Below are 54,440 nucleotides of genomic sequence, written 5' to 3'. Positions count from 1 at the left end.
TCGATCTTGGTGATCACCACGCCGGCCGGGATACCGGCCTTGGCCGCCGGGCCGTCCGGGGTGGCCTCCAGGACCAGCGCGCGATCGCCCTCGGGCCGCAGTTTGATGCCGATCTGGGCGTAGGTGGCGTGGCCGGTCTTGACCAGCTGATCGGCGACGCGGCGGGCCTGATCCACCGGGATGGCGAAGCCGAGGCCGATATTGCCGGTCTGCTGGCCGGTCAGCTCCCCGGCGCCGAGGCTGGCGATGGCGGTGTTGATGCCGATCAGCTTGCCGCTCGAATCCACCAGGGCGCCACCGGAATTGCCGGGGTTGATGGCGGCGTCGGTCTGGATCGCGTCGATCACCGGGTTGGGTGTGTTCGGACTCCGGTCGGCCTCGCCGTTGGTGGAGACCGGGCGGTTGAGCGCGGAGACGATGCCGGTGGTGACCGTGCCCGCGAGACCGAGCGGGGAGCCGATGGCGATCGCGGGCTGACCGACCTGTAGGTCCTCCGAACTGCCGAATTCGATGGGAGTCAGCCCGGTCTTCTCGGCCTTGATCACCGCGAGGTCCGACACCGGGTCGGTGCCGACGATGGTGGCGGGCGCCGTGCTGCCGTCGTTGAAGACGACCTCCATCTTGGAACCGGCGCCCGCACCGGAGGCCACGTGATTGTTGGTCAGGATCAGGCCGTCCGAGGACAGGATCACCCCGGAGCCCTCCCCCTCGGCGCGATTACTGGCGATCTTGATCATCACCACGCTCGGCAGCACCTTCTGCGCCACCGCCTGGGTGGAGCCCGCCGGGGCGTTGGCCACGTCCTTGACCTTGGGCTTCGGCGCATCCAGCGCATTGGTCACCCCCGTGCCGGAATCGGCGCGATCGCTCACCGAGGCACCGACCACGCCCCCGATACCGCCACTGAACAAGGCCAGTGCCACCGCACCGGCGATCAGCCCGGTGCGCACCGGCTTACGCGGCGCCTGCGGTGGCGGCGCACCGTAGGCGGCGCCGGGGTGCGGCGGCGGAAACGACTGGTGCGCCGCATAACCCGGCACCGCGTAATCCGGGCCGGATTCCGGACCCGGGAAAGGCTGGGTCTGGTAATGCGGCACCGAATAGGCGCCGGTGGAATAGGGGGAACCCCAGCCGAACCGATCCGAATTCTCCGGCGGCGCGGTATGGGGCTGCTCGGTCGGGTGCGGACCACCGGTCGCCGCCTCGGACCCGGACTTTTCCGGATCGCCCTGGCGTGCGTGGAATTCCTCGGTCATGGCTTCTCGTTTCTCCCTGGCGTCTGCAACCAACCTTGGCTGCGACGGATAAGAGCGGACTGAGATCCTGCTTTGACCCTGCTATCAGTTTTCCGGGCGTTCCGCGGTGGCGTCGTCCATTTCCGGCAGTACGCCGAGCGCGGCACCCTCACCAGGTAACACAATACGGATCAGGGCCCCGCCCCGATCGGAGGTATCGATGCTGATGGTGCCGCCATGTTTGGTCACGACCTGTTTGACGATGGCCAAACCCAGGCCGGAACCGGGCATCGAACGCGACGCGGTGGTCCGGTAGAAACGCTCGAAAACCAGTTCCCGCTCGGCGGCCGGAATTCCGGGGCCGGCGTCGTCGACGGACAGTTCCAGCAAACCGCGACCGGTCTCGCGCATACCGACCAGCACCTGCGCCCCGGCCGGACTCCACTTCGCGGCATTGTCGAGCACATTGAGCACCGCGCGTTCCAGGCCCGCCTCGTGGCCGTACATGAACCAGGGCCGCAGTTCGGCCACGAATTCGATGGAGCCGCGCCGCCGCCGCGCCCGCTCGAGGGCGCGCTCGGTCACCTCGCCGAGATCGATGCGGTCGTAGACGGTTTCGGGGGCGTCCTCGCGGGCCAGGTCGACCAGGTCGCCGACCAGGGTGGACAGCTCCTCGATCTGGGCCACCACGTCCGAGCGCAGCTCGGCCATGTCCTCTTCGGGGAGGCTGGGCGCACCGGGGCGGCTGGAGGCGATGAGCAGCTCCATATTGGTGCGCAGCGAGGTGAGCGGCGTCTTCAGTTCGTGCCCGGCGTCGGCGACCAGGCGGCGCTGGCGGTCCCGGGATTCCGCGAGCGCGCGCAGCATGGTGTTGAAGCTCTCGGTGAGCCGGGCCAATTCGTCGTCGCCGGTGACCGGGATGGGGGTCAGGTCGTCGGTGCGGGCGATGCGCTCGGTGGCCGAGGTGAGCCGCGCGATCGGCCGCAACCCCGTGCGGCCCACCGCGGTTCCGGCGGCCGCGGCCAGTACGACGCCGCACCCGCCGACCACGAACAGCAGCCAGGCCAGCCGGTCGAGCACCTCTCGGGTGGGCTCCAGGCGCTGCGAGATGATCAGGGTCGCGCCGGAATTCGTCGGCATGGCCAGCACGCGCTGATTGCGCACGGTGCGCAGCGAGGAGGGCAGCTTGCCGTCGGCGACCGCGATCTCCTCGCTGGCCACCGGCGGAATGGTCTGCTGCGGCGGCATATACAGCTTGTGGTCGGCGAAGATCAGGGCGACGCCGACATCGTTGGAGAACATGCCGGCCAGCACGATGGACTGGAAGCCGAGATTCTCGAAGTTGTTGTTGACCATCGTCTCGGCACGCGCCCGCAGCTGCGAGTCGACATCGTTGTAGAGCGCGCGTTCGACCATGGCGTAGGCCGCGATGGAGGTGACGGCGACCGCGATGGCCACCACCGACGCGGCCAGCAGGGTGACCCGCCAGCGCAGCGACACCGACCGGGTCAGCGGCATCGGCGGGCGCATCTCCGCGTCGTGCGGCCCGAGGGTGGCGACCACCGGCCGCCGGGGACTGCTGCGTGCCATGCGCGCGGCCTACGGAGGAGTCTCGCGCAGGACGTAGCCCACACCGCGCACGGTATGGATCAGCCGCGGTTCGCCCTCGGCCTCGGTCTTGCGGCGTAGATAGCCGATGTAGACCTCGAGCGCGTTGCCCGAAGTGGGGAAGTCGTAGCCCCAGACCTCCTCGAGGATGCGGCTGCGGGTCAGTACCCGGCGCGGATTGGCCATCAGCATCTCCAGCAGCGAGAACTCGGTGCGGGTCAGGCTGATCGAGCGCTCGTCGCGCCAGACCTCCCGGGTGACCGGGTCCAGCGACAGATCGGCGAACCGCATGGCCTCCGAGGCGTCCTCGGGGTCGACCGCGCGACGGCGCAGCAGGGCGCGCAACCGGGCCAGCAGTTCTTCCAGCGCGAAGGGTTTGGGCAGATAGTCGTCGGCGCCCGCGTCCAGCCCGGCGACCCGTTCGGAGACCGAATCCCGGGCGGTCAGAACCAGAATGGGCAGGTCGTCACCGGTGCTGCGGAGGCGTCGGCAAACTTCCAGCCCGTCCATCCGCGGCATCATCACATCGAGGACGAGCGCGTCGGGTCGCTGCGCGGTGGCCTTCTCCAAGGCATCGACGCCGTCTACCGCGAGGTCGACGGAGTAGCCGTTGAAGGTCAGTGACCGGCGCAGCGATTCCCGGACGGCGCGATCGTCGTCGACTACCAGAATGCGCATGTGACCAGTCTGGCCCTATCGACTGAGAGGGCACTGAGAGGGCCGGTCGCGACACGCCGCACCGCGTCGGATACCAACCAGCAACACTGGGATTCCCGACTGAACTGCGCCCCGACACGATCGCGGCGAGCCGGGGAAGGCACCGCTACCAGGGAGCGAAAAGTCCTCTCCCCGTACGGGATTGCCAGATGATGAGTACGACCGGTTTCAATTGCCGCTTGTCACCGGACACGGTATGTTTCACGTGCCATTTAGCAAGACCTCTGGTTGGTTATGGGCACCGCTGCCGAGCGTGAGCCGGGGGGACATATCGAGAGAGCTGAGGATAGAGGCGGGATGGAAGCTGCACCGCGATCCTGGCAGGCGATTTTCTCCAACTGGTCGGTAGCCCGCAAGGTCGCCATCGCGCTGCTCCCCCCCGTGATCCTGGCCATGTCGTTCGCGGTCCTCCGCGTGGAAAGCCACCTGGACGGCATGGCACAGGTGCGGCAGGCCAGTGAGTACAACGCGACGGTGAACCAGATCATCGAATTCGCCGGTGCCACCACGGAACTGGCGGTGACCTCGGTGAATACCATCGGCGCCGACACCGATCCGCGCATCGGCAAGGCCAATACCCGATTCGATCGCGCGGTGGCCGACCTGGAATCGGTGATGCGCCTGCCGAAGACCGCCCCCAGCCTGAGCCGCGAGATCCGCGAGGCGATCACCGGGGCCAAATCCCTGCGCGACAAGGCCCGCACGACCGCGCCGCCCGACCTGGCGACACAACTCGACAGCATCCTGGTCTTCGTCGACAAGGCCATGGCCTCCTCCGACGGTGTCGCCTCCACCTACGTCGGTGTGCAGCGCTACATGCTCCAGGTCACCGCGATCATGGTCGCCCGGCGCTCGTTCGCGCAGGAGCAGATGGTGATCGGGATGATGACCTCCGGCCGCAACACCGCCCAGCAGCAGGAGCAGCTCGCCGCCAAAATGCTGATGACCGCCGGTATGGAGGTCGCGCTGGTCCAGGTGTACGAGCAGGTCATGCCCACCGACGCGCCCTTCAAGGAGACGCTGCTGACCGGCGCCTCGGCCCGGATGGTTGCCGTCGCCGACCCGAATCGGGCAGCCGACCTGGTCGAGTCGATGCGCACCAGCATCGCCACCTACGACCTGGCCGCCGTCGACCGGGCTCGCGCGGTCGAACATGTGCTCGGCGCGGCGCTGACCACCGCCCGCAACGACGCCATGCGCGACACCTCGATCATCATCGGCACTCTGCTGGCGGGTCTGGCGCTGGCGCTGTGGGTGGCCCAGGCGCTGGTCATGTCGATCCGCCGACTACGCCACGACGTGCTCGACACCGCGCACGTGCGGCTGCCCGAGGAACTGGCGCTGGTGTACTCCGGCGGCACCGCGCGCCCGATCACCCCGGTCGGCGTCACCGGACGCGACGAGATCGGCCAGCTGGCCCGCGCCGTCGACGAAATGCACGAGCAGGCCCTGAATCTCGCCGCGCTGCGCCTGCAGATCGGCAAGATGTTCGAGACGCTCTCGCGTCGCAGCCAATCGCTGGTCGAGCAGCAGCTGACGCTGATCGAGGAACTCGAGCGCAACGAGGAGGACCCGGCCCGCCTGCAGAGCATGTTCCGGCTCGACCACCTCGCCACCCGCATGCGCCGCAACGGCGACAACCTGCTGGTCCTGGCGGGCACGCCGCTACGCCGCGGCCCGCTGGAACCGGTCGGCCTGTCCGACATGCTCTGGAGCGCGATCTCCCAGGTCGAGGACTATCAGCGGGCCGAGATCGGCACCGTGCCCGCGGGAATCGTCCCCGGCGCGGCCGCGGTCGACATCGAGCACCTGCTCGCCGAGCTGATCGACAACGCGCTGCGCTACTCGCCGCCGGACCGCCGGGTCGGGGTCGGGGTGGCGCGCACCGTGGACAGCGGCTACCTGATCGAGATCACCGACCGCGGCCTCGGCATGTCCGACGCGGATCTCGAGGCCGCCAACAACCGCCTCTCCTCGGGCGGCGCGGTCAACTTCGAAACCGCCCGCCGCATGGGTCTTTTCGTGGTCAGCAATCTCTCGGCCCGGCACGGCATCGCGGTCAGCCTGCGCCGCACCGCCACCACCTCCGACGGCACCGGCATCACCGCGGCGGTGCATCTGCCCGCCCGGCTGGTCTCGCTGCCCGAATCCGATCACCCGACCGCGCCGGTGGTCCCGCTGCCGCAGGCGGGCACGCTGCCGCACCTGCAGCCGGTGCCCGATCCGGAGCCGGTCGAGCCACCCCAGCTGACCGCGTCGGGTCTGCCGCGCCGACTGCCGCTGCCGCTGGAGCCCGAGCCCCAGCCGGAGCCCGCGTCGGGACCGATTCCGGCGATCTCGGCGGCCACCGGCTTCGAGACCGGTTACTCGCTCGATCCGGCGCCGCGCCATATCGAACCCGTCGCCGACCCGGCCCCCACCGCGCAATTACGACCGGTCACCACCGATCCCGAGCCCACCTTCGGCCCGCCGATCGACGAACCCGAGACCGCCACCTTCGGCCCGCCGATCTTCGAACCGGTACCGGCCGACCCCGCGGACGCGGGCGGCGCCGCACCGATCTACCAGCGCATGGTCTCGGAGTGGCTGGTGGACTCGGCATCCTCGGATTCCGCGGGCGCGCACTGGAGCTCACCCGCCGATTCGGGTTGGCAGGCGGCGGCCGAGGCCAGCACGCCCGCGTCATCCGGCCGGACGCGCGGTGGACTGCCGATCCGGCGGCCGGGCGCGCAGCTGGTGCCCGGCAGTGTCGACCCGAGCGCCGATTCCGGCGTCCGCAATCCCGAAGAGATCCGCGAGAACCTGACCCGGCATCTGAACGGCGTCTTCAGCGGACGGCGCGCCGCCGATGCCAAGAACGAACATGGGGAATTTGTATGAGTGAATCCAACACCAATCTCAACTGGCTGGTCGCGCGGTTCGCTCGGGAGGTGCCCGGTGTGTCACACGCGGTGCTTGTCTCCGCGGACGGACTGCTGCAGGCGACCAGTGACAATCTCCCCGAGGAGCGGGCCGAGCAGCTCGCCGCCATCACCGCCGGGCTGGCCAGCCTCGCGACCGGCGCGGTGCAGCTGTTCGAGGGCGGCAAGGTGATGCAGTCGATCATCGACATGCAGCGCGGGTACCTGCTGGTGATGAGCGTCGGCACGGCCTCGCACCTGGCGGTGCTGGCCACCAAGCAGCACGACGTCGGCCGGATCGGCTACGAGATGGCTCTACTCGTCGATCGCGTCGGCACCGTCATTCAAGCCACCGCACGATCCAGCGTGTGAGTGCGGCTGTGCCCAACCCAGTCGACCCGTACACCACGGGCGAACAACCACGTCGTCCCGGCCGGGTCCGGCCCTATGCCCTGACGGGAGGACGCACCGCGTCCAGTGTCGATCTACCGCTGGAGGCGGTGATCGAGACGGTGTCGTTTCCGTCCTATCCGGGCTGGCCCGCCGGAGATGTCCGGATGACGATCCTGCACCTGGGCACCCAGCGACTATCCGTGGCCGAGATCGCGGGTCGCCTGGATCGGCCGCTGGGCCTCGTCCGGGTGATGATCGGCGATCTCGTGGTGGCGGGCTCGCTGCGTGTGCACTCGACCTTGACCGACGACGCGAGTTTCGACGAGCGTCGTGCCCTGATGGAGAGGACCCTGCGTGGAATCCGCGCCCTTTAAGACTTTCGGGCTCGACGAAGCCCGAACCGCGTCTACCAAGATCGTCATCGCGGGCGGATTCGGCGCCGGTAAGACGACTTTCGTCGGCGCGGTGTCGGAGATCGTGCCGCTGCGCACCGAAGCCCTGGTGACCGACGCGTCCGACGGCGTGGACGATCTCGAGGCCACCCCGGACAAGACCACGACCACCGTCGCCATGGACTTCGGCCGGATCATCCTGCCGAACAATATGGTGCTGTATCTGTTCGGTACGCCGGGCCAGCGCCGGTTCTGGTTCATGTGGGACGACCTGGTGCGCGGCGCGATCGGCGCGGTGGTGCTGGTGGACACCCGCCGGATCGAGGACAGTTTCGCGCCGGTCGACTACTTCGAATCGCGCAAGCTCCCGTTCCTGGTGGCGATCAACCGTTTCCCGGGCGCGCCGCGGTTCCCGCTGAACGAGGTGCGCGAGGCGCTCTCGATCCGGGAGGGCGTGCCGGTCATCGATATCGACGCGCGCAGCGCCGAGGAGGTGCGGCGGACGCTGGCCGCGATCACCGAGTACGCCCTGATGCGGCTGACGGCGCAGGAGTTCGAGAGGACCGGCCGCCGTGTCTGAGATCGACTACTTCAGCATGGGTTCCTGGATGCTGCTGCTGGCGTTCGCCGTGTCGGCGCTGGGCACCATGATCGGCCTGATCTGCATTCGGCACGCGGGGGCCCCGGATATCTCCGGCCGTGCGGGCCTGGCCTGGCTGGCCGTGGGCGCCGCCTCGATCGGTGGTGTCGGCTACTGGCTGGCGAGTCTGGTGCTGCTGCTGGGCTTTTCGGTGTCGGACAGTCCGGTGCGCTATCAGCTCGGCCCGGTCGCGGCGGCGCTGGCCCCGGCCTCGCTGGGTGTCCTGCTCGGCCTGGTGATCGCCGGGAACCGTTCCTATCTGACCCGTTCGCTGATCGGCGGCGCGGTCGCGGGCCTCGGCTTGGTCACCACGGTGATGCTGGGCGTGAATTCGGTGCGGGTGCGCGGCACGGTGACCGTCGAATCGCTGCCGCTGTCGTTCGTCGGCGTGATCTCGGTGGTCGGGGTGGTCGGCGCGCTCTGGCTGACGCTGACCTTCCGGCAATCGGTGCGGGCTCGGATCGGCGCCGCGGCGGTGTCGGGTATCACGGTCACCAGCGCGCAGCTGATCGCCATGACCGCGATCGAAGTCGATATCGAGCCGGGTGTTCCGGTGCCCAACGGCATCGAACTGTTCGATTTCGCCTATCCGGCTTTCGTGGGCGGTCTACTGCTGCTTGCCCTTCCGATCGCCGCGGTGCTGCTGGCACCGCTGCGTCGCCCGTTCGAAACCCTGGCCGACGAGGCACCGGTCGGCCAGCCGGGCTGATCGCCGCGAAGCCGCGCGGCCGATCGCACGCGCGACCTACAGTGGGAGGCATGCGTTTCGGCTTGGATTACGCGGGTGGCCGGCCGGGCGGCGCGGCGATCCGGGCGGCCGGGTTCGATTTCGTGGTGCGCTATCTCAGCGCCGGAGGTCCCAGTCTGCCCGGTAAGCTGCTGACTCCGGCCGAGGCGGACGACCTTCGCGCGCATGGTGTTTCGATCGCCGCCAACTGGGAGACCTGGGCCGATCGGATGCTCGACGGCTACGACGCGGGCGCGCGAGATGCCGAAGCGGGGCTGGCGCAGGTGCTGCGCTGCGGTGGACGCGCGGATCGGCCCATCTACTTCTCCGTCGATTTCGATGCCACCCCACAGCAGCAGGCTCCGATCGAGGCCTATCTGGCGGGCGCGGCGACCGTGCTCGGCCGTGCGAATGTCGGTATCTACGGCGGGTATTGGCCGCTGCGGCGGGCGCTGGATTCCGGGCACGCGAGCTGGGCCTGGCAGACCGAGGCGTGGTCGGGCGGAAATGTGGAGTCGCGCCGCAATATTCATCAAACACTGCGGCAGCCGGTGGTCGGTGGTGTGGTCTGCGATGTCGATATCGCGGTGACCACGGATTTCGGGCAGTGGGATTTCGGAGAGGAGGCGGATGTGACACCGGAACAGGACGCGGTGCTGCGCGATATCCAGATCCAGTTGCGCGGACCGGATCTGGCGGGCTGGCCGCAACTGGGCACCGACGCCGAGGGACGGAATCTGACGCTGGTGGACGGGATGGCGACGGCGCTGCGCCGCATCGATGAGCTGGAGTCCGATGCCGAGGCGCTGCGAGCGCAGATCACCGAACTCACGGCGGAGGTGCGGCGATTGGAGGGGCCGCGCTGGCCGTGGCCGTTCTCGATGATCGAAGGCCCGGCCAATGCCGTAGGGGCGCGGCTGGAATCGCTGCTGCCCTGATCGCCCTGAAAGTGGCGATGAGCGGGTTCTCTCGGTTTCCCGAGAGAACCCGCCCTCCCGGATGAATGTACCGGCGCGACAGCACGATTTCATCACTGCATGGAGACTTTTACGGTCACCAAAAACCAACTCGCAGTACGGAATTGCCCCAATGGTTATCGGCCCGCTAGCTGCGCTTTCGTAAAATCTCCAGCTGGCAAAACGGCTTGAATTTGCCCGCCGATAACCGCCTTTGGAAGTGGCTAGAGCCGGTTCGGATCGACCAATCCGAGCCGGACCGCCTTCACCAGGCGCCGCGGCACCCGATACGCCACTCCGCCCACGCTGACCTCGACCAGCGCGGGGGCCTTCGCCTTCCACTGCGCCCGTCGGCTCCGGGTATTCGCGCGCGACATCCGCCGCTTCGGCACCGCCATCTCAGCCCTCCCGCCTTACCCGGCGACCGTACTTGCGCTCGAACTTCTCCACCCGGCCCTGGGCATCCAGCACGCGGTGCGCGCCGGTCCAGAACGGGTGCAAGTCGGCGGTCACGTCGACCACCAGCAGCGGGTAGGTATTCCCGTCGGCCCATTCGACAGTGCGCGTCCCCGTCGCGGTCGACCGGGTCAGAAACCGCTTGCCAGTGCTCTGATCCTCGAACACCACCGGATGGTAGTCGGGGTGAATTCCTGCTTTCACTTACCTTCTCCTCTCTGGGATTTGGCCTGCGCGGCATCCGATTCGCCGTCCGCGCAGGGATCTTCGTGCCACTCGCCGAACGGGTCCGCCCACCGCGCCACTCGCTCGGGCGCCCGTTCGACCAGGCGCAGCTCGTCGTCCTCGACCAGCGCCCAGTGCAGCGCGTGCCGTATGTCGGCGGGGTCGGCGTCGTGCGCCAGGATCACCAGCGAGACATCGCGATCGCCGAAGGTGTCGTCCCAGCGCAGCGCGGCCAGCGCGCGCCGCGCCGGATCCGCCTGCGCCACTTCGTCGTCCGACATGGCCGCCAGCCAGCGTCCGGCACCGCCGACCCGCAGTCCGCCGCCCGCCGACTCCAGCCACACCACCTCCTCGGGCTGCGTGGCCAGCCACATCCGCCCGCGCGCGGTGACCACACCGTCGAACAGCACGTCCAGCGCCTCGTGCAGGCGTTCGGGATGGAACGGCCGGCTCGCGGCGAACTCGACCAGGGTCACCCCGTGCTCGGTGCCCAGCGGCGGCTGACCGCGCAGTAGCGGCGCGTGCGCGTCGAAGACCCGGCCGCGACGTGAGCCGGCTGGAATCCGGGCCAGCAGCGCCTCCAGTTCGACGGCCGGGACGGGGCCGTCGGCCCAGCACACCGGGGCGTCGGGCACCAGCCGTGCGAGCACCGCCGCCAGCCGATCCTGCTCGAGGACATCGGCGGCGGGGCCGAGCACGACCAGGGCGTCGGCGAAATCCACCTGACCGACCGCCACCTGCGCGACGGTGCGTTCGTCGTCGGCCGCGGCGAGGTCGCGCTCGGCCAGGGTCTCCTCGCCGGTCGCGTCGGCCGGCCAGGTCCGGGCGTCCAGACAGGTCAGTACCGCCTCGACGCGCACGTCGCGGGCGGCGGGGCCGTCCACCCGGCCGACGATCCCGGTGACCACCACGCTCTCGACGGCCTGGCACACCGCCTCGGCCTCGAACGCCGGGTCCAGCGCCAGCACGATCCGCCGCACCGAATCCCGTGCGGCCAAACGGCACAGCAGCGGCAGCAGATCCGCGCGCAGCGTGCAGGAGACACAGCCGTGTGCCAGCTCGAGCACCTCGGTGCTGGAGCGCCCGTCCTGTCGCAGTGTGCGTCGCACCACGCCCTCGCGCAGCGCGGCCAGCTCGTGCCGCACCACCACGGTGCCGGGCTCGGCGCCCAGCTCGGCGGCGAGCTGATCGACAGCTTCGGTGGCACGTCCCGGGAAGCCCGCGATCAGCACGACCGGCGTGCGTTCGAGAACAGCCACCGGAACTCCTTTCGACAACGATTTCCATTAACCGAGAGGCAACGGTACAGTCTGGAACACGCGTTGTCGAAAATGATTGTCATCTACTGGAGGGAGTCCGCATGTCGGCCCACTGCCAGGTCACCGGGCGCAAGCCCGGCTTCGGCAAGTCCGTCTCGCACTCACACAGGCGAACGAGCCGACGCTGGAACCCCAATATCCAGCGCAAGACCTACTACCTGCCCAGCGAGGACCGGCGCATCACGCTGACCGTCTCGGCCAAGGGCATCAAGACCATCGACCGGGACGGCATCGAGGCGGTCGTCGCCCGGCTACGCGCCTGCGGCGAGCTGAGCGATCCCCGGAGGCGGCAGCGGAGTGTAACCACGGAGGGGATCGCGAAGCCGCCCAATCCACACAGCGAGAAGATCTAGGAGCACCCATGGCCTCGAAATCGACCGAGCTGCGGCCGATCGTGAAACTGAAGTCCACCGCGGGCACCGGGTACACCTACGTCACGCGCAAGAACCGGCGCAACGACCCCGACCGGATGATCCTGCGGAAATACGACCCCGTCGTGCGCAAGCACGTGGACTTCCGCGAGGAGCGCTGATGGCGAAGAAATCCAAGATCGCACGCGACGAACAGCGCCGAGAAGTGGTGGCGCGCTATGCCGCTCGCCGCGCCGAACTCAAAGAACTGATCCGCAGGCCCGGCACGCCGGACGACGAGCGTGCGCGGGCACAGGCCGCGCTGCAACGACTACCCCGCGACGCCAGTCCGGTACGATTGCGCAATCGGGACGCCGCGGACGGACGTCCGCGCGGTCACCTTCGCAAGTTCGGCCTCTCCCGCGTCCGTGTGCGTGAGCTGGCCCATCGCGGTGAGCTCCCCGGTGTGCGCAAGTCGAGCTGGTAACGAGAAGGGAGCCCTGATATGGCAGTCAAGCGAGCACCGTCGAAGAAGGCTCGCGCCGAACAGGCCCGACGCCCCAAGAAGAACCCGCTCATCGCCGCGGGGATCGAAACCGTCGACTACAAAGACGTGAACCTGTTGCGCACCTTCATCTCCGACCGCGGCAAGATCCGTAGCCGCCGCGTCACCGGGCTGACCCCGCAGCAGCAGCGGCAGGTCGCCGTCGCGGTGAAGAACGCGCGCGAAATGGCGCTGCTTCCGTTCACCAGCCGCTAGGCGGCAGCAGGCACACAGCGGGCCCCGACCGTGTCGGGGCCCGCTGTCGTTTCCGCGCTACGGGATCTTCAGTTCCTGACCGGGCTGGATCGAATCCGCGTTGGCGATCCCGCTGGCATCGGCAATCTCCTGGTAGCGGTTGCCGTCACCGAGGAGGCGCTCGGCGATCGCCCACATGGTGTCGCCCGGCTCGACCGTGTAGGTCCGGCCGCCGCCGTTGCTCGCCGGCGCCGCGGCGACCGCCTCGACCGCGATCGGGGTATCGGTGCGGGTGTCGGTGGCCCAGACCGCGCCGTCCGGTCCGTAGAGGACGACATTGCGATCCGCCTGCACCACCAACCGGTCGACACTCTTGCCATTGGTCTCGGTCGACCAGGCCGCGGCGCCGTCACCCTTGTAGAGCACGAAGTTGCCGTCGTCCTGCATGATGGCGCGCTGTACATCCTGGCCGTGGGTCTGGGCGGCCCACACCACGTTTCCGCCCGGTTCGGACAGCACCAGATTGCCGTCCGGCTGTAGCGTGAGGGTGTAGGCGCCGCCGGTCAGGGACTGACCGAGCCCCAGTTCTTCCCCTACACGCAGTGTGTCGCCCACAATGTTCCTTTCGCCGAGGTAGGAGCATATTTCGCGTGCCGAATCTACTGCCGATGCGCGAGCCGCCCGGGGATTGCGGCACCGCGATTCGCGCCTCGATTAGGGTCGGGGATATGGATCGGATGCCGGTAGCCCGTTCGCTCATCGCCACTTTCGCGCTCGCCATCGGCCTGACCGCCTGCGGTGGCGGCGATCGCGAATGCGGGGGACAGGACTCGTGCGCCCCGTTACCCACCAAGGTGCTCCCCACTCCCACGGAGACCGACCGCCCTGCCCAAGGCACGCTGTTCACCGCCGACCCCACCATCGTTGGGGCGCACCCGATTCCGTTCACCGGGTGGACCCGTCTGGGCGAGGACAGGCTCGCGGTGCACTTCCAGGCCGGCAATCCCGCGTGCTACGGAGTGGACGCGGTCACCACTGAAACCGATTCGACGGTCACCATCGAGGTCCGCTCCGGTACCCGCGCCGACGCCGTGGGCCGGATGTGCACGATGGAAGTCGTCTTCGGCACCTTGGAGATCGCGCTCGAAGCACCGCTGGGCGACCGCACGGTACTCAGCGCCGCCTAGCCGACCGGCTCGCATCGGCACCGGTATGAACTCGCGCCCGACATCGAGCATCAAGCCCCGCTCGGGATAGTCGGGCCAGCCTACGAAACCCGCGTCCTCCGGACAGCGAAACGCCACGCCGGAATCGGATCCGGCGTGGCGTTCGACGGTCAGTGCGCGAAGTGGCGGGAACCCGTGAGGTACAGGGTGATGCCGTGCTCGCGGCACAGATCGATGGTGTCCTTGTCGCGGATGGAACCGCCCGGATGCACGATCGCCCGCACCCCGGCCGCGGCCAGAATCTGCGGGCCATCGGAGAACGGAAAGAAGGCGTCCGAGGCCGCAACCGCGCCCTTGGCCCGCTCCCCCGCCCGCTCGACGGCCAGCTTGCAGGAATCGACCCGATTGACCTGCCCCATGCCGACACCGACGGCCGCGCCGTCATCGGCCAGCAGGATGGCGTTGGACTTCACCGCACGGCAAGCGCGCCAAGCGAATTCCAGATCGCGCAGCGTGGCCGCGTCCGCCGCGTCACCCGCGGCCAGCGTCCAGTTGGCCGCGCTGTCGCCTTCGGCGTCGAGGACATCGCGCTGTTGCAGCAGCGCGCCACCGCTGACCGGCCGCAGCTCCGCGCCAGCGCGCTGCGCGGGCCGGGCCACCAGCACCCGCACGTTCTTCTTGCGCTGCAACACCTCCACCGCGCCATTGGCATAGCCCGGGGCGACGATGACCTCGGTGAAGATGTCCGCGACCTGCTCGGCCATCTCCACCGACACCTCGCGATTGGCCGCGATCACGCCGCCGTAGGCCGACACCGGATCGGTGGCGTGCGCCTTGCGATGCGCCTCGGCGATATCCGCGCCGATCGCAATACCGCACGGATTGGCGTGCTTGATCACCGCGACGGCGGGCGCGTCGAAGTCGTAGGCGGCGCGCCAGGCGGCGTCGGCGTCGGTGTAGTTGTTGTAGGACATCTCCTTGCCGTGCAGCTGCTCGGCCTGCGCCAGACCGGCCGGGCCGCCCTCGCTGAGGTAGAGCGCCGCCGCCTGATGCGGGTTCTCGCCATAGCGCAGCACGTCCTGCCGGGTCCAGGTGCCGCCGATCCAGGCCGGGAACCGCTCCGCCGCTTCGGTTTCCGGCGCGGCGGCCGGAACGGCCACGCTGGTCATCCAGCTGGCCACGGCCACGTCATAGCTCGCGGTGTGCTGGAAAGCCTTGGCCGCCAGGGCAGTCCGCTCCGGCAGCGTGAAACCGCCGGACCGCACGGCGTCCAGCACCTGGTCGTAGTCGCCGCTGGAGACGACCACCGCGACCGACGGATGGTTCTTCGCCGCGGCACGCACCATGGACGGGCCGCCGATATCGATCTGCTCCACGCACTCGTCCACCGACGCGCCACTGGCGACCGTCTGCGTGAACGGGTAGAGGTTCACCACCACCAGCTGAAAGGCCTCGACGCCCAACTCCACGAGCTGATCGAGATGGTCCTGCTTGCGGGTGTCGGCCAGGATGCCCGCGTGCACCCGAGGGTGCAGGGTCTTGACCCGGCCCTCGAGGGTCTCCGGGAAACCGGTCAGGTCTTCCACCTTGGTCACCGGGATACCGGCCTCGGCGATCTTGCCCGCCGTCGACCCGGTCGACACCAGCTCGATCCCGGCGGCGTGCAGACCGGTCGCGAGCTCGATGAGCCCGGTCTTGTCGTAGACGCTCACCAGCGCCCGCTTGATCGGGCGGCGCTCACTCATGAGGAATTACAGCCTTTCGTCCGTCGGAGACAATGCCTCGGGTAGCGACGGCGGCGACCACGTCCGCCAGCAACCGTCGCTCGACAACCTTGATCCGCTCGTGCAGGCTCGCCTCGTCGTCCGCGGGCAGCACGGCGACCGCCTCCTGCGCCAGGATCGGCCCGGTGTCGACACCCGAATCGACCAGGTGCACCGTCGAACCGGTGACCCGCACCCCGTAGGCGAGCGCGTCGCGCACGCCGTGCGCGCCCGGGAACGCGGGCAGCAGCGCGGGATGGGTGTTGATGATCCGGCCGCCGAAGCGCGTCAGGAACTCCGGGCCGAGGATCTTCATGAAACCGGCCGAGACCACCAGATCGGGCCGGTGCGCGGCGACCGCCTCGGTCAGGGCCGCATCCCAGGCGGCGCGGTCGGGAAACTCGTTCAGGGCCACCCGGAAATGCGGGACACCCGCGGCGTCGGCGTGCTCGGTGGCCGGGCAGACCCGATCCACACCGACCGCGACGATCCGCGCCGGATATCCGGGCGCGGCGGCGGCCTGCAACAGCGCGCGCAACAGCGAACCCGTGCCCGAGGCGAGCACGACGACGGTGGCCGGCGCCGCGGCGGGCCGCCACGCGGTGGCCGGTGGATCCTGCGGAGCCGACGGGGTGGACAGGCTCAGGGCTCTACTCCTGCGAATCGGTGGGATGGGCGGAGGATCCGCCGACGTAGAGCCTAGTGGGGTGGGTCAGCTCACTCTCGACCGGTTGCCGGGTGTGCGCGGCCGGAGCTCACCGGCTCCGGAAGTAGGGGCGCGGATCCGGATCCGGATCGGGATCCACCACTTCGGCGTCGACGATGTCCTCCGGCGCGGCGAGGTCGGATTCGGCGGCCGCGGCGACCGCGGGCGCCTCCTCCTCCACGAGCTCGCCCTCCATCTCGACCTCGAGCTCGGGGCCGTCGTAGTCCGGGTAGTCGTCCTCGTAGTAGTCGTCCTCGGATTCGTCGTAATAGCCGTCGTCGTAGGCGTGCTCGTCGTACTCGCCGTGGTCGTCGAAGTAGCTGTGCGCGTCGTCGTCCGCGGCGAACTCGGGCGTGGTCCCGACCGGCACCACGAACCAGCGCGCGAAGAGCAGCCCCGCGTAGCCGCCGAGCGCCAGCCAGGCGAAACTCAGCAGCCCGAACATCGGCAGGTCCAGCCCGACCCGGCCGAAGCTGCCGAGCGCGCCGCCGCCGACCGCTCCCATCAGGGTGAGCGCCATGCTGACCAGCGCGGCCGAAACCAGCGTCGCCCAGGGCGTTTTGGCCTGATCGGGCGCGGTGCGGCCACAGTCGACGCCGTTGAGGACGCCGAGCGCCGCCGGGATCAGCAGCAGCACCAGCCACCAGGTCTGTGCCGGGCCCGCGGGCAGCGCGGCCACGACCGGCACCGCCGGAATCGGGCCGCCGGTCACCGCGAACAGTCCGATCGACACCTCCCCGAGGTGCGCGCTCGCGCCGACCAGCACACCGAGCGCGCCGAGCGCCACATTCGGCAGATAGGCCAGCGAGAGCAGAGTCAGGCCGAACCCGCCCGCCGCATTGCCCGCGGCCTGATAGGTCTCGCCGATTCTCGACCAGTGCAGCAGGAACGACAGCACGGTCACCGCGAGACCGGCCGCGAGCAGGCGCAGCAGGGTGCGGCGCGCGGCGTAGGCGGCGGCGATCGTCCACTCGGGCAGCGCCAGCCGCGAAACCAGTTGGCGGCACAGGCGACTGGCGATCCCCCCGGCCGCGGCCAGCAGCTGCAACCCGAACACCCGGGCGAACGCGCTCAGCGGATTCGGGGGCTGCAACGCGACCGCGCCGGAGGCGTCCTCGGCCACCGCCGAGCAGACCGCCGTCACCAGCAGCGGCCCGGCCACCGCGGCGCCGAGCAGCCAGGCCAGATCGATCCGGGAACTGCCCGGTTCGACCGCGCGGGCGGTTTCGCGCCAGGTCAGCCACAGCACCAGCGCGGTCGGCAGCAGCGGGAGCAGCCCCAGTTCGGTGGTGCCGATCACCAGCGGGACCTGATGGGCCGCAAGCCAGCTCGCGGCGATGGCGCCCGCGGTACCGGTGAGATCGCTCCCCGCGGTCAGCAGGGCGGCCAGTACCAGCACGGTCAGCGCGGTCAGGGTCAGCGCCGCCGGACGGGCGGCCACCAGCAGCAGGGCTCGGCCGCGTTCGGGGGTGAGCGAGAGGAAGGCGGTGTCGTCGCCGGTGTCGGCCGGTGTCCGGCGTCTGCTGGTCGACCGGTCGCCGCTCTCCGACGCGCCGTCCGAGCCACCGGTCCAGCGCTCGAGACTATTTCTGGAGGAGCTCATGAGAATTCAGCGTGTCAGCTTTCGATAGCGGAGTGGCCCAGGCGCGCCGCGAGCACCCGCCCCGGGTGGGAAGGGTGCTCGCGAAGCAGGCCGCGTCGGGGAGACTGTGCGCCCCAACGCCACTCATCGATTACTGCTGCTGGTCGTCCGAGGGACGGAAGGCGCGGGTGGCCTTGTTGGCCGGATCCTCGCCCTGCTCGCCGCCGAACGGCTGACCCGCCTGCTGGCCGTAGCTGGACGCACCGCCGTACTGCTGGCCGCCCTGCTGGGCGCTGAAGTGCTGCGTGGCGCTCTCGTCCGGGCGCGGCTGGCCGGCCTGGCCGTAGGGCGAACCCTGCTGCTGCGCACCGTATCCGGGCTGCTGGCCGTAGGACTGCTGCTGGCCGTAGCTCGCCTGCGGCTGGCCCGGCTGGCTCTGCTGCCCGTAGGACTGCTGACCGTAGGACTGCTGCTGACCATAGCTCGCCTGCGACTGGCCCGGCTGGCTCTGCTGCCCGTAGGACTGCTGACCGTAGGACTGCTGCTGACCATAGGGCTGGCCCGGCTGACCCTGGCCGCCGAAGGACTGCTGGCCGTAACCGCCCTGGCCGGAACCGTATCCGCCCGGCTGTCCCTGCGCCGCACCGGCGGGCTTGGGCGCGGGCGCCTTCACGATGCCCATGTCGAACAGAATCACCGCGACGGCGAGGCCGGTCTGCACGAGGGTCAGCAGAATCAGGATCCAGGCACCGATCGCGGCATCGACGCCGTCGCCCAGGCTGAAGACCTGGAACAGGACAGCGAGGAAGCCGGCGGCAGACGCCGCGGCCGCAATTCCCTTCCAGTCCTGCTTCGGCAGCAACGACAGCCCGGCGGCCAGGCCGGCGAACAGCAGAATGGCCAGCAGACCAGCGAGGTTGCCCTCGAAGGCGCTGCGGCTGGCCGAGCCACCGCCCATCGTCTCCGCCTCGGCGAAGGGCAGGAAGCCCAGCAGGAAGTTCAGGACACCGAGCGCGGCGACACCGACGAGCAGGAAGAACGGAAGTCCTTTGCCCTCGGACCCGGAAGCACTCGCACCTGAGCTGCCGCCGCTGGCCGGCTGGCCGGGATTGCTTGGTGCGGAAGGCGTTGCGGGTGTGTTGTACCCGGAGCCCCCGGACGGGTATGACATGTCGTCGTCTCCTAGGTCGATCGTTTCATGCAGTGAAAACCGGAATCTCTCTTGACGCTACTGCACTCGTCGGCTGAGGTCACCCTCAACCAGGCTCAGCGCCGAATACAAAGGCCGCCCTCAGGTTTTGGGGGCGGCCTTCGTACATTCGCGACGAATCAGGCGGTGATGCTCGCCTTTTCCAGGATCTCGCGGGCCAGCGCGGCGGTCGCGGACGGGGTCTTGCCGACCTTCACACCCGCGGCTTCCAGCGCCTCCTGCTTGGCCTGGGCGGTACCGCCACCGCTGGAGACAATGGCGCCGGCGTGGCCCATGGTCTTGCCCTCGGGCGCGGTGAAGCCCGCGACGTAGCCGACGACCGGCTTGGTCACGTTGGCCTTGATGTAGGCCGCGGCCCGTTCCTCGGCGTCGCCGCCGATCTCGCCGATCATGACGATGAGCTTGGTCTCCGGGTCCTTCTCGAACGCCTCGATGGCGTCGATGTGGGTGGTGCCGATGACCGGGTCGCCGCCGATGCCGATCGCGGTGGAGAAACCGAAATCGCGCAGCTCGTACATCATCTGGTAGGTCAGGGTGCCGGACTTGGAGACCAGGCCGATCGGGCCCTTGCCGGTGATGTTGGCCGGGGTGATGCCGACCAGCGCCTCACCCGGGGTGATGATGCCGGGGCAGTTCGGGCCGATGATCCGGGTCTTGTTGCCCTTCTCCACGTTGTAGGCCCACGCGTAGGCGGAGTCCTGCACCGGGATGCCCTCGGTGATGACCACGAGCAGCGGGATCTCCGCGTCGATGGCCTCGAGGATGGCGTCCTTGGAGAACTTCGGCGGCACGAAGGCGATCGATACGTCCGCGCCGGTCTCCTTCATGGCCTCGGCGACGGTGGCGAACACGGGCAGCTCGACCGCGTTGCCGTCTTTGTCGGTGTGCGAGACCGTGGTGCCGGCCTTGCGCGCGTTCACGCCGCCGACGACCTGGGTGCCCGCCTTCAGCATCAGCGCGGTGTGCTTGGTGCCCTCGCCGCCGGTGATGCCCTGGACGATGACCTTGGAGTCCTTGTTCAGGAAGATAGACATATTTCTCTTGTCCTTACTCGGCCGTCGTTAGCGGGCGGCAGCCAGTTCGGCGGCCTTGTCGGCGCCTTCGTCCATTGTCTGCGCAAGCGTGATGAGCGGGTGCGCGGCATCGGCGAGGATCTTGCGGCCCTCGTCCACCTTGTTGCCGTCGAGACGGACGACCAGCGGCTTGTTCGCCTCGTCGCCGAGGATCTCCAGCGCCTTGACGATGCCGTTGGCGACCGCGTCACAGGCGGTGATGCCACCGAAAACGTTCACGAACACACTCTTGACCTGCGCGTCACCCAGGATGACGTCCAGGCCGGCGGCCATGATCTCGGCCGAGGCGCCGCCGCCGATGTCGAGGAAGTTGGCGGGCTTGACGCCGCTGTGGTTCTCACCGGCGTAGGCGACCACGTCCAGGGTGGACATGACCAGACCGGCGCCGTTGCCGATGATGCCGACCTCGCCGTCGAGCTTGACGTAGTTGAGGTCGTTCTCCTTGGCCTTGAGCTCGAGCGGGTCGGTCGCGTCGATGTCCGCGAACGCCGCGTGGCCCGGCTGCCGGAATTCGGCGTTCTCGTCGAGGGTGACCTTGCCGTCCAGGGCCAGGATCTCGCCCTCGGGGGTGCGCACCAGCGGGTTGACCTCGACCAGGGTGGCGTCTTCGCCGATGAAGACCTCCCACAGCTTCTGGATGGTCACGGCCGCGGCGTCGAGCACCTCGGCGGGCAGGTGGCCCTGCTCGGCGATGGAACGCGCGAACGCGAGATCGACGCCCTTGACGGCGTCGACCGGCACCTTGGCCAGGCGCTCGGGGGTCTTCTCGGCGACCTCTTCGATCTCCATGCCGCCTTCCACCGAGCACATGGCCAGGTAGGTGCGATTGGAGCGGTCCAGCAGGAAGGAGATGTAGTACTCCTCCGCGATGTCCTTGGCTTCGGCGACAAGGATCTTCTTGGTGATGTGGCCCTTGATATCCAGGCCCAGGATGTTCGACGCGTGCGTGAACGCGTCCTCCGGGGTGGCGGCGTACTTCACGCCACCGGCCTTACCGCGGCCGCCGACCTTCACCTGCGACTTGATCATCACCGGCTTGCCGATTTCCTCGGCAATGGCGCGGGCGTCCTCGGCTGTATCCGTGACGCGGCCCTCGGACGAAGGCACTCCGTGCTTAACGAAGAGCTCCTTCGCCTGATATTCGAAGAGATCCATGTACTCACCGTCTCGTCTGCGTTGCTATGACAACGTCTTTGTTGGCGGCCCGACGTCGGAAGCGGGTCGGGTCGGACTTTAACCAGTCACATGGAGGGCCAATCGGCCACGCTCATCCTAAGTGGCGCAGGTCACGGACCGATACGCGGCGCGGAAAAACCGCTGGCCAACGCTACTGACGAGTAGCTTGTTGTCGGCGCGCCAGGTAGAGCGGGACATCCCGCCCGTAGCGGCCGGACTACTACGCAATGTCGTCGGGTAGCCTCACCAGAGTGCCCGCGCAACGGTGAGTCCATCCGTGGTGTTACCGTGATGAATCTCACATGTTTGACCCGGACGCGCGCAGCGCTTGCGGACCCTGCAATCGTTTCGTTACCGTCAATGCGGTCGATGTCACAACTCGGTCACAACCAGGAGGACGGCAAGCTTGACGCACAGCAGCACTCCACAGGTTCGCCGTTCCCTGTGGGCGCCGGTCTCCCCCCGTAGCACCCGCTCCACCCGCTTCACGATGTGGCATCTCGGATGAATAATCGCTCCACTCTCGATTCCGGTAATCGCGCTCGCAAGGGACATCGTTATCGCGACGACAACGAACCCTTCGCCGTAGCGGATCTGGGCAATCGCTCCTTCCCGTCGTCCAACAGCCGGTACGCCGCCGCGGCTCCCGCCGCCGCGCACCAGGACCAGTACGACGACTACGCCGCCTACGACAACGGCGGGTACGACAACAACAACGCCTACGACAACGGCGGCTACGACAGCGCCGCCTGGTCGACGAACAACGACTGGGCCCAGGCCGAGTCGTGGTCCGACGGCGGCGCGTGGGCAGCCAACGACGAGTGGCCCGCCGACAACGGCGCCTGGTCGCCCGAACCCGAACCGTGGGCCCCCGAAGCCGAGAACGCCTGGGCCCCGGGCACCGAGGACTGGGCCCCCGACGCGGGCGACAACACCTGGACCCCGGAAGACACCGGCGCCTGGACGCCCGAATCCACCGATGCACCGATCGCCCCTCGCGCGCGGCGGGGCGGCGCGCATCGGATGCCCGCTCCCCCGGCCGCCCTCAAGGGCCGTGCCGCGGTGGTCGCCGTGGCCGCCGGCGCGGTGGTCGCCGCCGGCCAGTGCGCGATGGCCTCTCCCGAACAGCCCTCGCAGAGCATCGATTACGAAGCCTCGGGCCAGATCCACGAGATCGCCGCGCAGTCGGTCAGCCTCGAGGATCCCAGCGCCTCCGGCGTGACGCCGCAGGTGCTCAATGTCTCCGCGCCCGCGAACTTCGGTCAGTTCTCCGACATCCTGGAGAAGGGCCGCAAGTACGCCGAGGATCTCGCCGCCGCCGAAGCCGCCAAACTGCGGCCGCTGTTCGCGAAGTTCGCGGCGGGCAACTACACCTCGGGCTATGGCGCCCGCTGGGGCGTCCAGCATCTCGGCATCGACGTCGCCGGGCCGATCGGTACACCCATCTACGCGGTCGCCGACGGCACCGTGATCGAAGCGGGCCCCGCCGCCGGCTTCGGCATGTGGGTGCGACTGCTGCACGACGACGGCACCGTCACCATCTACGGCCACATCGACACCGCCACGGTGTCGGAGGGGCAGCGCGTCATGGCCGGTGACCAGATCGCCACCATGGGCAATCGCGGCTTCTCCACCGGCCCGCACGTGCACTTCGAGGTCTGGTTGAACGGCAGCGACAAGATCGATCCGGTGCCGTGGCTGGCGACCCGGGGCATCGGCCTCGGCGTCCAGCGCGATTGACGCGAGTCCGCTGAATCTCGCGCGCGCGAACTGATTACGCCGCGACGCGGGTAGCGTTGCCGGGATGACGGCGATGTCGTGGGGTCACCTTGCCGAACGGGTCCTGGCCGATGCCGGACCCGCCCGCTATCTGCTCGGTGTCGCGGGTCCACCCGGTGCCGGGAAATCGACGTTCGCGACGGGGTTGCGCGATGCCCTGAATCTACGACTCGGGCAGCCGATGGCCGAAGTGGCGCCGATGGACGGTTTTCATCTGCGCAATGCCGAGCTGCGGGCCGCGGGCACCCTGGCCCGCAAGGGCGAGCCGGACACCTTCGATGCCGCCGGATTCGTGGAAAACCTGCGCCGTCTGCGGGACACACCGCTCGGCGCGCCGGTGCCGTGGCCGAGTTTCGATCGCGCCATCGATGAACCGAGCCCGGGCGGTGTGGTTTTCGCCGACCATCGCATTGTCGTCGTCGAGGGGAACTACCTGCTGTTCGAGGACGAGGACGGCCAGGAATGGTCGGCGGTGCGCAAGTTGCTCGATGCGTGCTGGTATCTCGATGCCGACCGGCGGCTGCTGGAGAAGCGGCTGCTGCGCCGCCATGTGCGCGGCGGCCGGACGGTCGGCGCGGCGCGGGTAAAGGTGCACGAGAGCGACTTTCGCAATGCCGACCGGATCGCCGCCACCCGGGACCGCGCGGATCTGGTGCTGCGCGGCCATCAGGGACGGTACTACCTGAACTAGCGGTGCGCCCGGTACCAGCCGATCAGCGCGTCGGTGGAGGAATCGCCCTGGGGCGCCGGTGCTTCCGGCGAGGTGAGCAGCGGGGCCAGCTCCAGCGCCTGCTGCTTGCCCAGCTCCACGCCCCACTGATCGAAGCTGTCGATGCCCCAGATGGCGCCCTCGACGAACACCTGGTGCTCGTACAGCGCGATCAGCTGCCCGACCACCGACGGGGTCAGCAGCGGCGCGAGAATCGTGGTGCTCGGCCGGTTGCCCGGCATCACCTTGTGCGGCACCACCTCCGGGTCGGTCCCCTCGGCCGCGATCTCCGCGGCGGTTTTGCCGAAGGCGAGCACTTTGGTCTGCGCGAACAGGTTGCTCATCAGGATGTCGTGCATGCTGCCGGTGCCGTCCCGGGTGGGCAGATCGTCGGTCGGGCGGGCGAAGCCGAGGAAATCGGCCGGTATCAGCCGGGTGCCCTGGTGCAGCAGCTGATAGAACGCGTGCTGGCCGTTGGTGCCCGGTTCACCCCAGAAGATCTCGCCGGTCGAGGTGGTGACGGGTGCGCCGTCGGCGCGCACCGACTTGCCGTTGGACTCCATGGTCAGCTGTTGCAGATAGGCCGGGAACCGGGCCAGATCGTTCGAATACGGCAGCACCGCACGCGATTCCGCGCCGAAGAAGTTCGAATACCAGACCCCGAGCAGGCCGAGCAGCACCGGAGCGTTGCGCTCCAGCGGCGCGGTCGCGAAATGCTGGTCCACGGCGTGCATTCCGGCCAGGAACTCGGCGAAACGCTCCTTGCCGATGGTCGCCATGACCGACAGGCCGATCGCGGAGTCGACCGAGTAGCGGCCGCCGACCCAGTCCCAGAAGCCGAACATATTGGCGGTGTCGATACCGAATTCGGCGACCCTCTCGGCATTGGTGGACACCGCGACGAAGTGTTTGGCGACGGCGTCCTCGCCCAGCGCGGCCACCAGCCAGCGGCGCGCGGCGGTCGCGTTGGTCAGCGTCTCGAGCGTCGAAAACGTCTTGGAGGCAACGATGAACAGCGTCCGGGCCGGGTCCAGGCCGGCCAGGGTGGCAACCAGATCGGCGGGATCGACATTGGAGACGAAACGGGCATCGATGCCGGCGTCGGCATAGTGCCGCAGCGCGCGGTGCACCATGTCCGGGCCGAGATCCGAGCCGCCGATGCCGATATTCACCACGGTGGTGAGCCGCGCGCCGGTGGCGCCGCGCCATGCGCCGGAACGCAGCGCATCGGTGAATTCGCCCATGCGATGCAGGACTTCGCGCACCTGCGCGCCCGCGTCGGCGCCGTCGATGGTCAGCGCTTCACCCGCGGGCAGGCGCAGCGCGACGTGCCCCACCGCGCGATCCTCGGAGGTGTTGATGTGCGCGCCCGCGAACATCGCGTCGCGGCGCTGCGCCACCCCGGCCTCTTCGGCCAATTGCACCAGCAGATGCAGGGTTTCGCGGGTGACGCGGTGCTTGCTGTAGTCGATGTGCAGGTCGGCGACCGGCACCGTCAGCTCACGGCCACGCGCCGGGTCCTCCGCGAAGAGGTCCCTGAGGTGTCGCTCGGCCACGGCGGCGTGGTGTTCGTGCAGTTTCCGCCAGGCCGCCGATGCGGTGATGTCGCTGCTCACGAGTGCCGAGGTTACTGGCCGCGGGCCGGGTGCGCACGAGAACCACCCCGCGGCGCGATCCGGCGCCGGGTTTGTCCGGCTGCCGGGCGGGCCCGCGGCCTAGGCTGAGCACATGGTGTCCAAGAGCGAACTCCTGCAATCCGTCCCGACGCGACTGTGGATCGGCGGACCGGTCGACGCGACCGGCGGCGGCACCTTCGAGGTGCGTGATCCGGCCACCGACGAGGTACTGACCCGGGTCGCGGACGCCACCCCCGAGGACGCCGTGCGCGCCCTGGACGCGGCCGCCGCGGCGCAGGCCGGCTGGGCGGCGACCCCCGCCCGTGAGCGCGGGGAGATCCTGCGCGCGGTCTTCGAGCAGCTGACCGCCCGGGCGGAGGAATTCGCCCTGCTGATGACCCTGGAAATGGGCAAGGCGCTACCGGAGAGCCGCAACGAGGTGCGCTACGGCGCCGAGTTCTTCCGCTGGTTCGCCGAGGAGGCCGTGCGCGTGCACGGCCGCTACCTGCACGCGCCCTCCGGCACCGGCCGGATCATGGTGCACAAGCAGCCGGTCGGGCCGTGCCTGGCCATCACACCGTGGAATTTCCCGCTGGCGATGGGCACGCGCAAGATCGGCCCCGCGCTCGCGGCCGGTTGCACCATGATCGTCAAGCCGGCCTCGGCGACGCCGCTGACCATGCTGGCGCTGGCGCAGCTGTGCAGTGCGGCCGGACTGCCGAACGGCGTGCTGTCGGTGCTCACCACCAGTCACTCCGGCGCGGTGACGCGGCCGCTGCTCGAGGACCCGCGGCTGCGCAAGCTCACCTTCACCGGTTCCACCGAGGTGGGCAAGAAGCTGGTGCAGCAAGCCGCCGGCGGACTGCTGCGCACCTCCATGGAACTCGGCGGCAACGCGCCGTTCGTGGTGTTCGACGACGCCGACATCGATGCCGCGGTCCAGGGGGCGATGCTGGCCAAGCTGCGCAACGGCGGCGAGGCGTGCACCGCGGCCAACCGCTTCCACGTGCAGCACGGGGTGCTCGAGGAGTTCACCACCAAGCTGGTGGCGGCGATGTCGAGCCAGGTGCGCCTGGGCCCGGGCACCGACCCCGAGACCACGCTCGGCCCGCTGATCAACGAGGAGCAGCTCGGCACCGTCACCGAGCTGGTCGACGACGCGGTGGCGGCGGGCGCGCGGGTCCGGCTGGGCGGGAAGGCGCCCGGCGGACCGGGCTGGTTCTATCCGGCCACCATCCTGACCGAAGTGCCCCCGACCGCCCGCATCCTGCGTGAGGAGGTGTTCGGCCCGGTCGCGCCGATCGTCGGCTTCGAGACCGAGGAGCAGGGGCTGGCCGCCGCGAACAACACCGAATTCGGCTTGGTCTCTTACGTTTACACGCGCGACCTGGATCGCGCCCTGCGCATCGCGGAGGGGCTGGAGTCCGGCATGGTCGGGGTCAACCGGGGCGTGATCTCCGACCCCGCCGCGCCCTTCGGCGGCGTCAAGGCGTCAGGATTCGGGCGTGAGGGCGGGACCGAGGGCATCGAGGAGTACCTGTCGACCAAGTACATCGCGCTCACCTGAGCGGGAGAAAACGACCGCCCCGGGGTACATGGACACCCGGGGCGGCCTGGGGAAACGGCAGTCTTGCGACACACCGCAAGGTATCGGCGGGCCCGTGGGCCCGGAATGGTCAGTGACCGAGGCGGCCGCGGCCGAGGCGCAGCAGCAGCATGGCGAGGGTGTGGCCTTCCTGGCCCAGCTCGCTGAATCGTTCCAGCACCTTCATCTCGCGGCTGTGCACGAGGCGCGGGCCACCCGAGGCCATCCGAGTACGACCGATGATGCGCGAGATCTCGGTGCGGCGCTTGATAGCGGCCAGGATCTCGGCGTCGAGCTGATCGATCTCCTTGCGGAGCTTGTCGATCTCAGCCTCGGTCTGCGGCAGCGCCGCGTCGGAGTCGTGCGCGGTGGCAGGGGTGCTCATCATTCATCTCCTCGTGTCAGAACCTGGATCGGATGGCGCGCGGGGGCTGTTACCTTCCGGTCTGGTTCTTTCACCCGTGATTTAGACCTATCGGTCTTCCATCGTCCCCCCAGAAACTACGCTCAGCTACTCGAGTCGGCTCGAGGGTGTCGGTATCCGGCGGGTAACCGGAGCGGCATGGACACGACAACGCAGAGCATGGGGCCAGTGTGCCACGGGCGGGAAGTAATGCAAAACACTTCTGTTTGCGAATTTGCGACGTTCGGGGCGACCGGGCCCGCATCCGTGTCGGTGCCCGCCGGTAGCGTGGATGGGCAATGGACATCACGGTGACTCCTCAGACTCGAGCCGGACGAAACCGGCACCCCGACGCTTCCCCGACCGCACCGGCCGATCCCGGCCCCGCGGGCTCGCTCGCCGCACAGGCACAACGCCGGGCCGACGAGCAGGAGCAGCGCCGGGCCGAACGGGACCAGCGCCGTACCGAGGAGGCCGAGCGGCTGCTGGAGGGCCTGAATCCGCAGCAGCGCGCCGCCGTCGTCCATACCGGGCGCCCCCTGCTGATCGTGGCGGGCGCGGGCTCCGGCAAGACGGCCGTGCTCACTCGGCGCATCGCCTACCTGCTGGCCGCGCGCGGCGCAACGCCCGGGCAGATCCTGGCCATCACCTTCACCAACAAGGCCGCCGCCGAGATGCGTGAGCGGGTCACCGGGCTGGTCGGCCCCCGGGCGAACACCATGTGGGTGTCGACCTTCCATTCCAGTTGCGTGCGCATCCTGCGGATGCAGGCGGCACTGCTGCCCGGGCTGAATTCGAATTTCTCCATCTACGACGCCGACGATTCCCGGCGTTTGCTCACCATGATCAGCCGCGACTTCGACATCGACGCGAAGAAATACTCCGCCCGGCTGCTCGCCACCGCCATTTCCAATCTGAAGAACGAATTGATCGATCCGGCCCGGGCCACCGCCGATGCCGAAACCGATACCAGCGGTGAATTGCCCGGCCTGGTGGCGCGGGTCTACACCGAATACCAGCGGCGGCTGCGCGCGGCGAACGCCATGGACTTCGACGATCTGATCGGCGAGACGGTCGCGCTGCTCCAGCGCCATCCCCAGGTCGCCGAGTACTACCGCCGCCGTTTCCGGCACGTGCTGGTCGATGAGTACCAGGACACCAACCACGCGCAGTACGTGCTGGTCCGCGAGCTGGTCGGCTATCACGCCCGCCCCGAACTCGACGATATCGACGCGGGCGCGGCGGCCGCCGATCCCGAATTCGAGGCGGTACGCCAGGCGGACACGGTGCCGCCGAGCGAACTGTGCGTCGTGGGCGACGCCGACCAGTCCATCTATGCCTTCCGCGGCGCCACCATCCGCAATATCGAGGAATTCGAGCGCGACTTCCCCGATGCGGAAACCATTCTGCTGGAACAGAACTACCGCTCCACCCAGCACATCCTCTCGGCCGCCAACGCGGTCATCTCACGCAACGAGAACCGGCGCGAGAAGAAGCTGTGGACCGATTCCGGCGCGGGCGATCTGATCACCGGCTACGTCGCCGACAACGAGCACGACGAAGCCTCGTTCGTGGCCCGCGAAATCGACCGGCTGGTCGATCAGGGCGATGCGAACTACAGCGATGTGGCGGTCTTCTATCGCACCAACAACAATTCGCGCGCGCTGGAGGAGATCTTCATCCGGATGGGCCTGCCCTACAAGGTGGTCGGCGGCGTCCGGTTCTACGAGCGCAAAGAGGTGCGCGATATCGTCGCCTACCTGCGCGTCCTGGAGAACCCGGATGACGCGGTCAGCCTGCGGCGCATTCTCAACACCCCGCGTCGCGGCATCGGCGACCGCGCCGAAGCGTGTGTGGCGGTGCATGCCGAGCAGCGCGATATCGGGTTCGCCGCGGCGCTGCGCGATGCCGCCGACGGCAAGGTGGCGCTGCTGAACACCCGGGCCCAGCGGGCCATCGCGGGCTTCCTGGACCTGCTGGAGGAGGTCCGGGCCGCCGGGGTGCGGGCCGACGCCGACTATCCCGATGTCGGCAATGTGGTCGAGGCCGTGCTGGATCGCACCGGATACCGCGCGGAACTGGCGGCTTCCGACGACCCACAGGACGGCGCGCGCCTGGACAACCTGAACGAACTGGTGTCCGTGGCACGGGAATTCAGTTCCGAGGCGCACAACAACGCCGAGGCGGCGCGGGCCGAGGGCATGCTGCCCGAAGCCGGCGAGGGCGAACCGGACCCGGGATCGCTGGCCGCGTTCCTGGAGCGGGTGTCGCTCGTCGCCGACACCGACCAGATTCCCGACGAGGGCAGTGGCGTGGTCACCATGATGACGCTGCACACCGCGAAGGGCCTGGAGTTCCCGGTGGTGTTCGTGACCGGCTGGGAAGACGGGCAGTTCCCGCATATGCGCGCCCTCGGCGATCCGACCGAACTGGCCGAGGAACGCCGCCTCGCCTACGTCGGCATCACCCGGGCCCGGCAGCGGCTCTATCTGAGCCGCGCGATCATCCGCTCGGCCTGGGGGCAGCCCTCGCAGAACCCGGAATCTCGTTTCCTGCAGGAGATCCCCGGCCACCTGATGGATTGGCGGCGGCTCGAACCGGCGCCCTCCCCGATCACCCGCGGTCGCCGCCGCGGCGACGACGATGGCGTGGAACGGGATTGGACGCGCGGCTGGGACGAGCGGCGTCCCGGTATCGGGGACCGCGGCCCGCGCCGCCCGGCGCCGGGCAAGTCGACCCACCGCAACGCCAACCTGGTACTCGCCGTGGGCGATCGGGTCTCACACGACAAGTACGGCCTCGGCCGGGTCCTCGAGGCCAATGGCGCGGGCCCGGCCGCCTCGGCCCTGATCGACTTCGGTAGCGCGGGCAAGATCCGGCTGATGCCCCAGCACGCCCCGATCACGAAACTCTGACCGGGGCGCGAACGCGTCAGGCCACGTATGCCCGCTCGAGAATGGCCGCGGTGTCGACGCCGGGCGGCAGGGTGCCGTAGGCGTTGCCCCAGTCGCCACCGAGCCGGGTGGCGCAGAAGGCGTCGGCGACCGCCGGGTGCCCGTGCCGGACCAGCTGCGCGCCCTGCAACACCAGCGCCATCAGTTCGACCACGCGGCGGGCGCGGTACTCGATCTCGGACATCTCCGACAGTTCCTTGCCGAGGCGGGCGATCGCGTCGTCCAGGTGCGGGTTCGCCCCACCCGCCAGCGACACCTCGGTGAAGAACGCCTCGACCGATTCCGGCTGGCGGCCCATGGCGCGCAGCGCGTCCAGCGCCGCCACATTGCCCGAGCCCTCCCAGATGGACATGAGCGGAGCCTCGCGGTACAGGCGCGGCATACCGGATTCCTCGGCGTATCCGTTGCCGCCGAAGCATTCCAGGGCTTCGGCGGCGTGCGCCGGGGCGCGCTTGCACACCCAGTACTTGGTGACCGCCAGCGCGATCCGGCGCAGCGCCGCCTCCGCAGGATCGGTCCCGGCCCGGTCGGTGGCGCCGGCCAGCCGCATCATCACGGTCGTCGCGGCATCGGACTCGATCACCAGGTCGGCCAGCACATTGCGCATGGCGGGCTGATCGATCAGCTTGGCGCCGAAGACGGCTCGGTGCCGGGCGTGGTGCGTGGCGAGCACCGCGCCCATGCGCATGCCGGTCGCGGAGCCGATCACACAGTCCAGGCGGGTCATATTGACCATCTCGATAATGGTCTTCACGCCCGCGCCCTCGGCGCCGACCAGCCAGCCGGTGGCGTTCTCGTATTCGATCTCCGAGGACGCGTTGGACTTGTTGCCGAGCTTGTCTTTCAGGCGCTGGATCCGGATCGGATTGCGGGTGCCGTCGGGCAGCACGCGCGGCAGCAGGAAGCAGGACAGGCCGCCCGGGGCCTGGGCCAGGGTGAGGAACATGTCGGACATGGGCGCCGAGGTGAACCACTTGTGTCCGACGATTCGGTAGCTGCCGTCCGGCCGCGGGGTCGCGGTGGTGGTGTTGGCGCGGACATCGGAGCCGCCCTGCTTCTCCGTCATCGACATGCCCGCGATCAGACCGGCCTTGGCCGATGGCTCGCGCAGACCGAAATCGTAGGTGCGCGAAGCGAGCAGCGGCTCGAACCGCGCGGCTAGGTCCGGATTGTGCCGCAGGGCGGGCACGATCGCGTAGGTCATGGAGATCGGGCACATATGCCCGGCCTCGGCCGCGCCCCAGGTGTAGAACTTGGCGGCGCGAGCCACGTGCGCGCCCGGGCGGTCGTCGATCCAGGGGCTGCCGTGCAGGCCGTGCGACACAGCGACATTCATCAGGTCGTGCCAGTGCGGATGGAACTCGACCTCGTCGATGCGGTGACCGTAGCGGTCATGGGTGCGCAGCACGGGCGGGTACTCGTTGGCCAGCCGACCCCACTCCTGGACCTCGAAAGATCCGGCGCGCACGCCGAGTTCGCGCACCTCGGGTTCGGCCCAGCCCGCACCCTCGCGGTACAGGCCCTCCAGCAACGCCGGATTGCGGGACGCGTCGAACGGCGTGATGTCGGGAACCTGGTTGAAGACTTCATGAGTCGGCATCGACTGCTCCTAGCGGTTGGCGCCCAGGGCGCGCAGGGCGAACGAGATGAGTTCGGGGACAACGGATTCGCTGTGCGGCGCGTCCACCAGCGGACCGGCCAGCACCTCGCCGATCGCGCCGACCAGGGCGGCGGCGCTGGTGCGGGCATCCTGCGGCGGCAGTTCGCCACGCGAGACACCTTCGGCGACAGCGGATTCGAAGGATTCGGCAAAGGCGCGACGGAAACGCAGGCGCTCGATGTCGACCACCGCGTCGACCGGTTCGACCAGCAACACGTAGGCCAGCTTCGGGTTCTTGAGCGCGCGGCCCACGAAGGTCTCCACGGCCGCGGCCACCCGCTCGGTCGCATCGCCCGCCGCAGCGGCGGTGCGGACCGCCTCGACCTCATGGGCGACCACCCGGCGGAACACCGCGGTGACCAGATCGGCCTTGCCGTCGAAATGCTTGTAGACGGTGCCGGTGGCCACGCCCGCCGAGTTCGCGACCGCCGCCATGGACAGCCCGGCGAATCCGTCCCGGGACAGCACCTGGGTCGCGGCCTGCACGATGAGTGCGGCCTGCGCGTCGAGCCGGGCCTGCGTGGCCGGGGTTCTGCGGTACACCACGTAAGAAGTGAAGCATGGATTCACTTCTTCACACAAGGGTGCCCGAGTCGTATTGTCGAAGCGGCAACAACACGAAAGGCGCTGTAGATGAGTGTGCGAGTCGAACACACCGGACCGGTGACCACGGTCATCCTGAATCGCCCCGAGGCACGCAACGCGGTCGACGGGCCGACCGCGGCGGCGCTGGCCGAGGCGTTTCGCGCCTTCGACGCCGACCCGAACGCGGCGGTCGCCGTGCTGTGGGGAGCGGGCGGCACCTTCTGCGCGGGCGCGGACCTCAAGGCACTGGGCACCGAACGCTCCAACCAGGCCGCCGAAGACGGCGACGGCCCGATGGGGCCCACCCGGATGAAACTGTCCAAGCCGGTGATCGCCGCCGTGTCCGGGTTCGCGGTCGCGGGCGGGCTGGAACTCGCGCTGTGGTGCGACCTGCGGGTCGCCGAAGCCGACAGCACCTTCGGAGTGTTCTGCCGACGCTGGGGCGTGCCGCTGATCGACGGCGGCACCGTCCGGCTGCCGCGCATCATCGGGCACGGGCGCGCCATGGACATGGTGCTGACCGGGCGGGCCGTGGACGCCGCCGAGGCGTTGACGATCGGCCTGGTCAACCGGGTCGTGCCCGCCGGCGAAGCGCGCCGGGCAGCCGAACAGCTCGCCGCCGAACTCGCCGGTCTACCGCAGACCTGTCTGCGCTCGGACCGCATGTCGATGCTCGAACAGGACGGCCTCGACGAACCGGCCGCGCTGCGCAACGAATTCCAGCACGGGCTCGCGGCTCTGCTGGACGGCGCCCTGGACGGCGCGGCGCGATTCGCCGCGGGCGAGGGCCGACACGGAGCCGCCCGCTCCTGATGGACCGCCTCAGCGTCGTCGACGAGATCTTCCTGCGCACCCACCGCGGAATGGGCACTCCCATTGCGCTGCAAGGGTTGTGGCGGACCGCCGATCTCGTCGACCGAGCGCTGCTCGATCAGGTGCATGCCGCACTCCGGGTCGGCCCACTGGGGCGCAGAGTAATTCGCCCCCGCGTCCCCGGCGCCAGGCGCGCTTGGCAGCGAACCGTTCGCGCGCATCCGCTCGCCTACACGGCCGATCCGATACCCGTTGCCGCACTGCTGGATTGGGCCGATAGCCAGGGCGGCGATCTCGATCCCGAGTTCGGCCCCGGCTGGCGCCTGACGGCCGCACCCCTCGCGGACGGCGGCACCGTCATCGCCCTCACCTGCTCGCACGCGCTCGCCGACGGCCGCGGCCTGATCCACGCCGTCGCCGCCGCCCTGGCAGCCGCGTTCGGCGACACGCCCGCCGAGCGGTACCGGCATGGCGACAATTCCGGTCACCGACCCGAGCCACGCCCCGACACCGCGCGAGACCGACGCGGCAACGACTCCGGTCACCGATCCGAGCCACGCCCCGACACCGCGCGAGACCGACGCGGCGACGACTCCGGTCACCGATCCGAGCCACGCGCCGACACTCGGCGGGATGGCGGGGCTGGGTCGAACCTGGTCGCGAGGGACGACACACGCCGATCGGGCGAATCGGATCGGCGTATTCCGGCGCGGGGCACGGTGTCCGCGCTCGGTGCGGGGCGCGCCGCGCATGCGAGCTCGTCGGACTGGGTGGATGCTCGGCGGCAATGGTCGATCGTGCTGCGCGGGACGGTTCGGGCCTTGCGGCGCGGAATTCCGCAGCGGCCGATCACCGGCGAGGTCGGATCGGCGCGAAAGCCACACTCCCGCAGCGTGATTCTGCGATTCGCGGCGGAGCAGTGGGATCGGATCGCGGCGGATCAGGGCGGTACCGCGAACAGCCTGTTCATTTGGTTTACCGCGCAACTGTTGTGGGCGAGCGGGTTCGCGGGGGATGTGATCGAGGCGAGTCTGCCGGTGGATACCCGGGAGGAGCCACGTACCGATAATGATCTGGCGGTGACCTCGATCGAGGTGCGGCGCGCGGATGATCCTGCGTCGATTCGCGAAAAATCCAGGGCAGCTTATGAATACCGGATGTCCAGCCCCGGCGGGATGCCCGAGGAATTACTCCAGGTCATTCCGGATCGCTGGGCCTATGCCCTGTCGAGAGGGGCCGGGGAGCGCGACATCCTCTGCTCCAATATCGGGGCACTGCCCATGACGCTCGAGCGACTCGGTCCACATCACTGCGCCGGGGTCGCAGCACGCGCCATTCACCCTGGGCTGCAACAACCTTCCCGGACCAGGCTGTCAGCCTATCTGTGCCGAATCGGCGGGGACTACACGTTGGCGCTGGTAACGCCGGACCCGGATATCGACCTCGGTGCCGCGATAGAGACTGTCCCCCTGCCGATTCGGCCCACCCTCTGGCAGCACTTGACCTGAACTAAAGTTCAGCTTCTAGCGTAGCCGACATGAAACCACGACCTGCCCTGCACGACCCGGCCCGGCAACCACTCGCCGACACCGAGGCGACGGCGTTGGCGGCGCAATTGCAGAAGGGACTCGACGCCGCGGACGCCGACGCCTACGACAGCTGGTTCGCCACCGACATCATGTGGGGAGCGCACCACGGCGCCACCCTCGTCGGCTACGACGATCTCAACGCCATCCACCACCAACTCATGGCCGCCGCGGTCGCACCCGCCTCCGACTTCGAGGTCGTCGCCGCCCAGAGCCCCGCACCCAACATCGTCATCGCCCACATCCGCCGCCGGGCCCACGCGCCCGGCGGCTTCTCCGAAATGGCGATGTATGTGCTGGTCGAGACCGACGGCGAGTGGTGGCTGGCCGCCGCCCAGAACACCCCGATCACGGAATGAGCCCGCCCACACCACCCGCGACCAGCGATCGCGGTCAGGCCCTGAACCGGTTCAGGACGTCGCCCGGTGTCTCCAGGCCGGGCTCCAGGTCGGGTGACGGGATGGGTTCGCCCCAAACCTGTTGCAGGGGAAGGACTCCCGCCCAGACTCCGCCGGTGGCGATGTCGGCGGGGTCGTCGCCGGGGCCGCCGGTGCGAATCTTCACCGACGCCTCGGTGAGATCCAGCGCCAACACCATGGTGGCGGCCATTTCCTTCTTGCTCGGCGGGCGGACGCGGTCCCAGGCGCCGGGGGCGGCGTGCTCGACGATCACCCGCAGGGCCCGGAGACGTTCCTCGGGGTCGGCGATTTCGACGGGGCGACCGCGCACGACGGCCGAGCGGTAGTTCATCGAGAAGTGCATGGCGGAGCGGGCATAGACCAGGCCGTCGACGTGCGTGACGGACAGCGAGATCTCACCCCGCAGGGCGGCGCGCAGGTTGCCGGCGCCGGTGGAGCCGTGCAGATAGACGGTGTCGCCGTCGCGGCCGTAGATGGTGGGCAGGACGACAGGGCTGTCGCCGAGCAGCACGCCGAGGTGGCAGACCATCCCGGCGTCCAGGACGGCGTCCAGGTCGGCCCGGTCGGTGCGGGCGCGATCCTTGATGCGGGTCACGGTGCTGCGCGGGGTCGGCGAAAGGGGGGTCCGGGTGCTCATGGAACCAGCCTGCTGGGGCGAGTGGCATTATTGAAGTGCCAATTCGCTTGTATTCGACCAGTCCAATTCGGAGGTTCCGATGCTGGAGGACCTACCTTTGATGCTCGATCGCACAGCGGCGGAACCGCTGTCCGTGCAGGTAGCCGATGGCTTGCGCGCGGCGGCGACCAGCGGAGCGCTACGTGCCGAGGACCGGTTGCCGTCGTCGCGGGCGTTGGCGCGGCAGCTCGGGGTGAGCCGGACGGTGATCGCCGCCGCCTACGACCAGCTGCACGCGGAAGGATGGCTGGCCGGTCGGCGAGGTTCCGGAACCTACCTGACCACGGCGCCCGTAGCGCCACCCGCGCCACCCGCCCCGCCGGCCGGCCCCGAGGACGAGGCCGGACTGCTCGATCTGTTTCCCGGAGCGCCCTGCATCGACGCACTGGATCCGGCGGCGTGGCGGCGGGCGTGGCGCGCGGCCGCCGACCACTCGGCCGTGACACGCAGGGAGCGCGCGGGGGAACCCGGATTCCGTACGGCCGTGGTCGAACACCTGTTGCGGCATCGTGGATTACGGGCGGGTCCCGACGCGGTTGTCCTGTCGACCGCCGGAACCAGTTCGGCGGTCTGTGAATTCGCGAACGCGGTGCTACGCCCCGGCGACATCGTCGCGATGGAGGATCCCGGATACCAGCGGGCCGCGGGCGCGTTTCTCGCGGCGGGTATCCAGGTGTATCCGGTGGCCTGCGATGAGGACGGGCTGCGCGTCGACCGGATACCCGCCGACGTTCGTGCCGTGTATTGCACTCCGGCACACCAGTTCCCGCTCGGAGCGCGCATGCCCGCCGCCAGGCGCGTGGAACTCGTCGAATTCGCGCGTCGCACCGGCATTTTCATTCTCGAGGACGACTACGACGGTGAATTACGCTACGACACAGCGCCGTTGCCACTGATGGCCGCTATGGCACCGGATGTGGTGATCCATCTCGGCACCACCAGCAAGATCCTCTCGCCCGCGCTCGGCGTCGGCTGGCTGGTCGCGACACCCGAGATCACCGCCGCCGTCCTCGCCTACCGGGAACGCACGGGCACCGGTCCGAGCCCCGCCGGGCAGCATGTCTTCACAGCCCTGGCCCGCCACGGCGATCTCGCCCGTCACCTCCGCCGTCTCCGCCGCACCCTGCCGCCCCGCCGCGAACTCCTGGTCGGCACCCTGCGCGCCCGCGGCCTGCACGTCCTCGGCGATGCCGCCGGCTCTCACGTCGTCGTCCCCCTCTCTTCCGCCGCCGCCGAGGACCAGGCCATCGCCCTCGCCCACGCGCGCGGCGTCGCGCTCGACGGCCTGGCCCGCCACCACCTGTGCGCCCAACCCGAGCCGAACCCCCGGCTGTGCACAATGCCTTCCCTTGTCCCCACCCGCCACAACTTCGGCATCACCCTCGGCTACGCCGCCCTCCCCCTCCCCGCCCTGACCACTGCCATCCCGATAGCCGCCGACTGCCTTGCCGCGGTCGCCTGACGATTCGGCCGGCCGACAGGTGCCCGACCTTGCCTGATCGTTCGGGTCCGATCCGTGTACGGGTCGATTCGGCGGCGATTCGGATGACATCGTGGGATCCGGGCCTAGCATGGTCGGCATGACCGAACAGGACATCCTGGCTCGAATCAAGCAGTTGGTCGCCGCGGAGCATGATCTGCGGGCGAAGGCGACGACACACGAGATCGACCCGGTGACCGAACGGCAGCAGCTGGGCGAGCTGGAGGTGCTGCTCGACCAGTGCTGGGACCTGCTGCGGCAGCGGCGGGCGCGGATGGACGCGGGGACCTCGCCGGAGGAAGCGCAGGTCAACACCGCGGGCCAGGTCGAGGGCTACCTCCAGTAGCCGCGATGAAGGGCACTCCGTCCGAGCGCAACGACCCGTCCGATCCAGGCGACACTTCGCCGCGCCTGCCCACCGCGGACTTCGGCGACCCCGCCTGTCTGCTCAGCGAGATCTGTCCCGAATGCGGGCGCGTCCTCTCCGACATGCACGCCACCGGCTGCCCGCACTGCCGCCCCGACAGCACCCCCTGACACGTCCTAGCCGGGAGGATGCCCGTCGGCGATCAGGCTGCCCGCTCACACAGCAACCGATCACCACCTCGCTCGCTGATTCCGGACGGCAGTCCCGGCACCCACATCAGGTCGGCGAAGCCAACTCAACCGCGAATCCGCCATGCGACCAGCCCGCTCCCGGTTCCGACGAACGTTCCCGCACCGACCTGAGTGCGGCTTCCGGATCGGCCCAGCGGTCGAATCTCTGTCTGGGCCAGTGCCCGCCGGTTCGCTACCATCGACTGATGCTGGCATCGACCGATATCGAGACCTCCGACGGCACGGTACGGGGGCGGCGCGGCCGATATGTGTTGCGCTGGCGCGCTCTGCCTTACGCCGCCGCACCGGTGGGTGAGTGGCGTTTTCGGGCACCGCAACCGGTAGTGCCGTGGACCGGAGTCCGGGATGCCACCGAGTTCGGATTCGCCGCGATGCAGCATCGCGCGGGTGCCCGGATCGGGCCGCGGCAGTATCAGCCGACCAGCGAGGACGCGCTCACCCTCAATGTCACCGCGCCCGCGACACCTTCGGCGAAACCCCGTCCGGTCATGGTGTTCATCCATGGCGGCGGCTACCTGCTCGGCACGTCCGCGCTCGGCCTCTATTCCGGCGCACGGCTGGCGGTGCGCGGCGATGTGATCGTCGTGTCGATCAACTACCGGCTGGGTGTCTTCGGCTATGTCGACTTCAGCGAATTCGGCACGGCCGAGCGGCCTTTCGAGTCCAATCTCGGATTGCGCGATCAGGTCGCGGCCCTGCGCTGGGTGCAGCGCAATATCGCTGCGTTCGGCGGCGACCCCGGCAATGTCACCGTGTTCGGCGAATCCGCGGGCGCGCACGCGGTGCTCGCGCTGTACGCGACGCCGGAGGCGAAAGGCCTTTTTCACCGGGGTATCGCGCAGAGCCCGCCCGCGGACTGGGCGCTGTCCGCCGAGGACGCCCGGGTTTTCGCCCGGCGCTGTCTCGAGGCGCTCGGACCCGATGACGCGGTCCGGGCGCTGACCGAGTCGTCAGCCAACGACATTCGCAAAGCCTCGGCCCGGGTGATCGGTCAGGTGATGCGGGAGCGGCCGGGCCTGTTCCCGGCCTGCCCGGTCATCGACGGCGACTACCTACCGCAGTCCCCACTCGACGCTTTCGCCGAGGGCAGGGCACACCGCCTACCGCTGATCATCGGCACCTGCCGCGATGAGGGCGTGCTGTTCGACCGGTTCGCCGCCGACGCCCTGCCGACCAGACCGGAGCGTCTGCGCAGACTGTTCGAATACGCGGGTGAGAACGCCGAATCCCGGGTCACCGCGGCCTATCCCGGCTATCCGGAGCAGCGCGTGGCCGTGCGCATGGGCGGCGACTACGTTTTCTGGCGGCCCTCGGTCGCCCTCATGGCAGCGCACAGCCGGTACGCGCCCACCTATGCCTACCGCTACGACTTCGCCCCGCGCGCCCTGCGCCTGGCGGGTGTCGGCGCCACCCACGCCACCGACCTCATCCCGGTCTTCGGGGCCGTCGACGGCCCACTCGGCCGCCTGCTCACCGCGGCGGGCGGCCGACGCGGCCTCCAGACCGTCACCCGCCAATTCCAGGACAACTGGCTCGAATTCGCCCGCACCGGCGCGCCACTGCCCTCCTGGCCCGCCTATACCGAGGACCGCCGCTCCACACTGATCATCGACAGCCCCACCCGCCTGGAGCACGACCCCGACCACGCCAAACGCCTGGCCTGGCAGGGCATCACCGCCGCGACCCTGACCTGAGTGCGCGCACCCACCGCCCGGCCGAGCACATCGGCGACGATGACCGCCTTGCCACCCCGTGCGGGCGCGTCCATGCGGCGGCGAAACCGTCGGAATCGTCGTCCCTGATCCGACGACACGACCGGACCGATTGTGCGACGGGCTATTTCAACAGGCGCGACATCCGCCGATCGGCCAGGACCTTGCCGCCGGTCTGGCAGGTCGGGCAGTACTGGAACGAGCGTTCGGCGTAGGAGACCTCGCGGACCGTGTCACCGCAGACCGGGCAGGGCAGGCCGGTGCGGGCGTGCACGCGCATTCCGGACCGCTTCTCCCCTTTCAACCGCGCGGCATCCTGACCGACGGAGCGCTGCACCGCATCGGCGAGCACCGACCGCATCGCGTGGTACAGGTCCGAAACCTTCTGGGCGGGCACGGTTTTGGTGTTCGCGAAGGGCGAGACCCGGGCGGTGTGCAATATCTCGTCGGAGTAGGCGTTACCGATGCCCGCGATCAAGGTCTGATCGACGATCGCCGTCTTGATCCGCTGTGACGCGCCGCGCAGGATCTCGGTGAACTGCTCCTCTGTGACCTCGAGCGCGTCCGGGCCGAGCCGGGCGATACCCGGCACCAGCTGCGGATCCTCGACGATGTAGACCGCCAGCCGCTTCTTGGTGCCCGCCTCGGTGAGGTCGAAAGCCGGTGTCGCGCCCTCGGGATCGAAGAAGTGCACGCGCAATGCGAGCGGGCTCTTACCGCCGGGTTTCGGCGGTGTCGGGCTCGGCTCGTCCAGCCAGCGCAGCCAGCCGCCCCGGGACAGATGCGTGATCAGCCACAGGCCACCGCAATCCATGCCGAGGAACTTGCCCCAGCGCCCGGCTCCGGTGACATCGCGCCCGGACAGCGCTGTCACCGGCGGGTCGAAGGTCTTGACGGCGCTCAGGGCCGCCACATCGACCCGCCCCACCACCGCGCCGACCGCATGTTCCCGGAGGAACTGCGCCAGCGCCTCCACTTCCGGCAGTTCAGGCACGCGGTTCAGATTACCCGCGGGCACCGACAACCCGTGCTGATCAGCCGCGACGCAGTCGGTAGACGTCCATGATCCAGCCCTTCTCGGCGCGCAGGCGGCCGCGCACCTCGACGATCCGCTGCTCGACCGCACGCAGCGGGCCTTCGATCAGCACCTCGTCGGGCATCCCCAGGTACGCGCCCCACCAGATGTGGATGTCCGCGCCGGGCACCTCGGTGAAGGAGCAGTCACCGTCCAGCATGACCACCGCGGAGCTGCCGAGTCCCTCCTCGCGCAGGCGGCGACCGGTGGTGATGTGCACGGGCTCGCCGATCCGGTGCAGCACCATCCGATGCCGCGCGGCCAGCGCCTGCACACTGGTCACGCCCGGGATCACCTCGTAGTCGAAGACCGCGCCCCGCTCGAGCACCCGCTCGACCATGCGCAGGGTGCTGTCGTACAGCGACGGATCGCCCCAGACGAGAATGCCGCCCACCCCCTCGACCTGCTCGAAGGCGTCCCCGAGCCGGGCCGCGCGGCGGTCGTGCCAGTCCCGCACCTCCCCTTGGTAATCCGCGGGCGCGCGATCACGGGGCGGGTCCGGGATCTCCACGATCCGGTACGGGCGATCCATGTGCTCGGCCAGGATAGCGGTGCGCACGTCGAGAAGTTCCTGTTTCTCCGCCCCCTTGCCGATGACGAAGAACACCTCGACCTGCCGCATGGCCTTGACGGCCTGCACGGTCACCTGGTCGGGGTCACCCGCGCCGATGCCGATCACGAAGAGCTTGCGCATGTGCCGGAAGCTTTCCATGCGCCGCCCCGCACTAAGCTCGGGACCCGTGACCGATACGCAGTACGAGGATCTGCTCCGGCTGGTGCTGGAGTCCGGCACCGCCAAGGCCGACCGCACCGGGACCGGCACCCGCAGTGTGTTCGGGCATCAGCTGCGCTATGACCTGTCGCAAGGCTTTCCACTGGTCACCACGAAAAAGGTGCACCTGAAGTCGATCGTGTACGAGCTGCTGTGGTTCCTGCGCGGCGACTCGAACGTCGGCTGGCTGCGCGAGCACGGCGTCTCGATCTGGGACGAATGGGCCGACGCGAACGGCGAACTCGGCCCGGTGTACGGCGTGCAGTGGCGCTCCTGGCCCACCCCCGACGGCGGCCACATCGATCAGATCAGCCAGGTCCTGGAAACCCTGCGCGCGAACCCGGACTCGCGTCGCATCATCGTCTCCGCCTGGAATGTGGCCGAATTGGATCGGATGGCGCTCGCGCCCTGCCACGCCTTCTTCCAGTTCTACGTCGCCGACGGCAAGCTGTCCTGCCAGCTGTATCAGCGCAGCGCGGACCTGTTCCTCGGCGTGCCGTTCAATATCGCCAGCTACGCGCTGCTCACCCACATGGTGGCCCAGCAGACCGGCCTGGAACCCTGCGATTTCATCTGGACCGGCGGCGACTGCCACATCTACGACAACCACGTCGAACAGGTCACCGAACAGCTGACCCGCACGCCCTATTCGTTCCCGCGGCTGCGGTTGCGCCAGGCGCCTTCGCTGTTCGACTACCGCTACGACGACATCGAAGTCGTGGATTACCAGCATCATCCGGCGATCAAGGCCCCGGTGGCGGTGTGAGTTCGCGCGGAATCAGCCTGATCTGGGCGCAGACCGTCGACGGCGTCATCGGCCGCGACAATGCCATCCCGTGGCGCATCCCCGAGGATATGGCCAATTTCAAGGCCGTCACCTGGGGGCATCCGGTGATCATGGGGCGGCGCACCTGGGATTCGCTGCCGGTCAGATTCCGGCCGCTGGAAGGCCGCCGCAATATCGTGGTCACCCGGCAGGCCGACTGGTCGGCCACGGGCGCCGAACGGGCCGAATCGATCGAGGCCGCGCTCGCCGCCGCCGACGGTGACGTCTGGATAGCGGGCGGCGGCGAGATCTACCGCGAGACCCTGCCGCTCGCGACGGACCTCCTGGTCACCGAGGTGGACGCGCAGATCGACGGCGACGCCTACGCCCCGCCGATCGGCCCCGAATGGCATGCCACGCCCGAACCGTGGCGCGAATCGTCGAGCGGTCTGCGTTTCCGGATCGTGCGCTACCGCCGCTGACGCGCCCGGGCAAACCGGGCCCCTGTCCCGGGCGGGTCGGGCATACTCCTGAATACGCGCCCGGCCGGGCCCGGCCGTCCGCGCACCGCCCTGAACTGGTGACACCAGCCCTGGCACCAGTGATGTGATGCGAAAGGCCGTCTCCATGGACAAGAAATCGCTGACCGCGGTCGCCCGCCAACAGCTCAAACTGGCCGCCACCGCCACCAGCGGACGCAGTTCGCAGACCATCTTCGGTGGACACGCCGCCTCGCTGCGGCAGACCGTGGTGGGTCTGTCGGCGGGTCAGAGCCTGGCCGAGCACGACAACGCCGGCGATGCCACGCTGCTGGTGCTCAGCGGAACACTGACCCTGATCAGTGGCAGCAACGAGTGGAAGGGTTCGACCGGCGACCTGCTGGTGGTGCCGAAGGCACGGCACAGTGTGAAAGCCAACGAGGATGTCGCGTTCCTGCTGACCGTGGCCAAGTAGCACCAGCCACTAGGCTGGTGGCCATGGGTGAGCCACAGCCGGTCCTCGATCCTCTCTCACCGAGTGCGATCTTCCTGGTAGCGACCATCGACGACGACGGCGAACCCGCTATTCGCGAGCTACTCGCCGATCTCGGCGGTCTGCGCCGGTCGATCGGTTTCCGGGTCCCCGGCTCGGATCTGTCGGTCATCACCTCGATCGGCTCCGCGGCGTGGGATCGTCTGTTCACCGGGCCCCGCCCGGCCGCGCTGCGCGAGTTCCCCGGTTACCTCGGCCCACTGCACCAGGCACCCGCCACACCGGGTGATCTGCTGTTCCACATCAAGTCCCAAACCGCCGACGCCGCTTTCGAATTGGCGATGGCGATCGGCCAGAAGCTCGCGGGCGCGGCCACCGTGGTCGACGAGACCGTCGGTTTCCGCTACTTCGAACAGCGTGATCTGCTCGGCTTCGTCGACGGCACCGAGAACCCCGAGGGCCGCCAGGCCGCGGCGGCCGCGCTGATCGGCGACGAGGATCCCGGCTTCGCGGGCGGCAGCTACGTCGTCGTGCAGAAGTACCTGCACGATCTCACCGCCTGGCAGGCGCTGCCGGTCGCCGAGCAGGAACGCGTGATCGGGCGAACCAAGCTCGAGGACTACGAGTTCGCCGACGAGGACAAGCCCGCCGATTCGCATATCGCCGTGAACACCGTCGTCGATCCCGAGACCGGGGACCAGCGTCAGATCCTGCGCGCCAACATGCCTTTCGGCAGTGTCAAGGACGGTGAGTTCGGCACGTATTACATCGCCTACGCCGCGTCGCCCGACGTCACCGACGCCATGCTGGAGCGCATGTTCCTCGGCACCGAGGACGCCACCCACGACCGCATCCTGGATTTCTCCACCGCCGTCACCGGCACCCAGTTCTTCACCCCCGCCGCGGACTTCTTCGACGACCTGCCCGGCCCGCCCGGGGAATCTTCGGCGGACGACAGCGTTCCATCCATGGTCGACAGCTTTGGCAGTGGCTCACTCGGCATCGGCACGTTGAAAAGGAGTAGGTCATGAACAACCTGCATCGGGAATTGGCGCCGATCACCTCCGAAGCGTGGCAGGCGATCGAAGAAGAAGCCGGACGAACCTTCAAGCGTCACATCGCGGGTCGCCGGGTGGTCGATCTGTCCGGTCCGCACGGCGCGGACTACTCCGCGGTCGGCCTGGGCCGGACGCAGCCGATCAGCGCGCCCGATAACGGTGTGCAGGCGCGGCAGCGACTGGTCGCGCCGCTGGTGGAGTTGCGGGTGCCGTTCACGCTGTCGCGCGAGGAACTCGACAATGTCGAGCGCGGCGCCCAGGACGCCGACCTGGATCCGGTGAAGGATGCCGCGCGCAAGATCGCCTTCGCCGAGGACCGCGCCATCTTCGAAGGCTATGCGGCCGCGGGCATCACCGGTGTACGGGCCAGCGCCTCCAACGCGCCGATCCCGGTGCCGACCGATCCGACGCAGGTGCCCGAGGCGGTGGCGCAGGCGCTGTCCGCGCTGCGCCTGGCCGGTGTCGACGGACCGTACTCGGTGCTGCTCAGCGCCGATCTGTACACCGCGGTCAGCGAGACCTCCGATCACGGCCACCCGATTCGCACGCATATCGAGCGCCTGATTCCAGAGGGCGAGATCATCTGGGCGCCCGCCATCGACGGCGCCTTCGTGCTCACCACCCGCGGCGGCGACTTCGATCTGCGTCTCGGACAGGACATCTCGATCGGTTATCTGTCCCACGACGCCGAGAACGTGCAGCTCTATTTCCAGGAGAGCCTGCAGTTCCTGGTCTACACCGCCGAGGCGGCGGTCGCGCTGCGGGCCTGATCTCCGTCCCGGATTTCGGTTACGTTGGAAATCGTGTCGAAGGTGACGGACGACAGCGAGACGACGGTGCGCGCGGGTGTGGTGCCGGTACGGCGGATCGCGCTCTACGGCGCGATCGCGGTGCTGGTCATCGCGGCGTTCGGCGCGGCGGGTGTCGCGGTGCTGGGACCGCCCGGGGTCTTTCCCGGCGCACTGGTGGGCCTGGGCGCCGGGATCGCGGCGCTGGTGGCCCTGTTCAAACGAGACGCGATCGTCCTGACCGACGCGGCGATCCTGCTGCGCACACCGTGGCACGAGACGCCGATCGAGTGGGACCGGGTGGTGGCGGGTCGTTTCACCCTCGATGATCGGGACCGCTGGGCGCTGGCGCTGGATCTCACCGAGGGTGACGAACAGCACGGCGAGCTGGTGTTACTGTCCATCCCGCCGGTCACCCGGCCCGTCTCCGGCGCCTACGACCTGCGCAAACGCGAGCAGGTCAGCGAGATCCGGGAGATGCTGCGGCGCAAGCGGATTCCGGTGACGGTGCTGCCGGAGATCGCGGCGGCGCTGAACACGCAGTGGAAGATCGCGCCGCCGACCCGCTGACGGCGCGGGTGGCTATTGGGGTGACGGGCCGGGGCGGGGTCCAGTAGTTTGGGTGCTGTGTCGATGATGAAGGGCGCCAACGTTGCGGTGCCGATGCCCGTGGTCCGCATCGAACTGGGGTGGCAGTCCGGTCCCGGCGTTCCCGACGCGGACGCCTCCGCGCTGCTGCTCGTGGGCGGTAAGGTCCGCTCCGACAACGACTTCGTGTTCTACAACCAGCCACAGCATGCCTCCGGCGCGGTGCGGCACGAGGGCAAGCAGCAGGGCCCGACCGTGCAGGATCGGCTCTGGGTCGATCTGAACCAGGTGGAGGCGCCGATCGAGACCATCGTCATCGCGGCCTCGGCCGATGGCGGCACGTTCGGGCAGTTCCAGGGGCTCTATGTCCGGGTGCTCGACGCGAACAACGGCGCCGAGGTAGCCCGGTTCGACAGCACCGGCGCGACCTCCGAGACGGCCTTCGTACTGGGTGAGCTGTATCGCCGCCAGGGCGCGTGGAAGTTCCGCGCGGTCGGCCAGGGCTACGATTCGGGGCTGGCCGGATTGGCCACGGACTACGGCATTTCCGTCGACGACGCGCCCGCTCCCCCGCCCGTGCAGCAGTACGCGCCACCGCCGCCGCAGTTCCAGCAGCCGCCACCGCCACCGCCGCAGTTCCAGCAGCCGCCACCGCCACCGCCGCAGTTCCAGCAGCCGCCACCGCCGCCACAGCAGTTCCAGCAGCCGCCGCAGCCGCAATTCCAGCAGCCTGCGCCGCCGCCACCGCAGTACCAGCAGCCCCCGCAGCAGCAGTTCGCCCCGCCGCCCCAGGGCGCGCCGGTCAATCTGAGCAAGATCTCGCTGACCAAGGAAGCCCCCTCGGTCTCGTTGACCAAGTCGGGTGCGACCGGCGGCACCATGCGGGTGAACCTGAACTGGACCACCACCCAGCCCGCTCGCGGCGGCGGCCTGTTCGGGCGGCGCTCTCGCGGCGGTAACGGCGGTCTCGACCTGGACCTGTGCTGCTTCTTCGAATTGGCCGACGGCCGAATCGGTTCGGTGCGCGCACTGGACCGTTCCTTCGGCGATCTCCAGCGTCCGCCCTATATCCGCCTGGATCAGGACGACCGCACCGGGGCCAGCGCCTCCGGCGAGAACCTGGACATCAACCTGGATTTCACCGCCCACTTCCGCCGGATCCTGGTGTTCACCTCGATCTACGAGGGCGCCAAGGATTTCCGCGGCGTGCACGCCACCGTGACGCTGTATCCGCTGAACTCGACGCCGATCGAGATGACGCTGGACGGCTGCCAGGACGATTCACGCGATGCCGTGCTGGCCCACATCGAGAACATCAACGGCGAACTGGTGGTGCGCCGCGAGGGCACGTTCATCCGCCCGCCGGCCGGTCAGCCGGGTGCGGGCGTGATGGAGATCGCGCGGATGTATCACTGGGACTTCGGCTTCAAGGCGGGTCGCGGCAAGGGCTGACGCCGGCCTGGCACGATCGGACCATGACCGATTTCGCCACCCCAGCCGATCTCGCGCGCCGTACCGGTGCCGCGGTGGACGCCGCGGTCGGGTCCGCTCGAGATCTCGGGCTCACCGTGACCGATGCCGCGGTGCTGCACGATCTGTTCTCCGTCGTGGTCCACCTGGCTCCGGCGCCGGTGGTGGCCCGCGTGCCGACGGTGCTGCCGCACACCGAGAGTCTCGATGCCCTGGCCCGGCGGCAGCGCGCGGAACTGGACGTGACCCGCTGGCTGGCCGACCGGGGGACGCCGGTACTCGAACCCAGTCCGCTCGTCGCGCCGGAACCGGTATCGCGCGACGGCTTCTCGATCACGTTCTGGCAGTATGTCGCCGAGGATCGCGATCGAGAGCCCGACTATCTGGCGAACTCCGAGAGCGTCGCCGACCTGCACGCCGCCCTGCGCGGCTACCCGGGCACGCTGGATTTCCTCTCGGCCGCCGATCCAGATTTCGTCGCCGCGAGCCTGGTCGCGCTCGAGCGCCGATCCGACCTCCTGGCGGCGGCGGATCTTACTCGGGCGCAACGGGAGTGGAAGCGCCTGGAACCGCTGGTCCGATCCCGGGCGGCGTTCGAGGAGGCGTTCCCAGGTGTCGATCTCCAGCCGATCCACGGCGATTCGCCGACCGCGAACATCTTCTCAGGTGTCGACGGCGACCGTTACTCCGACTTCGAATTGATCACCCTCGGCCCGGTCGAATGGGATCTGGCCGCGCTCGGTCCCGAGCACGCCGAGGTGTACAACCGTGGCGCACAACGCAATCGGCTCCGGCCCTTGCACGACGACGTGCTGCGGTTCGTCGATGCCGTCGGCATGCTGCGGGTCGTCGCCACCCTCACCCTCGCACCGCAGCTGCCGGATCTGGTGGGCTATCTGATGCCCGCCGTCGAGCTGTGGCGCGACACGCCGTTCGCGGGCGACTGACCTGCTCGACGGTTACCAGCCGAAAAGCTCTGCGAGATCGATGGATTGGTCGTCCCAGCGCCGCTCGATCTCGTGCCGCTGGTCGGCGGGCAGGTCCGGCGCCCAGCCGCAGCGCCGCCAGAATTCCTCGCGGTGTTCATCACTCATCCGCATCGGCTCGGTCATGACGCCAACTCCCTACCTGCCCTTCGAGTGTGCGCCGGGCATCGTGGCGACATGCCGTAACCAGCGAGATTGTGGTCCGGCTAGAGCGCGAGGCCGCGGAGCACGATGTCGAGGCCGCCGTGGAACTCCTCGGCGGGGGTGAGTGTGCGTGCGGTGGCGGCGGTGGCGACGATATGGGGATAGTCGGCGGGATCGAGGTCGGCCAGAACGCTGGTGCCCGCGCCGGACAGGGCGGCGTAGTGCTCGTTCTGGAGGAAGCCCAGGAGATAGGCGATCAGGGTGCGCTGCGCCAGGACCCGGTCGCGGCCGGTGCGGCCCGCGGCGGTCAGGATGGCGAGCATGGCCTCCATGAGATGCAGGGCGGCAGGCGCGGATTGGCGGTGCCGGGTGAGCAGCGGCACCACGGCCGGGTGGGCCGCCCCCGCGACGCGCATCCGCTCCAGCAGCACCCGGAGCTGTTCGCCCGCGGCGCCGGGCGGGGCCGACAGGTCGATCTCGCTGAGCACCCGATCGATCACCAGTATCTCGAGCCGTTCCCGGTTGGGGACATAGCGATACAGCGCCATGGTCGCGACGCGCAGCTGCTCGGCGACGGCGCGCATGGTCAGACCGGCCAAGCCGTCGCGGTCGATGACCGCGAGCGCGGCGGCGGCCAGGTCGGCGGTGCTCAGCGAGCGTGGGCGGGGCATGGGTTGACAGCGTACAAGGTACGCGCATACTGGTCTGTAGGTGTACGACGTACACCTACAACTCCGAGAGGCCGCCCATGCCACTTCCCACCGCCGTCTCCGTTCGCGAGCTGACCACGGTCACCGGCGCATCGATACCCGTCCCCGATCCGGATTGCCTGGTGCACCTGCAATTCCGGCGCTTCGCGGGTTGCCCGGTCTGCAATCTGCACCTGCGCTCGATCGTCGCCCGGCACACCGAGATCACCGCCGCGAATATCCGCGAAGTGGTCGTCTTCCATTCCAGCGCAGCGGAATTGCGGAAGTACACCGCCGACTTCCCGCTCGACTTCATCGCCGATCCGGATCGGGCGCTCTACCGCGAATTCGGTGTCGAATCCAGTCCGCGCGCCCTGCTCGATCCACGCGCCTGGCCCACCATCGCCCACGGCGTCATCCGCACCGTGGGCGTGGTCCTGCGCAAACGCGAGATCGCTCCCCCGGACCATCCCGAAGGCGGCCGCCTGGGCCTGCCCGCGGATTTCCTGATCGCACCCGACGGCCGGGTACTGGCCGCCAAGCACGGCGTCCACGCCGACGACCAGTGGTCGGTGGACGAACTGCTCGCCGAGGCCCGGCGTTGAGGGCCCGGGTGCGCTGGGCGCGGGCCGGCGCCCTGCTCTTCGGCGGCCTGCTGGCCGGCGCGTTCGGCTACGGCGCGGTCAACGTGGTGTACGCGTTCCGCAAGGTGACACCGGAGACCCGCTTCACCTTCCACACCGCGCTGATGAGCGTGAACGGTGTTGTCATGCAGGCACTCATGGGCCTGACCATTGCCAGCTGTCTCGCCGTCGCCGTCCTCGGCAGCGGGCGCACCCGCTGGATCGGCGGCGCGGCCACCACCCTGGCCGTGGCATCGTTCCTGATCACCCGGTTCGGCAATGTCCCGATCAACCAGCACATCAAACAGTGGGCCGTCGGCATCCCCCCGTCGGACTACCCCGAAATCCTGGCCCGCTGGGAGGCTTTCCACTTCGCCCGAACCGGCTGCGCACTGGTGGCGTTCCTGCTGATCGTCGGCCTGACACTGCGCGAGAAGGTCGCACGCGACACGATCACGGCATGAGTGTGGCAGGGTCGATGGCGAATTCGCATGGCGAGTGCACGGTGACAGTCTGTCCGGCTGCCGCGCGCAACGTTGGTTCGTAGATACCATCGGTTCCCAGCGCGAACGCTAGCAGGACCGGCAATGGTTCGCCGGGCAACTGGCCCTTGAAGGGATTGATCTCGAATCGCCAGTACGTGGGAATTCCTGCGGCCGCGTAGAGTTCGGGCTTCACCAGGCGGTCCTGCATCGTCGTGGACTTCGATACCACCTCGACGACCAGCTCCACCTGTTCCACCGGGATACCGCGGCCGTCCATCGGCACCGGGCCCGCCAGCACGACGAGGTCGGGAACCGGCTCGTCGTCGCCGATCAGGACGCCGACGCCGGACATCGCCACCAGCTCGGACGGCAATGCCGCATCGAGTGCGCGTTCGAGCCACTTGATCAACCACTGATGTCTCGGTTCGGGAGCGGCGTTCACGACCAGCTGACCATTCAGCACCTCGTACCGTAATCCGTCTTCGGGCATGCGATCGAGATCCGCTGCCGTCCAACGGTCGCCCCGAGGGATCGGGATCGCCATCGGAACCACCTCCGACCTCGCTGAACAGTAGCGATAACAGCACTGGCACGTTCGAGCCTAGACCGGCCCACACGGTTGCGGCATCCCCGCCCGGTCCGGATCAGTCGGTGCGGGAGGTCGCCTCCGGGTTGACCGCGTCGCGCACGATGCGCAATGCCGCTGTCAGCCCGTCCAATTGGGCCGGGGTGAGCAAGCCCGTGAACCACTGATCGATCGCGGCGAGGTAGGCGGGCAGTACGGCGTGCAGCCGCTGCTCGCCCGCATCGGTCAGGATGGCGTAGGAGCTGCGCCGATCGGCCGGATCCGGTTCGCGCCGTAGCAGATCCGCAGCCGCCAGGCGATCGACCAGGCGGGTGACGCCGCTGGTGGACAGGGCGGTCTGGGTGGCCAGGTCGGTCATCCGCAGGCGGCGCTGCGGGGAACGGCTCAGCCGCATGAGGGCATTGAGGTCCAGCCCGGACAGGCCGTGCCGCTTCCAGGTCGGCTCCAACTTGGCAAGCAGTCCGGCGTGCGCCTCGAACAGCAGCCCCATGGTGGTCAGGCGAGGATCGTCGAACAGGTCCATGTCGCCAACCTAGCGCATTATTTGCCACGCAGATAGTTGACACCGGGAACATCTCTCGCTAGAAATATGTCTACGCAATATTCCTCGCGTCAATTATTTGGAGGTTCCGATGTCTCGCTGGATCGCCGGTTTCCGTTCCGCCGTGATCAGCCCCGACGAGCAGATCAAACTCGCCGAATCGCGCGCGTTCGCCGACCAGACGGTGCGGCAGCCGCTGCACCTCGCGGGCGCGGGCGATCGGATCCGCGTGCGCCTGACCAACCGGTACGGGCAGCAGCCACTGGTCATCGGGGCCGCGCGGGTCGCACTGCGCAAGAACGACGACGAGATCGTGGCCGAGACCGACCAGCCGCTGCTGTTCGAGGGCGGCGCGCGGGTCACCATTCCGGCCGGAGCCGAAGCGATCTCCGATCCGGTCGAGGGGGCCGTGCGCCAGGGCACCGACCTGCTGCTCAGCCTGTACCTTCCGGAACCCACCGGCCTGGCCACCTTCTCGCACCAGCCCGCCGAAATCGCCTATGTGACAAGTGGAAACCAGGTCGCGGCGGCGAGTTCACCGCTGCGCGAAGAGGTTCCGGCGCGATTCTTCGTCACCGGCGTCGACGTGCACACCGCCGACGACGCCCAGGTGATCGTCGCCTTCGGCGACTCCTGGTTCGAAGGCGTCGGCACCACCCTCGGCGCCAACCACCGCTCGGTGGACTACCTCAACGCCCGCCTGGCCGACGGCTGGGCGGTCAACCAGGGCATCGCCGGAAATCGCCTGCTGCGCACCGAGATCGGCGCCTCCGGCCTGGATCGCTTCGCGCGGGACGTGCTCGACGTGCCCGGCGTCACCCGGGTGCTGCTCAACTTCGGCATCAACGACCTGATCCTCGGCGATATGGCGGGACAGCCGCCGGCCACCGCCGCCGAGCTCATCGCGGGCTTCACCGCGCTGGCCGAGCGCGCGCACGCCGCGGGCCTGACCGTGCACGCCGCCACCATCGGCCCCTACGCCGGCTGCGTGTATCCGGGCATGCCGATCGAGGAGACCCTGCCGACGCGTCGCGCCGTCAACGAATGGCTGCGCGCCACCGAGGTTTTCGACGCGGTCTTCGACGTGGACGCCGCCGTCGCCGACCCGGAGCGGCCCGACTTCATTCGCCCCGAGTTCGACTCCGGCGACGGCATGCACCTCAACGATGCGGGCGCGGCCGCCATGGCCGCCACCATCCCGGTTCGCTAGCTTCTCGCACCTACCTCGTCGAGCTGTCCCGGCTGCGGAGCCGGGAAGAAGCCGGTCTCGATGTAGTAGTCGAAGTAGCGGGACATGATCTCCGCGTCGACCCTCGGCAGAGTCAGCTTCACTTCGCTGTCCTCGGCCGGGTCCGGCTCCGGCTCGCCCGCGTCGTCGGCCGCCGCGCCGCGCCCGGCGTAGTTGCCGATGAGTGCCGCCGCCCGGACCAGGATGTGGTCGCCGCTGGCGATCGCCCCTTCCATGGCGTCGGCGATCCCCGCGGCGAACTCCGGGGGCTCGACGACGTCGACCCGATAGCCGCGACGCTCGGCCTCCGCCAGCAGGATCGGCCAGATCCCGGCGCTGGACGCGGTCAGGTAGTTGACCGTCTCCTGCGGGTTCGGATCGCGCGAGATCCGGACGAGCTCACCGGCGACGAAGTCCACCGGCGCCATCTGCTGGTCGACCTCACCGAAGTCCGGCCACATTCCGAGGACGAGCATGGCGCGGATCATGGTCGTCGCCGCGTCGTCGACGGGGGCCGCACCGTTGCGGGAATCACCGGTGAGCAGGCCGGGACGGTAGATCGTGGCCGGGATGCCACGGTCGATGGCCGCCCACACCAGCTGTTCGGCGACCCACTTGGTGAGCGAGTAGCCCGCCATCCCGACCGGTACACCGTTTTCCCGGGGGCCGCCGCCCAGCACGGACACTGTCGACACATAGTGCAGCGGTTTGACCCGTGTCGTGGTGGCCAGCTTCAGCACCTCGACCGTGCCGCCGACATTGGCCGCCCGCATCCGGGAGTACGGCTCGAGGTGGTTGACCTGGGCGCCGTTGTGGTAGATCACGTCGATCTGCTCGGCGAAACCGGCGAACCGCTCGGCGGAGAGCCCGAGCAGCGGGCGGCCCAGATCGCCGGTGACACCGACGATCCGGTGGCGGTGCGCATCCAGATCGACCCGATACTGGTCGGCGACGGTGTCGATCCGGGCCAGTGCGGCGGCGTCGTCGCTTGCCCGGACCAGGCAGTAGATGGTCGCGGTCGTCCGTTCCAGCAGCTCGCGCAGCAGGAAGATGCCCAGGAACCCGGTGACGCCGGTGACCAGGATCGATTGTGGTTCACCGGTATTCGGCGCGGCCGCGCCCTCGACACTGATCGCCGCGTCGAGCACGATGTCGGCCGCCGGGTCGGCGTCGTCGGAGACGGCGGACTGATCGCCGGCGCTCAGCGCCGCGGCCAGCCCGGCGACGCTCGAGTTCGCGAACAGCAGGCGCAGCGACACCGGCCGGCCCAGCACGGCGCCGAGCGCCGCGCATGCCCGGATGCCCGCGAGCGAGTTGCCGCCCAGCTCATAGAAATCGTCGTCCAGACCGACCTGTTCGGCACCGAGCACGACGGCGAAGACCTGGGCGATGGCCTGTTCCTCCAGGGTGACCGGCGCGCGATACTCGCGGGCGAGGGCCACCGGTGCGGGCAGCGCCGCGCGGTCGAGTTTGCCGTTGGCGGTCACCGGGATCGCGTCGAGCACCATGAGCGCCGCAGGAACCATATAGGCGGGCAACTGCCGCGCCACAGCCGATTTCACCTCGTCGACCACGACCGTGCTGCCCGGCGCGGCCACCACATAGGCGACCAGTTGATCACCCAGGCGCTCGTCGGCACGGACTATGACAACGGCTTGGGCCACCTCGTCCAACGCCGTCAACGCCGACTCGATCTCACCCAACTCGATCCGCAGACCACGCACCTTCACCTGGAAATCAG

At 69.1% G+C, this 54,440-nt stretch carries 57 protein-coding genes and 1 pseudogene (1 of these 58 running past the window's edge); 33 read left to right on the top strand and 25 right to left on the bottom strand.

Features of this window, described 5'->3' with window-relative positions; translation table 11 throughout:
- From ACFVMC_RS07795 to ACFVMC_RS07785, 3 genes are all read right to left on the bottom strand, one after another.
- Window positions 1-1,256: the 5' portion of a trypsin-like peptidase domain-containing protein gene (locus tag ACFVMC_RS07795; RefSeq protein WP_379207987.1), read on the bottom strand. Its footprint begins 145 nt before the window's first position; 1,256 of the gene's 1,401 nt are visible here — the first part of the coding sequence; its start codon is at window positions 1,254-1,256; the stop codon falls past the left edge of the window.
- 84 nt (window positions 1,257-1,340) lie between these two features.
- Window positions 1,341-2,825: an ATP-binding protein gene (locus ACFVMC_RS07790; protein ID WP_379207985.1), complete on the bottom strand. Its 1,485-nt coding sequence runs from the start codon at window positions 2,823-2,825 to the stop codon at window positions 1,341-1,343.
- A gap of 9 nt (window positions 2,826-2,834) precedes the next feature.
- On the bottom strand, window positions 2,835-3,521 hold the full coding sequence (locus ACFVMC_RS07785) for a response regulator transcription factor (protein WP_379207983.1): 687 nt from the start codon (window positions 3,519-3,521) through the stop codon (window positions 2,835-2,837).
- A gap of 336 nt (window positions 3,522-3,857) precedes the next feature.
- Between ACFVMC_RS07785 and ACFVMC_RS07780 the strand changes: the two genes are divergently transcribed.
- From ACFVMC_RS07780 to ACFVMC_RS07755, 6 genes are read left to right on the top strand one after another with little or no spacing between them, the layout of a single operon-like run.
- A complete protein-coding gene (locus ACFVMC_RS07780; protein ID WP_379207981.1) occupies window positions 3,858-6,440 on the top strand; it encodes an ATP-binding protein in 2,583 nt (860 codons plus the stop codon).
- Complete coding sequence (locus ACFVMC_RS07775; protein WP_379207979.1) at window positions 6,437-6,832, top strand: roadblock/LC7 domain-containing protein; 396 nt, start codon at window positions 6,437-6,439, stop codon at window positions 6,830-6,832. The genes ACFVMC_RS07780 and ACFVMC_RS07775 overlap by 4 nt, the downstream gene beginning before the upstream one ends.
- A complete protein-coding gene (locus tag ACFVMC_RS07770) occupies window positions 6,829-7,227 on the top strand; it encodes a DUF742 domain-containing protein (RefSeq protein ID WP_379207978.1) in 399 nt (132 codons plus the stop codon). Before ACFVMC_RS07775 ends, ACFVMC_RS07770 begins: the two co-directional genes overlap by 4 nt.
- Window positions 7,208-7,825: an ATP/GTP-binding protein gene (locus ACFVMC_RS07765; protein ID WP_379207976.1), complete on the top strand. Its 618-nt coding sequence runs from the start codon at window positions 7,208-7,210 to the stop codon at window positions 7,823-7,825. Before ACFVMC_RS07770 ends, ACFVMC_RS07765 begins: the two co-directional genes overlap by 20 nt.
- The gene (locus ACFVMC_RS07760) at window positions 7,818-8,594 is read left to right on the top strand and encodes a hypothetical protein (protein WP_379207974.1); all 777 of its coding nucleotides are present in this window, start codon (window positions 7,818-7,820) and stop codon (window positions 8,592-8,594) included. The genes ACFVMC_RS07765 and ACFVMC_RS07760 overlap by 8 nt, the downstream gene beginning before the upstream one ends.
- A gap of 50 nt (window positions 8,595-8,644) precedes the next feature.
- Window positions 8,645-9,550 carry a DUF1906 domain-containing protein gene (locus ACFVMC_RS07755; RefSeq protein ID WP_379207972.1) on the top strand — a complete coding sequence of 302 codons (906 nt, stop codon included), beginning with the start codon at window positions 8,645-8,647 and terminating at the stop codon, window positions 9,548-9,550.
- Window positions 9,551-9,792: 242 nt separating this feature from the next.
- On the opposite strand, the gene rpmF is transcribed toward ACFVMC_RS07755, so the two are convergent.
- From rpmF to mrf, 3 genes are read right to left on the bottom strand one after another with little or no spacing between them, the layout of a single operon-like run.
- A complete protein-coding gene (rpmF, locus tag ACFVMC_RS07750; protein ID WP_379207971.1) occupies window positions 9,793-9,966 on the bottom strand; it encodes a 50S ribosomal protein L32 in 174 nt (57 codons plus the stop codon).
- Between the two features lies 1 nt (window position 9,967).
- Window positions 9,968-10,228, bottom strand: coding sequence for a type B 50S ribosomal protein L31 (locus ACFVMC_RS07745; RefSeq protein ID WP_379207969.1), 261 nt, complete (start codon window positions 10,226-10,228; stop codon window positions 9,968-9,970).
- Window positions 10,225-11,508, bottom strand: a complete 1,284-nt coding sequence (gene mrf, locus ACFVMC_RS07740) for a ribosome hibernation factor-recruiting GTPase MRF (protein ID WP_379207967.1) — start codon at window positions 11,506-11,508, stop codon at window positions 10,225-10,227. Before mrf ends, ACFVMC_RS07745 begins: the two co-directional genes overlap by 4 nt.
- Before the next feature lie 101 nt (window positions 11,509-11,609).
- Here mrf and rpmB point away from each other — a divergent pair.
- The 4 genes and pseudogenes from rpmB to rpsR all read left to right on the top strand — a co-directional run.
- Window positions 11,610-11,837: pseudogene (gene rpmB, locus ACFVMC_RS07735) on the top strand (50S ribosomal protein L28); the annotation flags it as partial.
- Window positions 11,838-11,929: 92 nt separating this feature from the next.
- Window positions 11,930-12,100 (top strand): 50S ribosomal protein L33, encoded by a 171-nt coding sequence (rpmG, locus tag ACFVMC_RS07730; RefSeq protein WP_379207965.1) that lies wholly within the window; start codon window positions 11,930-11,932, stop codon window positions 12,098-12,100.
- Window positions 12,100-12,405 carry a 30S ribosomal protein S14 gene (gene rpsN / locus ACFVMC_RS07725; RefSeq protein WP_379207963.1) on the top strand — a complete coding sequence of 102 codons (306 nt, stop codon included), beginning with the start codon at window positions 12,100-12,102 and terminating at the stop codon, window positions 12,403-12,405. Before rpmG ends, rpsN begins: the two co-directional genes overlap by 1 nt.
- Before the next feature lie 18 nt (window positions 12,406-12,423).
- A complete protein-coding gene (rpsR, locus tag ACFVMC_RS07720) occupies window positions 12,424-12,678 on the top strand; it encodes a 30S ribosomal protein S18 (RefSeq protein ID WP_043657579.1) in 255 nt (84 codons plus the stop codon).
- Window positions 12,679-12,735: 57 nt separating this feature from the next.
- On the opposite strand, the gene ACFVMC_RS07715 is transcribed toward rpsR, so the two are convergent.
- Window positions 12,736-13,272, bottom strand: coding sequence for a LysM peptidoglycan-binding domain-containing protein (locus ACFVMC_RS07715; protein WP_379207962.1), 537 nt, complete (start codon window positions 13,270-13,272; stop codon window positions 12,736-12,738).
- A gap of 113 nt (window positions 13,273-13,385) precedes the next feature.
- On the opposite strand from ACFVMC_RS07715, the gene ACFVMC_RS07710 reads away from it, so the two are divergent.
- Complete coding sequence (locus tag ACFVMC_RS07710) at window positions 13,386-13,844, top strand: hypothetical protein (RefSeq protein WP_379207960.1); 459 nt, start codon at window positions 13,386-13,388, stop codon at window positions 13,842-13,844.
- A 149-nt stretch (window positions 13,845-13,993) separates the two neighbouring features.
- Here ACFVMC_RS07710 and purH read toward each other — a convergent pair whose 3' ends face one another.
- The 6 genes from purH to sucC form a co-directional block, all read right to left on the bottom strand.
- Complete coding sequence (purH, locus tag ACFVMC_RS07705; protein ID WP_379207958.1) at window positions 13,994-15,568, bottom strand: bifunctional phosphoribosylaminoimidazolecarboxamide formyltransferase/IMP cyclohydrolase; 1,575 nt, start codon at window positions 15,566-15,568, stop codon at window positions 13,994-13,996.
- The gene (gene purN, locus ACFVMC_RS07700) at window positions 15,561-16,226 is read right to left on the bottom strand and encodes a phosphoribosylglycinamide formyltransferase (RefSeq protein WP_379209443.1); all 666 of its coding nucleotides are present in this window, start codon (window positions 16,224-16,226) and stop codon (window positions 15,561-15,563) included. The genes purH and purN overlap by 8 nt, the downstream gene beginning before the upstream one ends.
- Before the next feature lie 115 nt (window positions 16,227-16,341).
- The gene (locus ACFVMC_RS07695) at window positions 16,342-17,895 is read right to left on the bottom strand and encodes a DUF6350 family protein (protein ID WP_379207956.1); all 1,554 of its coding nucleotides are present in this window, start codon (window positions 17,893-17,895) and stop codon (window positions 16,342-16,344) included.
- A gap of 130 nt (window positions 17,896-18,025) precedes the next feature.
- Window positions 18,026-19,045, bottom strand: coding sequence for a DUF5336 domain-containing protein (locus tag ACFVMC_RS07690; RefSeq protein WP_379207955.1), 1,020 nt, complete (start codon window positions 19,043-19,045; stop codon window positions 18,026-18,028).
- A gap of 158 nt (window positions 19,046-19,203) precedes the next feature.
- Complete coding sequence (gene sucD, locus ACFVMC_RS07685) at window positions 19,204-20,118, bottom strand: succinate--CoA ligase subunit alpha (RefSeq protein ID WP_379207953.1); 915 nt, start codon at window positions 20,116-20,118, stop codon at window positions 19,204-19,206.
- Window positions 20,119-20,145: 27 nt separating this feature from the next.
- Entirely contained in the window at window positions 20,146-21,312 is a 1,167-nt protein-coding gene (gene sucC / locus ACFVMC_RS07680; protein WP_379207951.1) for an ADP-forming succinate--CoA ligase subunit beta, read from the bottom strand.
- 525 nt (window positions 21,313-21,837) lie between these two features.
- Here sucC and ACFVMC_RS07675 point away from each other — a divergent pair.
- Both ACFVMC_RS07675 and ACFVMC_RS07670 read left to right on the top strand, forming a co-directional pair.
- Window positions 21,838-23,073 carry a peptidoglycan DD-metalloendopeptidase family protein gene (locus ACFVMC_RS07675; protein ID WP_379207950.1) on the top strand — a complete coding sequence of 412 codons (1,236 nt, stop codon included), beginning with the start codon at window positions 21,838-21,840 and terminating at the stop codon, window positions 23,071-23,073.
- A gap of 64 nt (window positions 23,074-23,137) precedes the next feature.
- A complete protein-coding gene (locus tag ACFVMC_RS07670; RefSeq protein ID WP_379207948.1) occupies window positions 23,138-23,803 on the top strand; it encodes a nucleoside/nucleotide kinase family protein in 666 nt (221 codons plus the stop codon).
- Here the strand turns inward: ACFVMC_RS07670 and pgi are convergent.
- Window positions 23,800-25,437, bottom strand: a complete 1,638-nt coding sequence (pgi, locus tag ACFVMC_RS07665; RefSeq protein WP_379207947.1) for a glucose-6-phosphate isomerase — start codon at window positions 25,435-25,437, stop codon at window positions 23,800-23,802. The two genes, ACFVMC_RS07670 and pgi, sit on opposite strands and share 4 nt — an antisense overlap.
- A gap of 112 nt (window positions 25,438-25,549) precedes the next feature.
- Between pgi and ACFVMC_RS07660 the strand changes: the two genes are divergently transcribed.
- Window positions 25,550-27,004, top strand: coding sequence for an NAD-dependent succinate-semialdehyde dehydrogenase (locus tag ACFVMC_RS07660; protein ID WP_379207945.1), 1,455 nt, complete (start codon window positions 25,550-25,552; stop codon window positions 27,002-27,004).
- A gap of 109 nt (window positions 27,005-27,113) precedes the next feature.
- Here the strand turns inward: ACFVMC_RS07660 and ACFVMC_RS07655 are convergent, their stop codons facing one another.
- Complete coding sequence (locus ACFVMC_RS07655; protein WP_379209441.1) at window positions 27,114-27,407, bottom strand: chorismate mutase; 294 nt, start codon at window positions 27,405-27,407, stop codon at window positions 27,114-27,116.
- 317 nt (window positions 27,408-27,724) lie between these two features.
- Between ACFVMC_RS07655 and pcrA the strand changes: the two genes are divergently transcribed.
- Window positions 27,725-30,340 (top strand): DNA helicase PcrA, encoded by a 2,616-nt coding sequence (gene pcrA / locus ACFVMC_RS07650; protein WP_379207943.1) that lies wholly within the window; start codon window positions 27,725-27,727, stop codon window positions 30,338-30,340.
- A 16-nt stretch (window positions 30,341-30,356) separates the two neighbouring features.
- Here the strand turns inward: pcrA and ACFVMC_RS07645 are convergent, their stop codons facing one another.
- On the bottom strand, window positions 30,357-31,979 hold the full coding sequence (locus tag ACFVMC_RS07645) for an acyl-CoA dehydrogenase family protein (protein WP_379207941.1): 1,623 nt from the start codon (window positions 31,977-31,979) through the stop codon (window positions 30,357-30,359).
- Between the two features lie 9 nt (window positions 31,980-31,988).
- Window positions 31,989-32,585: a TetR/AcrR family transcriptional regulator gene (locus ACFVMC_RS07640; protein ID WP_379207939.1), complete on the bottom strand. Its 597-nt coding sequence runs from the start codon at window positions 32,583-32,585 to the stop codon at window positions 31,989-31,991.
- Between the two features lie 87 nt (window positions 32,586-32,672).
- Between ACFVMC_RS07640 and ACFVMC_RS07635 the strand changes: the two genes are divergently transcribed.
- The 3 genes from ACFVMC_RS07635 to ACFVMC_RS07625 are packed head-to-tail and all read left to right on the top strand — an operon-like array spanning window position 32,673 to window position 35,382.
- Window positions 32,673-33,437 (top strand): crotonase/enoyl-CoA hydratase family protein, encoded by a 765-nt coding sequence (locus ACFVMC_RS07635; protein ID WP_379207937.1) that lies wholly within the window; start codon window positions 32,673-32,675, stop codon window positions 33,435-33,437.
- Window positions 33,437-34,945, top strand: a complete 1,509-nt coding sequence (locus ACFVMC_RS07630; RefSeq protein ID WP_379207935.1) for a hypothetical protein — start codon at window positions 33,437-33,439, stop codon at window positions 34,943-34,945. The genes ACFVMC_RS07635 and ACFVMC_RS07630 overlap by 1 nt, the downstream gene beginning before the upstream one ends.
- Before the next feature lie 29 nt (window positions 34,946-34,974).
- On the top strand, window positions 34,975-35,382 hold the full coding sequence (locus tag ACFVMC_RS07625) for an SgcJ/EcaC family oxidoreductase (RefSeq protein ID WP_379207933.1): 408 nt from the start codon (window positions 34,975-34,977) through the stop codon (window positions 35,380-35,382).
- Between the two features lie 34 nt (window positions 35,383-35,416).
- Here the strand turns inward: ACFVMC_RS07625 and ACFVMC_RS07620 are convergent, their stop codons facing one another.
- The gene (locus tag ACFVMC_RS07620; RefSeq protein WP_379207931.1) at window positions 35,417-36,079 is read right to left on the bottom strand and encodes a pyridoxamine 5'-phosphate oxidase family protein; all 663 of its coding nucleotides are present in this window, start codon (window positions 36,077-36,079) and stop codon (window positions 35,417-35,419) included.
- A gap of 100 nt (window positions 36,080-36,179) precedes the next feature.
- Between ACFVMC_RS07620 and ACFVMC_RS07615 the strand changes: the two genes are divergently transcribed.
- From ACFVMC_RS07615 to ACFVMC_RS07600, 4 genes are all read left to right on the top strand, one after another.
- A complete protein-coding gene (locus ACFVMC_RS07615) occupies window positions 36,180-37,580 on the top strand; it encodes a PLP-dependent aminotransferase family protein (protein ID WP_379207929.1) in 1,401 nt (466 codons plus the stop codon).
- 118 nt (window positions 37,581-37,698) lie between these two features.
- A complete protein-coding gene (locus ACFVMC_RS07610; RefSeq protein WP_379207927.1) occupies window positions 37,699-37,944 on the top strand; it encodes a DUF2630 family protein in 246 nt (81 codons plus the stop codon).
- A 5-nt stretch (window positions 37,945-37,949) separates the two neighbouring features.
- Window positions 37,950-38,135, top strand: coding sequence for a hypothetical protein (locus ACFVMC_RS07605; RefSeq protein ID WP_379207925.1), 186 nt, complete (start codon window positions 37,950-37,952; stop codon window positions 38,133-38,135).
- A 266-nt stretch (window positions 38,136-38,401) separates the two neighbouring features.
- Window positions 38,402-39,910 (top strand): carboxylesterase/lipase family protein, encoded by a 1,509-nt coding sequence (locus tag ACFVMC_RS07600; RefSeq protein ID WP_379207924.1) that lies wholly within the window; start codon window positions 38,402-38,404, stop codon window positions 39,908-39,910.
- 142 nt (window positions 39,911-40,052) lie between these two features.
- Here ACFVMC_RS07600 and ACFVMC_RS07595 read toward each other — a convergent pair whose 3' ends face one another.
- Window positions 40,053-40,922 carry an Fpg/Nei family DNA glycosylase gene (locus ACFVMC_RS07595; protein ID WP_379207922.1) on the bottom strand — a complete coding sequence of 290 codons (870 nt, stop codon included), beginning with the start codon at window positions 40,920-40,922 and terminating at the stop codon, window positions 40,053-40,055.
- A gap of 40 nt (window positions 40,923-40,962) precedes the next feature.
- The gene (cobF, locus tag ACFVMC_RS07590) at window positions 40,963-41,697 is read right to left on the bottom strand and encodes a precorrin-6A synthase (deacetylating) (RefSeq protein WP_379207920.1); all 735 of its coding nucleotides are present in this window, start codon (window positions 41,695-41,697) and stop codon (window positions 40,963-40,965) included.
- A gap of 16 nt (window positions 41,698-41,713) precedes the next feature.
- Between cobF and ACFVMC_RS07585 the strand changes: the two genes are divergently transcribed.
- From ACFVMC_RS07585 to ACFVMC_RS07550, 8 genes are all read left to right on the top strand, one after another.
- Window positions 41,714-42,541 (top strand): thymidylate synthase, encoded by an 828-nt coding sequence (locus ACFVMC_RS07585; protein ID WP_379207918.1) that lies wholly within the window; start codon window positions 41,714-41,716, stop codon window positions 42,539-42,541.
- The gene (locus tag ACFVMC_RS07580; protein WP_379207916.1) at window positions 42,538-43,023 is read left to right on the top strand and encodes a dihydrofolate reductase; all 486 of its coding nucleotides are present in this window, start codon (window positions 42,538-42,540) and stop codon (window positions 43,021-43,023) included. The genes ACFVMC_RS07585 and ACFVMC_RS07580 overlap by 4 nt, the downstream gene beginning before the upstream one ends.
- Window positions 43,024-43,168: 145 nt before the next feature.
- Window positions 43,169-43,495: a cupin domain-containing protein gene (locus ACFVMC_RS07575; protein ID WP_357332663.1), complete on the top strand. Its 327-nt coding sequence runs from the start codon at window positions 43,169-43,171 to the stop codon at window positions 43,493-43,495.
- Window positions 43,496-43,518: 23 nt separating this feature from the next.
- Window positions 43,519-44,544 (top strand): Dyp-type peroxidase, encoded by a 1,026-nt coding sequence (locus tag ACFVMC_RS07570; RefSeq protein WP_379207914.1) that lies wholly within the window; start codon window positions 43,519-43,521, stop codon window positions 44,542-44,544.
- Window positions 44,541-45,341, top strand: coding sequence for a family 1 encapsulin nanocompartment shell protein (locus ACFVMC_RS07565; RefSeq protein WP_379207912.1), 801 nt, complete (start codon window positions 44,541-44,543; stop codon window positions 45,339-45,341). The genes ACFVMC_RS07570 and ACFVMC_RS07565 overlap by 4 nt, the downstream gene beginning before the upstream one ends.
- A gap of 33 nt (window positions 45,342-45,374) precedes the next feature.
- The gene (locus tag ACFVMC_RS07560; RefSeq protein ID WP_379207910.1) at window positions 45,375-45,929 is read left to right on the top strand and encodes a hypothetical protein; all 555 of its coding nucleotides are present in this window, start codon (window positions 45,375-45,377) and stop codon (window positions 45,927-45,929) included.
- Between the two features lie 63 nt (window positions 45,930-45,992).
- The gene (locus ACFVMC_RS07555; protein ID WP_379209439.1) at window positions 45,993-47,399 is read left to right on the top strand and encodes a TerD family protein; all 1,407 of its coding nucleotides are present in this window, start codon (window positions 45,993-45,995) and stop codon (window positions 47,397-47,399) included.
- A 23-nt stretch (window positions 47,400-47,422) separates the two neighbouring features.
- Complete coding sequence (locus tag ACFVMC_RS07550) at window positions 47,423-48,364, top strand: aminoglycoside phosphotransferase family protein (RefSeq protein WP_379207908.1); 942 nt, start codon at window positions 47,423-47,425, stop codon at window positions 48,362-48,364.
- Between the two features lie 12 nt (window positions 48,365-48,376).
- Here the strand turns inward: ACFVMC_RS07550 and ACFVMC_RS07545 are convergent, their stop codons facing one another.
- Window positions 48,377-48,529 carry a hypothetical protein gene (locus tag ACFVMC_RS07545; RefSeq protein WP_379207907.1) on the bottom strand — a complete coding sequence of 51 codons (153 nt, stop codon included), beginning with the start codon at window positions 48,527-48,529 and terminating at the stop codon, window positions 48,377-48,379.
- A gap of 80 nt (window positions 48,530-48,609) precedes the next feature.
- Window positions 48,610-49,218, bottom strand: a complete 609-nt coding sequence (locus ACFVMC_RS07540) for a TetR/AcrR family transcriptional regulator (RefSeq protein ID WP_379207905.1) — start codon at window positions 49,216-49,218, stop codon at window positions 48,610-48,612.
- 77 nt (window positions 49,219-49,295) lie between these two features.
- On the opposite strand from ACFVMC_RS07540, the gene ACFVMC_RS07535 reads away from it, so the two are divergent.
- Together ACFVMC_RS07535 and ACFVMC_RS07530 are read left to right on the top strand one after the other, a co-directional pair.
- On the top strand, window positions 49,296-49,841 hold the full coding sequence (locus ACFVMC_RS07535; RefSeq protein WP_379207903.1) for a peroxiredoxin-like family protein: 546 nt from the start codon (window positions 49,296-49,298) through the stop codon (window positions 49,839-49,841).
- 8 nt (window positions 49,842-49,849) lie between these two features.
- Entirely contained in the window at window positions 49,850-50,323 is a 474-nt protein-coding gene (locus ACFVMC_RS07530; RefSeq protein ID WP_379207902.1) for an anthrone oxygenase family protein, read from the top strand.
- Here the strand turns inward: ACFVMC_RS07530 and ACFVMC_RS07525 are convergent.
- Window positions 50,313-50,888, bottom strand: a complete 576-nt coding sequence (locus ACFVMC_RS07525) for a Uma2 family endonuclease (RefSeq protein WP_379207900.1) — start codon at window positions 50,886-50,888, stop codon at window positions 50,313-50,315. The genes ACFVMC_RS07530 and ACFVMC_RS07525 overlap by 11 nt on opposite strands.
- Window positions 50,889-50,988: 100 nt before the next feature.
- Entirely contained in the window at window positions 50,989-51,453 is a 465-nt protein-coding gene (locus ACFVMC_RS07520) for a MarR family winged helix-turn-helix transcriptional regulator (protein ID WP_379207898.1), read from the bottom strand.
- A gap of 109 nt (window positions 51,454-51,562) precedes the next feature.
- Here ACFVMC_RS07520 and ACFVMC_RS07515 point away from each other — a divergent pair, with 109 nt between their 5' ends.
- A complete protein-coding gene (locus ACFVMC_RS07515; RefSeq protein ID WP_379207896.1) occupies window positions 51,563-52,681 on the top strand; it encodes a GDSL-type esterase/lipase family protein in 1,119 nt (372 codons plus the stop codon).
- On the opposite strand, the gene ACFVMC_RS07510 is transcribed toward ACFVMC_RS07515, so the two are convergent.
- On the bottom strand, window positions 52,678-54,440 hold a 1,763-nt coding region (locus tag ACFVMC_RS07510), incomplete at its 5' end, for a thioester reductase domain-containing protein (RefSeq protein ID WP_379207894.1). The genes ACFVMC_RS07515 and ACFVMC_RS07510 overlap by 4 nt on opposite strands.

Origin of the sequence: Nocardia sp. NPDC127579, assembly GCF_042672005.1 — a bacterium.
GTDB lineage: Bacteria > Actinomycetota > Actinomycetes > Mycobacteriales > Mycobacteriaceae > Nocardia.
Note: the sequence above shows the minus strand (reverse complement) of the source record. Positions and strands in the feature narration are given on the sequence as shown.

What these genes read in the sequence shown, in the direction of transcription:
- ACFVMC_RS07790 (WP_379207985.1), bottom strand. Translation starts at nt 2,825, where the DNA reads ATGGCACGCAGCAGTCCCCGGCGGCCGGTGGTCGCCACCCTCGGGCCG.
- ACFVMC_RS07785 (WP_379207983.1), bottom strand. Translation starts at nt 3,521, where the DNA reads ATGCGCATTCTGGTAGTCGACGACGATCGCGCCGTCCGGGAATCGCTG.
- ACFVMC_RS07780 (WP_379207981.1), top strand. Translation starts at nt 3,858, where the DNA reads ATGGAAGCTGCACCGCGATCCTGGCAGGCGATTTTCTCCAACTGGTCG.
- ACFVMC_RS07775 (WP_379207979.1), top strand. Translation starts at nt 6,437, where the DNA reads ATGAGTGAATCCAACACCAATCTCAACTGGCTGGTCGCGCGGTTCGCT.
- ACFVMC_RS07755 (WP_379207972.1), top strand. Translation starts at nt 8,645, where the DNA reads ATGCGTTTCGGCTTGGATTACGCGGGTGGCCGGCCGGGCGGCGCGGCG.
- rpmF (WP_379207971.1), bottom strand. Translation starts at nt 9,966, where the DNA reads ATGGCGGTGCCGAAGCGGCGGATGTCGCGCGCGAATACCCGGAGCCGA.
- rpmG (WP_379207965.1), top strand. Translation starts at nt 11,930, where the DNA reads ATGGCCTCGAAATCGACCGAGCTGCGGCCGATCGTGAAACTGAAGTCC.
- rpsN (WP_379207963.1), top strand. Translation starts at nt 12,100, where the DNA reads ATGGCGAAGAAATCCAAGATCGCACGCGACGAACAGCGCCGAGAAGTG.
- rpsR (WP_043657579.1), top strand. Translation starts at nt 12,424, where the DNA reads ATGGCAGTCAAGCGAGCACCGTCGAAGAAGGCTCGCGCCGAACAGGCC.
- ACFVMC_RS07710 (WP_379207960.1), top strand. Translation starts at nt 13,386, where the DNA reads ATGGATCGGATGCCGGTAGCCCGTTCGCTCATCGCCACTTTCGCGCTC.
- purH (WP_379207958.1), bottom strand. Translation starts at nt 15,568, where the DNA reads ATGAGTGAGCGCCGCCCGATCAAGCGGGCGCTGGTGAGCGTCTACGAC.
- ACFVMC_RS07695 (WP_379207956.1), bottom strand. Translation starts at nt 17,895, where the DNA reads ATGAGCTCCTCCAGAAATAGTCTCGAGCGCTGGACCGGTGGCTCGGAC.
- ACFVMC_RS07690 (WP_379207955.1), bottom strand. Translation starts at nt 19,045, where the DNA reads ATGTCATACCCGTCCGGGGGCTCCGGGTACAACACACCCGCAACGCCT.
- sucD (WP_379207953.1), bottom strand. Translation starts at nt 20,118, where the DNA reads ATGTCTATCTTCCTGAACAAGGACTCCAAGGTCATCGTCCAGGGCATC.
- sucC (WP_379207951.1), bottom strand. Translation starts at nt 21,312, where the DNA reads ATGGATCTCTTCGAATATCAGGCGAAGGAGCTCTTCGTTAAGCACGGA.
- ACFVMC_RS07675 (WP_379207950.1), top strand. Translation starts at nt 21,838, where the DNA reads ATGAATAATCGCTCCACTCTCGATTCCGGTAATCGCGCTCGCAAGGGA.
- ACFVMC_RS07670 (WP_379207948.1), top strand. Translation starts at nt 23,138, where the DNA reads ATGACGGCGATGTCGTGGGGTCACCTTGCCGAACGGGTCCTGGCCGAT.
- ACFVMC_RS07660 (WP_379207945.1), top strand. Translation starts at nt 25,550, where the DNA reads ATGGTGTCCAAGAGCGAACTCCTGCAATCCGTCCCGACGCGACTGTGG.
- ACFVMC_RS07655 (WP_379209441.1), bottom strand. Translation starts at nt 27,407, where the DNA reads ATGAGCACCCCTGCCACCGCGCACGACTCCGACGCGGCGCTGCCGCAG.
- pcrA (WP_379207943.1), top strand. Translation starts at nt 27,725, where the DNA reads ATGGACATCACGGTGACTCCTCAGACTCGAGCCGGACGAAACCGGCAC.
- ACFVMC_RS07645 (WP_379207941.1), bottom strand. Translation starts at nt 31,979, where the DNA reads ATGCCGACTCATGAAGTCTTCAACCAGGTTCCCGACATCACGCCGTTC.
- ACFVMC_RS07635 (WP_379207937.1), top strand. Translation starts at nt 32,673, where the DNA reads ATGAGTGTGCGAGTCGAACACACCGGACCGGTGACCACGGTCATCCTG.
- ACFVMC_RS07630 (WP_379207935.1), top strand. Translation starts at nt 33,437, where the DNA reads ATGGACCGCCTCAGCGTCGTCGACGAGATCTTCCTGCGCACCCACCGC.
- ACFVMC_RS07625 (WP_379207933.1), top strand. Translation starts at nt 34,975, where the DNA reads ATGAAACCACGACCTGCCCTGCACGACCCGGCCCGGCAACCACTCGCC.
- ACFVMC_RS07620 (WP_379207931.1), bottom strand. Translation starts at nt 36,079, where the DNA reads ATGAGCACCCGGACCCCCCTTTCGCCGACCCCGCGCAGCACCGTGACC.
- ACFVMC_RS07615 (WP_379207929.1), top strand. Translation starts at nt 36,180, where the DNA reads ATGCTCGATCGCACAGCGGCGGAACCGCTGTCCGTGCAGGTAGCCGAT.
- ACFVMC_RS07610 (WP_379207927.1), top strand. Translation starts at nt 37,699, where the DNA reads ATGACCGAACAGGACATCCTGGCTCGAATCAAGCAGTTGGTCGCCGCG.
- ACFVMC_RS07605 (WP_379207925.1), top strand. Translation starts at nt 37,950, where the DNA reads ATGAAGGGCACTCCGTCCGAGCGCAACGACCCGTCCGATCCAGGCGAC.
- ACFVMC_RS07600 (WP_379207924.1), top strand. Translation starts at nt 38,402, where the DNA reads ATGCTGGCATCGACCGATATCGAGACCTCCGACGGCACGGTACGGGGG.
- cobF (WP_379207920.1), bottom strand. Translation starts at nt 41,697, where the DNA reads ATGCGCAAGCTCTTCGTGATCGGCATCGGCGCGGGTGACCCCGACCAG.
- ACFVMC_RS07585 (WP_379207918.1), top strand. Translation starts at nt 41,714, where the DNA reads ATGCGCCGCCCCGCACTAAGCTCGGGACCCGTGACCGATACGCAGTAC.
- ACFVMC_RS07575 (WP_357332663.1), top strand. Translation starts at nt 43,169, where the DNA reads ATGGACAAGAAATCGCTGACCGCGGTCGCCCGCCAACAGCTCAAACTG.
- ACFVMC_RS07570 (WP_379207914.1), top strand. Translation starts at nt 43,519, where the DNA reads ATGGGTGAGCCACAGCCGGTCCTCGATCCTCTCTCACCGAGTGCGATC.
- ACFVMC_RS07565 (WP_379207912.1), top strand. Translation starts at nt 44,541, where the DNA reads ATGAACAACCTGCATCGGGAATTGGCGCCGATCACCTCCGAAGCGTGG.
- ACFVMC_RS07555 (WP_379209439.1), top strand. Translation starts at nt 45,993, where the DNA reads ATGATGAAGGGCGCCAACGTTGCGGTGCCGATGCCCGTGGTCCGCATC.
- ACFVMC_RS07550 (WP_379207908.1), top strand. Translation starts at nt 47,423, where the DNA reads ATGACCGATTTCGCCACCCCAGCCGATCTCGCGCGCCGTACCGGTGCC.
- ACFVMC_RS07545 (WP_379207907.1), bottom strand. Translation starts at nt 48,529, where the DNA reads ATGACCGAGCCGATGCGGATGAGTGATGAACACCGCGAGGAATTCTGG.
- ACFVMC_RS07540 (WP_379207905.1), bottom strand. Translation starts at nt 49,218, where the DNA reads ATGCCCCGCCCACGCTCGCTGAGCACCGCCGACCTGGCCGCCGCCGCG.
- ACFVMC_RS07535 (WP_379207903.1), top strand. Translation starts at nt 49,296, where the DNA reads ATGCCACTTCCCACCGCCGTCTCCGTTCGCGAGCTGACCACGGTCACC.
- ACFVMC_RS07525 (WP_379207900.1), bottom strand. Translation starts at nt 50,888, where the DNA reads ATGGCGATCCCGATCCCTCGGGGCGACCGTTGGACGGCAGCGGATCTC.
- ACFVMC_RS07520 (WP_379207898.1), bottom strand. Translation starts at nt 51,453, where the DNA reads ATGGACCTGTTCGACGATCCTCGCCTGACCACCATGGGGCTGCTGTTC.
- ACFVMC_RS07515 (WP_379207896.1), top strand. Translation starts at nt 51,563, where the DNA reads ATGTCTCGCTGGATCGCCGGTTTCCGTTCCGCCGTGATCAGCCCCGAC.